Source organism: Sphingomonas sp. RIT328, assembly GCF_000632225.1.
In the GTDB taxonomy this organism is placed as follows: Bacteria; Pseudomonadota; Alphaproteobacteria; order Sphingomonadales; family Sphingomonadaceae; genus Sphingomonas; species Sphingomonas kyungheensis.
Genome location: NZ_JFYV01000007.1, coordinates 57,499 through 104,889, shown reverse-complemented (window position 1 = coordinate 104,889; position 47,391 = coordinate 57,499). Strand labels below are relative to the sequence as shown.

49 protein-coding genes and 1 pseudogene (1 of these 50 only partly in view) are annotated in these 47,391 nt (G+C 68.8%); 26 read left to right on the top strand and 24 right to left on the bottom strand.

All coding sequences use genetic code 11. The features are described 5' to 3' along the window. Together BW41_RS04585 and BW41_RS04580 are read left to right on the top strand one after the other, a co-directional pair. Positions 1 to 322: hypothetical protein (locus tag BW41_RS04585; protein WP_327195562.1), on the top strand; the 322-nt coding region annotated here is incomplete at its 5' end. Further along, on the top strand, positions 313 to 507 hold the full coding sequence (locus tag BW41_RS04580; protein ID WP_037531856.1) for a hypothetical protein: 195 nt from the start codon (positions 313 to 315) through the stop codon (positions 505 to 507). The genes BW41_RS04585 and BW41_RS04580, both read left to right, overlap by 10 nt. Before the next feature lie 45 nt (positions 508 to 552). Here the strand turns inward: BW41_RS04580 and BW41_RS04575 are convergent, their stop codons facing one another. The 9 genes from BW41_RS04575 to BW41_RS04535 form a co-directional block, all read right to left on the bottom strand. Next, positions 553 to 3,012: a TonB-dependent receptor gene (locus BW41_RS04575; protein ID WP_235199506.1), complete on the bottom strand. Its 2,460-nt coding sequence runs from the start codon at positions 3,010 to 3,012 to the stop codon at positions 553 to 555. A gap of 195 nt (positions 3,013 to 3,207) precedes the next feature. Further along, positions 3,208 to 6,015, bottom strand: a complete 2,808-nt coding sequence (locus BW41_RS04570) for a TonB-dependent receptor domain-containing protein (protein ID WP_235199505.1) — start codon at positions 6,013 to 6,015, stop codon at positions 3,208 to 3,210. Positions 6,016 to 6,472: 457 nt separating this feature from the next. Further along, complete coding sequence (locus BW41_RS04565) at positions 6,473 to 7,489, bottom strand: LLM class flavin-dependent oxidoreductase (RefSeq protein ID WP_037531852.1); 1,017 nt, start codon at positions 7,487 to 7,489, stop codon at positions 6,473 to 6,475. Further along, entirely contained in the window at positions 7,486 to 8,400 is a 915-nt protein-coding gene (locus BW41_RS04560; protein WP_037531851.1) for an ATP-grasp domain-containing protein, read from the bottom strand. Before BW41_RS04560 ends, BW41_RS04565 begins: the two co-directional genes overlap by 4 nt. Before the next feature lie 85 nt (positions 8,401 to 8,485). After that, the gene (locus tag BW41_RS04555) at positions 8,486 to 9,070 is read right to left on the bottom strand and encodes an ABC-type transport auxiliary lipoprotein family protein (protein WP_037531850.1); all 585 of its coding nucleotides are present in this window, start codon (positions 9,068 to 9,070) and stop codon (positions 8,486 to 8,488) included. Between the two features lie 4 nt (positions 9,071 to 9,074). Then, positions 9,075 to 10,037: an MlaD family protein gene (locus BW41_RS04550; protein ID WP_037531848.1), complete on the bottom strand. Its 963-nt coding sequence runs from the start codon at positions 10,035 to 10,037 to the stop codon at positions 9,075 to 9,077. Beyond that, complete coding sequence (locus tag BW41_RS04545; RefSeq protein WP_037531846.1) at positions 10,037 to 10,966, bottom strand: ABC transporter ATP-binding protein; 930 nt, start codon at positions 10,964 to 10,966, stop codon at positions 10,037 to 10,039. The genes BW41_RS04550 and BW41_RS04545 overlap by 1 nt, the downstream gene beginning before the upstream one ends. After that, entirely contained in the window at positions 10,966 to 12,066 is a 1,101-nt protein-coding gene (locus BW41_RS04540; protein ID WP_037531844.1) for an ABC transporter permease, read from the bottom strand. The genes BW41_RS04545 and BW41_RS04540 overlap by 1 nt, the downstream gene beginning before the upstream one ends. A gap of 82 nt (positions 12,067 to 12,148) precedes the next feature. Then, positions 12,149 to 13,357 (bottom strand): DUF445 domain-containing protein, encoded by a 1,209-nt coding sequence (locus BW41_RS04535; protein ID WP_037531887.1) that lies wholly within the window; start codon positions 13,355 to 13,357, stop codon positions 12,149 to 12,151. Here BW41_RS04535 and BW41_RS22030 point away from each other — a divergent pair. Continuing rightward, positions 13,295 to 14,373, top strand: a pseudogene (locus BW41_RS22030) (suppressor of fused domain protein). The gene BW41_RS04535 and the pseudogene BW41_RS22030 sit on opposite strands and share 63 nt — an antisense overlap. 146 nt (positions 14,374 to 14,519) lie before the next feature. Beyond that, entirely contained in the window at positions 14,520 to 14,675 is a 156-nt protein-coding gene (locus BW41_RS21465; RefSeq protein WP_200870342.1) for a hypothetical protein, read from the top strand. 30 nt (positions 14,676 to 14,705) lie between these two features. Here the strand turns inward: BW41_RS21465 and BW41_RS04525 are convergent, their stop codons facing one another. Together BW41_RS04525 and BW41_RS04520 are read right to left on the bottom strand one after the other, a co-directional pair. Continuing rightward, positions 14,706 to 17,936, bottom strand: a complete 3,231-nt coding sequence (locus BW41_RS04525; protein ID WP_037531843.1) for an efflux RND transporter permease subunit — start codon at positions 17,934 to 17,936, stop codon at positions 14,706 to 14,708. Position 17,937: 1 nt separating this feature from the next. Continuing rightward, positions 17,938 to 19,125, bottom strand: coding sequence for an efflux RND transporter periplasmic adaptor subunit (locus tag BW41_RS04520; RefSeq protein ID WP_037531842.1), 1,188 nt, complete (start codon positions 19,123 to 19,125; stop codon positions 17,938 to 17,940). Positions 19,126 to 19,333: 208 nt separating this feature from the next. On the opposite strand from BW41_RS04520, the gene BW41_RS04515 reads away from it, so the two are divergent. After that, positions 19,334 to 20,056 (top strand): SIMPL domain-containing protein, encoded by a 723-nt coding sequence (locus BW41_RS04515; protein ID WP_037531840.1) that lies wholly within the window; start codon positions 19,334 to 19,336, stop codon positions 20,054 to 20,056. A gap of 948 nt (positions 20,057 to 21,004) precedes the next feature. Here BW41_RS04515 and BW41_RS04510 read toward each other — a convergent pair. From BW41_RS04510 to BW41_RS21460, 3 genes are all read right to left on the bottom strand, one after another. Beyond that, entirely contained in the window at positions 21,005 to 21,262 is a 258-nt protein-coding gene (locus BW41_RS04510; RefSeq protein ID WP_037531839.1) for a GlsB/YeaQ/YmgE family stress response membrane protein, read from the bottom strand. 114 nt (positions 21,263 to 21,376) lie between these two features. After that, positions 21,377 to 21,676 carry a CtrA inhibitor SciP gene (gene sciP / locus BW41_RS04505; RefSeq protein WP_037531838.1) on the bottom strand — a complete coding sequence of 100 codons (300 nt, stop codon included), beginning with the start codon at positions 21,674 to 21,676 and terminating at the stop codon, positions 21,377 to 21,379. Between the two features lie 102 nt (positions 21,677 to 21,778). Then, entirely contained in the window at positions 21,779 to 22,024 is a 246-nt protein-coding gene (locus BW41_RS21460; RefSeq protein ID WP_081792896.1) for a hypothetical protein, read from the bottom strand. A gap of 154 nt (positions 22,025 to 22,178) precedes the next feature. Between BW41_RS21460 and mnmA the strand changes: the two genes are divergently transcribed. Further along, the gene (gene mnmA / locus BW41_RS04500; RefSeq protein ID WP_037531836.1) at positions 22,179 to 23,294 is read left to right on the top strand and encodes a tRNA 2-thiouridine(34) synthase MnmA; all 1,116 of its coding nucleotides are present in this window, start codon (positions 22,179 to 22,181) and stop codon (positions 23,292 to 23,294) included. Continuing rightward, complete coding sequence (locus tag BW41_RS04495; RefSeq protein WP_081792895.1) at positions 23,291 to 23,545, top strand: UvrB/UvrC motif-containing protein; 255 nt, start codon at positions 23,291 to 23,293, stop codon at positions 23,543 to 23,545. The genes mnmA and BW41_RS04495 overlap by 4 nt, the downstream gene beginning before the upstream one ends. A gap of 7 nt (positions 23,546 to 23,552) precedes the next feature. Here the strand turns inward: BW41_RS04495 and BW41_RS04490 are convergent, their stop codons facing one another. Beyond that, the gene (locus tag BW41_RS04490; protein WP_200870341.1) at positions 23,553 to 24,551 is read right to left on the bottom strand and encodes an NAD(P)H-quinone oxidoreductase; all 999 of its coding nucleotides are present in this window, start codon (positions 24,549 to 24,551) and stop codon (positions 23,553 to 23,555) included. 90 nt (positions 24,552 to 24,641) lie between these two features. On the opposite strand from BW41_RS04490, the gene BW41_RS04485 reads away from it, so the two are divergent. Further along, on the top strand, positions 24,642 to 24,836 hold the full coding sequence (locus BW41_RS04485; protein ID WP_037531833.1) for a DUF1192 domain-containing protein: 195 nt from the start codon (positions 24,642 to 24,644) through the stop codon (positions 24,834 to 24,836). 134 nt (positions 24,837 to 24,970) lie between these two features. Then, positions 24,971 to 27,286, top strand: coding sequence for an ATP-dependent Clp protease ATP-binding subunit ClpA (gene clpA / locus BW41_RS04480; RefSeq protein WP_037531831.1), 2,316 nt, complete (start codon positions 24,971 to 24,973; stop codon positions 27,284 to 27,286). 1,364 nt (positions 27,287 to 28,650) lie between these two features. Here clpA and BW41_RS04475 read toward each other — a convergent pair. Further along, positions 28,651 to 29,049 (bottom strand): NUDIX domain-containing protein, encoded by a 399-nt coding sequence (locus BW41_RS04475; protein ID WP_235199504.1) that lies wholly within the window; start codon positions 29,047 to 29,049, stop codon positions 28,651 to 28,653. 109 nt (positions 29,050 to 29,158) lie between these two features. Between BW41_RS04475 and BW41_RS04470 the strand changes: the two genes are divergently transcribed. From BW41_RS04470 to BW41_RS04435, 8 genes are all read left to right on the top strand, one after another. Continuing rightward, on the top strand, positions 29,159 to 30,826 hold the full coding sequence (locus BW41_RS04470) for a GGDEF domain-containing protein (protein WP_081792894.1): 1,668 nt from the start codon (positions 29,159 to 29,161) through the stop codon (positions 30,824 to 30,826). Positions 30,827 to 30,888: 62 nt separating this feature from the next. Then, positions 30,889 to 31,083: a hypothetical protein gene (locus BW41_RS04465; protein WP_037531829.1), complete on the top strand. Its 195-nt coding sequence runs from the start codon at positions 30,889 to 30,891 to the stop codon at positions 31,081 to 31,083. 50 nt (positions 31,084 to 31,133) lie between these two features. After that, complete coding sequence (locus BW41_RS04460) at positions 31,134 to 31,373, top strand: exodeoxyribonuclease VII small subunit (protein ID WP_037531882.1); 240 nt, start codon at positions 31,134 to 31,136, stop codon at positions 31,371 to 31,373. Positions 31,374 to 31,377: 4 nt separating this feature from the next. Further along, positions 31,378 to 32,268 (top strand): polyprenyl synthetase family protein, encoded by an 891-nt coding sequence (locus BW41_RS04455; protein WP_037531880.1) that lies wholly within the window; start codon positions 31,378 to 31,380, stop codon positions 32,266 to 32,268. Positions 32,269 to 32,291: 23 nt separating this feature from the next. Then, positions 32,292 to 32,798, top strand: coding sequence for a pantetheine-phosphate adenylyltransferase (gene coaD / locus BW41_RS04450; protein ID WP_037531827.1), 507 nt, complete (start codon positions 32,292 to 32,294; stop codon positions 32,796 to 32,798). 80 nt (positions 32,799 to 32,878) lie between these two features. Beyond that, positions 32,879 to 33,592, top strand: a complete 714-nt coding sequence (locus BW41_RS04445) for a peptidylprolyl isomerase (RefSeq protein ID WP_037531825.1) — start codon at positions 32,879 to 32,881, stop codon at positions 33,590 to 33,592. Next, a complete protein-coding gene (queA, locus tag BW41_RS04440; protein ID WP_037531824.1) occupies positions 33,589 to 34,653 on the top strand; it encodes a tRNA preQ1(34) S-adenosylmethionine ribosyltransferase-isomerase QueA in 1,065 nt (354 codons plus the stop codon). Before BW41_RS04445 ends, queA begins: the two co-directional genes overlap by 4 nt. Further along, positions 34,653 to 35,102: an EF-hand domain-containing protein gene (locus tag BW41_RS04435; protein ID WP_037531823.1), complete on the top strand. Its 450-nt coding sequence runs from the start codon at positions 34,653 to 34,655 to the stop codon at positions 35,100 to 35,102. The genes queA and BW41_RS04435 overlap by 1 nt, the downstream gene beginning before the upstream one ends. A gap of 7 nt (positions 35,103 to 35,109) precedes the next feature. Here BW41_RS04435 and BW41_RS21455 read toward each other — a convergent pair whose 3' ends face one another. After that, a complete protein-coding gene (locus BW41_RS21455) occupies positions 35,110 to 35,274 on the bottom strand; it encodes a hypothetical protein (RefSeq protein ID WP_200870340.1) in 165 nt (54 codons plus the stop codon). A 64-nt stretch (positions 35,275 to 35,338) separates the two neighbouring features. On the opposite strand from BW41_RS21455, the gene tgt reads away from it, so the two are divergent. The 4 genes from tgt to BW41_RS04415 all read left to right on the top strand — a co-directional run bounded on the left by tgt (position 35,339) and on the right by BW41_RS04415 (position 37,448). After that, positions 35,339 to 36,475 (top strand): tRNA guanosine(34) transglycosylase Tgt, encoded by a 1,137-nt coding sequence (gene tgt, locus BW41_RS04430; protein ID WP_037531822.1) that lies wholly within the window; start codon positions 35,339 to 35,341, stop codon positions 36,473 to 36,475. Positions 36,476 to 36,477: 2 nt separating this feature from the next. Beyond that, positions 36,478 to 36,666 carry a hypothetical protein gene (locus BW41_RS04425; protein ID WP_037531820.1) on the top strand — a complete coding sequence of 63 codons (189 nt, stop codon included), beginning with the start codon at positions 36,478 to 36,480 and terminating at the stop codon, positions 36,664 to 36,666. 315 nt (positions 36,667 to 36,981) lie between these two features. Beyond that, complete coding sequence (locus BW41_RS04420) at positions 36,982 to 37,188, top strand: DUF5818 domain-containing protein (RefSeq protein ID WP_037531818.1); 207 nt, start codon at positions 36,982 to 36,984, stop codon at positions 37,186 to 37,188. Then, the gene (locus tag BW41_RS04415; protein ID WP_037531816.1) at positions 37,185 to 37,448 is read left to right on the top strand and encodes a hypothetical protein; all 264 of its coding nucleotides are present in this window, start codon (positions 37,185 to 37,187) and stop codon (positions 37,446 to 37,448) included. Before BW41_RS04420 ends, BW41_RS04415 begins: the two co-directional genes overlap by 4 nt. A 78-nt stretch (positions 37,449 to 37,526) precedes the next feature. Here the strand turns inward: BW41_RS04415 and BW41_RS04410 are convergent, their stop codons facing one another. Both BW41_RS04410 and BW41_RS21450 read right to left on the bottom strand, forming a co-directional pair. Next, a complete protein-coding gene (locus BW41_RS04410) occupies positions 37,527 to 38,612 on the bottom strand; it encodes a metallophosphoesterase (protein ID WP_235199503.1) in 1,086 nt (361 codons plus the stop codon). A 114-nt stretch (positions 38,613 to 38,726) separates the two neighbouring features. Further along, on the bottom strand, positions 38,727 to 38,927 hold the full coding sequence (locus BW41_RS21450; protein ID WP_037531814.1) for a hypothetical protein: 201 nt from the start codon (positions 38,925 to 38,927) through the stop codon (positions 38,727 to 38,729). Positions 38,928 to 39,290: 363 nt separating this feature from the next. On the opposite strand from BW41_RS21450, the gene BW41_RS04400 reads away from it, so the two are divergent. Together BW41_RS04400 and BW41_RS04395 are read left to right on the top strand one after the other, a co-directional pair. Continuing rightward, positions 39,291 to 39,695 carry a DUF1636 domain-containing protein gene (locus BW41_RS04400; protein ID WP_037531812.1) on the top strand — a complete coding sequence of 135 codons (405 nt, stop codon included), beginning with the start codon at positions 39,291 to 39,293 and terminating at the stop codon, positions 39,693 to 39,695. Beyond that, the gene (locus BW41_RS04395) at positions 39,692 to 40,066 is read left to right on the top strand and encodes a hypothetical protein (protein WP_037531810.1); all 375 of its coding nucleotides are present in this window, start codon (positions 39,692 to 39,694) and stop codon (positions 40,064 to 40,066) included. Before BW41_RS04400 ends, BW41_RS04395 begins: the two co-directional genes overlap by 4 nt. Here the strand turns inward: BW41_RS04395 and BW41_RS04390 are convergent. The 5 genes from BW41_RS04390 to BW41_RS04370 form a co-directional block, all read right to left on the bottom strand. Further along, positions 40,061 to 40,549, bottom strand: coding sequence for a hypothetical protein (locus BW41_RS04390; RefSeq protein ID WP_037531809.1), 489 nt, complete (start codon positions 40,547 to 40,549; stop codon positions 40,061 to 40,063). The genes BW41_RS04395 and BW41_RS04390 overlap by 6 nt on opposite strands. A gap of 74 nt (positions 40,550 to 40,623) precedes the next feature. Further along, a complete protein-coding gene (locus BW41_RS04385; RefSeq protein ID WP_037531807.1) occupies positions 40,624 to 41,301 on the bottom strand; it encodes a hypothetical protein in 678 nt (225 codons plus the stop codon). A 28-nt stretch (positions 41,302 to 41,329) separates the two neighbouring features. Beyond that, positions 41,330 to 43,855 carry a TcfC E-set like domain-containing protein gene (locus tag BW41_RS04380; protein ID WP_037531805.1) on the bottom strand — a complete coding sequence of 842 codons (2,526 nt, stop codon included), beginning with the start codon at positions 43,853 to 43,855 and terminating at the stop codon, positions 41,330 to 41,332. Between the two features lie 9 nt (positions 43,856 to 43,864). Then, positions 43,865 to 44,353: a hypothetical protein gene (locus BW41_RS04375; RefSeq protein WP_037531803.1), complete on the bottom strand. Its 489-nt coding sequence runs from the start codon at positions 44,351 to 44,353 to the stop codon at positions 43,865 to 43,867. Between the two features lie 24 nt (positions 44,354 to 44,377). Continuing rightward, the gene (locus BW41_RS04370) at positions 44,378 to 44,926 is read right to left on the bottom strand and encodes a hypothetical protein (protein WP_152542111.1); all 549 of its coding nucleotides are present in this window, start codon (positions 44,924 to 44,926) and stop codon (positions 44,378 to 44,380) included. A 346-nt stretch (positions 44,927 to 45,272) separates the two neighbouring features. Here BW41_RS04370 and BW41_RS21190 point away from each other — a divergent pair, with 346 nt between their 5' ends. The 3 genes from BW41_RS21190 to BW41_RS04360 form a co-directional block, all read left to right on the top strand. Beyond that, the gene (locus BW41_RS21190) at positions 45,273 to 45,443 is read left to right on the top strand and encodes a hypothetical protein (RefSeq protein ID WP_153810790.1); all 171 of its coding nucleotides are present in this window, start codon (positions 45,273 to 45,275) and stop codon (positions 45,441 to 45,443) included. Positions 45,444 to 45,558: 115 nt separating this feature from the next. Further along, positions 45,559 to 45,900 (top strand): SWIB/MDM2 domain-containing protein, encoded by a 342-nt coding sequence (locus BW41_RS04365; protein ID WP_037531800.1) that lies wholly within the window; start codon positions 45,559 to 45,561, stop codon positions 45,898 to 45,900. Positions 45,901 to 45,913: 13 nt separating this feature from the next. Continuing rightward, positions 45,914 to 47,391: the 5' portion of an AI-2E family transporter gene (locus BW41_RS04360; RefSeq protein WP_051583245.1), read on the top strand. Its footprint extends 382 nt past the window's final position; the window shows 1,478 of its 1,860 coding nt (coding positions 1-1,478); its start codon is at positions 45,914 to 45,916; its stop codon lies beyond the right edge, outside the window.

Here is a 47,391-nt window from a genome sequence, read left to right as displayed (position 1 = left end):
GTCCAGGACCCTTGCGATGAACATGCATCCCCACCCGACGCCACCGCCCGACAGCGTGCCGCTGATCGACAATCCCTTCACCCCCGAGATTTTCGCGACCGGCATCTCCGGCCTGTCGGTGATCAACGGCATCGTCTGCATCACCGTCGAAAGCGCGCGCTGCGATCACACCAAGGCGCAGCCGGCGATGGAACGCGTCGTCGTCGGCCGGCTCGCGCTGTCGGTGCCCGCCGCGCAGGGGCTGCTCGCCGGCCTGTTCGACTTCATGGGCCAGCACGGCATCAACCCCCTCGTCACGAACGGAACCGTCACATGCCAGTAAGCTATCGCCCGAGCCTCGGCGCGGCGTGGATCGCCGCGGCGGGATCGCCCTCCTACCGGCTCGGCCATGGCGAGGCGCTGCCGCCGCTGCCGCGCGGCATCACCGGGCCGCATGCCGCGATGGCGCTGCTCGCCGGATCGCCGCTCGCCCCCGCGGTCGCGATCCGCTTCACGCCCCGGCCCTGACCGGACGCGGGCGGCCCGCCGCGAGAGCGCGCCGCCCGCCCGCCATCAGAAGCCCATGGTGAGCGTCGCCGACACCGCGCGCGGCGCGCCGATCTGCGCATAGGTCAGCGACGCGGTCGAGGTCGTGCCGCTGAACCCGCCGACGTACAAGGTGTCGAACAGGTTGCTGACGTTGAGCTGCAGATAGGTCTGGTCGTTGAGCCCGAGCGGCTCGAGCGAGAAGCGCGCATCGAGGTTGACCAGCGTATAGGCCGGCGCCTTTGCGCCATAGACCTGTACCCCGCCGATCACGACCGGCAGGTTCTGGTCGTTGACATAGCGTTCGCCGGTCCGCTTCGCCTCGATGCCGAGCCGCACCGGCCCGGCATGGCCCTCGACGCGGCCGCCGAACGTATAGGTCGGCGCCCCCGCCTCGCGCTTGCCCGCGGTCAGATAGGTGGTCGTCGCGCTCGCCTGCACGTCGTTGAGGATCTTCGACTTGAGATAGGAGCCGAACGCATAGAGCGTCAGCGCGCGCACCGGCCGGTAGCTGACGCTGCCGTCGACGCCATATTTGTGCACCGTGCCGAGGTTGCGGTAGATCGTCGTGTTGGTCTCGAGATCGTAGGACGACGCCAGCCGGTCGTGGAACACCGTGTACCAGCCGGACAGCTGCGCCTGGACGCGCCCCGCCTGATAGCGCAGCCCCGCGTCGAGATTGTCGGTCGTCTCGGGCTTCGCGCCCTCGGCGCCGCTGGTGCCCTGCGCATAATAGAAGCTGTTGTAGAGATTGTCGGTGCCCGGCACCTGCATCCCCTTCGAATAGTTCGCAAAGAAGGCGAGCGGCGCGGTCAGTTGATAGACCAGCCCGGCGCTCGGCAGCACCCGGCTGTAGTGGAAGACGCGATTCTGCGGCCCCTGATAAGTGGGATAGGCCGCGGCGATGATCGCGTCGGTCGCGGCATTCCGGCCCGAGCAGATCAGCGCTCCGCTCGCGCTGGTCGTGAAACAATAATTGGTCAGGTCGCGCGTGAAGAAGGGCGCGCGCACGCCGGCGGTGAGCGTCAGCCGGCTGTCGAGGAAGCGGCCGCGATATTCGCCGAACGCCTGGTTGAGGATCGCCTTCGACAGGCGGTCGCGCTTCTGCAAGGCGGTGCCGGTCGAATCGAGCAGCGGCGCTTCGCTCGGGAAGGGCGTGCTGGCGAAGCCGTAGCCGTTGATCGTGGTCAGCTCGCCGGTCTGGCGGTGCCGCCCGTAATCGAGGCTGTAGCCGATCCGCACCGTCTGGAACGGATTGAAATCGTAGCGCAGACCGAGATTGAGCAGATAGCGGTCGGTATGGGTGGTGCTCGGCGCGCTGACCAGCACAGTGTCGTTGGTGTCGCCGTCGCCGTTGAGGTCGACCCCGCCGAAATAGGGCGTGCTGCCGACATAGCCCGCGACGCGCTGGCCGCCGATCGTCGCAAAGCCCTCGTTCGCGGTCGCGGTGCCGCCGCCGTTGGCGAGCGTATAGGCATAGGCCGCATCAACCGTCAGCACGAGCCGGTCGGCGAGCGTGAAGCGCGAATTGACGCGGACGTTGGCGGTCTTCGACGGATTGTAGCGATAGTCATAGGCACCGAAGCCGCACGCCACGCCGGCGCTGCTGACGCAATCGGCGACGTCGTAGAACCGCTCGGCGCGGGTCAGCGGAAAGCGGTTGCCCGATCCGGTACCGACGCTGCCGCCCACGGTGCTGAGCGGCACCGAACCGAAGAAGTTGTTGATGTTGCGGTTGTAGTGCCCGGCGATCGAGATGAAGTCGCCGTTGCTGCCGATCGGCTGATACACTTTGGCGTTGAACTGCGTCTTGTCGATCTTGCCCTTGTCGGTGAAGACGACATCGTTGGTCGACTTGCTGCCCGACAGCAGCAAGCGGGTGCCGAACGGGGTGATGACGCCGGTGTCGACCACGCCGAAAATCCGCATGAAGTCATAGTCGCCGACCGATCCGGCGACGCGGACGTGGAAGTCCTCGCTCGGATTGCGCGTCTGATAGTTGATCGTCGATCCGGTCGCCGAGGCGCTCGGACTGTCGACATCGGTCGAGCCGAGGCTGACGGTCGCCTGGCCGATCAGCTCGGGGTCGAGCTGCTGGTTGGAGTATATGGCGTAATTGCCGGTATCGTTGAGCGGAAAGCCGTCCCACATCTGCGACACGCGGCTGCCGTCGAAGCCGCGGATGCTGATCGTCCCGCCCGCCGATCCATAGGGATCGTTGTTCTGGAAGCTGACGCCCGGCAGCATGTTGAGCGTGTCGTTGATCGTCTGGCCCGGCGTTTCATGCTGGATGAAGCTGCTGTCGAGGCCGACCTTCGCCTTGGCGGTCGCGGGCAGCGTCACGCCGCCGACATTGGCGTCGGCCGCCTTGCCGGTGACGACGATATCGTCGAAGTCCTGCGTGCCCGTGGTCTGCGCCAGAGCCGGCGCGGCAAGCAGGGAGAGAGAGCAGCCGAGAAGGCCGCGGGTCAGATGAACCTGTTTCACAGTTGTTTCCCGAGTTGGCGGTGTCCAGCACGCCGCCCGGGCGGAGCCTCTAACCCGGGGCATTGACCACGGAATGTCCGCTATGTTGCGGTCACTCCGTGGAATGTTACGCGACATTGGCGCTTTATGACGCTTTTGTGACGCATTTGGCTTGCGACCCCGCCACCCGTCGGCGCGGCGGGGTCGCGGGCTGGCCTATAGCTTGACGCTGGTGCTCATGAAGAAGGCACGACCATAAGGATCATAGGTCGACGGATAGGTGTTCGCCTGCTCCTGATTGTCGCCGAGGATCGGCGGCTTGCGGTTGAACATGTTGTTGACGCCGACCGAGAAGGTGAAGCCCGGCTTGACGTCGAACGCCGCCGTCAGGTCGAAATAGTCATAGGGCTTGATCCGCTCGACCGTATAGGTCGTCGTATCGTCGTCGTCGCGCACCGCGGACAGATGGCGATAGAGGACCGATACGGTGATCGGGCCGGTCGCATAGGTGGTGCGCCCCGACAGCCGCCATTTGGCATAGGGGTTGCCGCAACTGATGCCGAACTTGCCTGCGCAGTTTAGCGTCAGGTCAGGGATCGCGGCGAGCGGGTTATAGTCGAAGGCGATCAGCCGCGTGCCGCTGAATCGGAAGTCGAGCCGGCTGGTGCTGCTGCCGAACGCGCCGAACGCCAATGGCAGGCCGTAGCGCGCCTCGAAGTCGACGCCGCGCGTCTTGACGCCGCCGGTGTTCGACAGCGTGTTGACCGCATCGGTGATCGCATAGCTGTTGGCGTCACGCGGCAGCGAGGCGCAATAGCTCGCATTATAGGCGGTATAGCCGTTGGTGGCGTCGCCATAACAGGCGCGGATCAGATTGGCCGTACCCGCCGAGGCGATATAGTTGGCGATCTTGATCTTGTAATAATCGGCGGTGAACGAGAAGCCGCGCAGGAAGGTAGGCTGGAGGACGATGCCGGCGGTATAGGTGTCGGACGTCTCCTCGCGCAGCGCGGCATTGCCGCCGGTCACCGTCTGAATCTGCGTGCTGCCGCCGTCATAGGCGGTGCCGAGCAGCGCCGCCGGCACGCCGGTGGCGAGACAGCTCGCGCGCAGATTGGCGTTGGTCACCGCCACCGCGAGCGTGCACGGATCGGTCGCGGTCGGGAAGTCCTGCGCCGAGCCGCTGTACAGATTGGCGACGGTCGGCGCGCGCACCGCCCGCGCATATTGGCCGCGGAAGGAGATATCCGCGATCGGCGCCCACACCGCGCCCGCCGAATAGGTGTTCACCGACTTGGCTGCGGTCGAATAATAGGAATAGCGATAGGCGCCGTTGATCTCGAGCTTGTGGATCAACGGCTTGTCGGCGAGCAGCGGCACCGCGACCTCGGTATACAGCTCCTTGACGTCATAGCCGCCGCTCAGCCCCTCACCGGCGTTGAAGCCGACGACGTCGCCCGACGACAGCGAGAAATCCGGGCTGTAGACGCCGTATTCCTTGCGATATTCGGTGCCGAACACGATGCCGACCGGCCCCGCGCCGAGGTCGAACAGATTCTTGTTGGAGATCGACGCGCTCGCCACCTGTTCGGTGATCGTGCTGCTGTTCTGCACCGGGATGGTGATGAACGCCGCCGCCGCGGAACTGATGTTGCCCGCGCCGAAGATGTTGAGCGGCACGCAGCCGTTGCTGCTGTCCGAACAGACGAGAGTGCCGCTCGAATCATAGGTGGTGCGCAGCGCCTGGAGCACGCGGCTGCGCGAGACGTTGCCGGTCTGCGTCTCGTCGGAGCGGGTGCGGGCATAGCTGTAATAAGCGTCATAGGCCCAGCCGTGACCGATATCGCCGTTGGCGCCGAGCACCGCGCGATAGGCGGTATTGTCGACGCTCGAGATGCGGTTGCCGACCTCGGTCAGCCGGCGGTAGATCGTCGAGGTGACATAGCCGTCGCCATCGGTGTCGAGCCCGGTGAGCAGCGCGCGCGACGACGCCGACAGGAACGACGAATCGGCGTCGAGCGCGACCGATCCGGTGAACGGCGTCGGCGCGAGCTGGTTCTTGACGCGGTTGTTGATCAATTGCCCTTCGGCATAGACGTTGAGCGCCGGGCTGACCTCGTAATGCGTCTGCGCGCTCATCAGGAACCGCTTCTGCGGCACCTGCAGATAATTGTAGGGCGCGTAATTATAGGCGTCGCTCGCCGCGCTGTAGGCGCTGTAGCTGCCGTCGGCGTTGAACTTGCGGTTGACGCCGCCGATCGCGAAGCGCGTGCCCTCGATCGATCCCGATCCGCCGGCGATCAGATTGCCGTCGCCGTCGTCGACCAGCGCCTGCCGCGAATAGGCGCGCTGCCCCTGCAATATCCCGTCGCGCTTGGTATAATCGAAATAGAGCGTCGCATTGCCGCGCCCGTCGGCGAAATTGCCGCCGAGCAGCAGGTTGGAATTGAACGTGCCGCCGTCACCCGCCTCGTTGATGCGGTAATTGGCGTTGGCCTGCACGCCGGTGAAGTCTTTCTTCATGACGAAATTGACGACGCCCGCGATCGCATCCGACCCGTAGATCGCCGACCGGCCGCCGGTGACGATGTCGACGCGCTCGATCAGCCCGGCGGGGATGGTGTTCAGATCGACGATCTGGCTCGAATCATACGATACGTAGCGGCGGCCGTTGACCAGCACGAGCGTCCGCGACGCGCCGAGGCCGCGCAGATCGGTGGTGGCGACGCCGCCGCCCGGATTGTTCGAGGCCGAGGTGATGCTCGGCACCAGCTGCGGCAGGTCCTTCAGGATGTTCTCGACGTTGACCTGGCCAGACAGCGCGATCTCGCGCGCGCTGACCACCGCGATCGGCGAGGATTGGTCGAGCGCCGCTCCGCCGAGCCGAGAACCGGTGACGACGATCTCGTCCTGCGGCGCCGCCTCGGGCGCGGTCTGCGCGTCGGCGGTGGCGGCGACGGCGGTGGCGTCGCTCTGGCACCATGCCGGCGTCGCACAGCCCAGCAGCAGCGTCGTGGCCAGCAATCGTCGACGGTGAACCCTTTGCATATCTTTACTCCACACCAGTCCTGAGATGGCGGCCCACCCTTATCGGGGATAATGGTACCGAACGTCAGGCATGCGGGCGAAGCAGATCGGGATCAACCGACTGACATCGATCGGGTCTATTACGCTGCAACGGCGTGCTGATCCCGCAACTGTTCTTATCAGGACCTTGCCGGCGGGTCACGCCGCGTATCATTTATTACGATGATGGGAGAAATGTTGCCGGTCATGTCACACGGCCGCGCGGCGTTCGGCCGGCCGCCGCGATCCGGTCGTTGCGGTTCTGCACGTCCATCAATGCGCATCCACCCGGACACGCCGATGCCAGCTCTCCGCGCATCAGGAGATTCGGCATCCGGATGGGACGACCGCCCCACCGGCGGGGCGGCATCGGCCCGACGCGCGGCGCTTGCCCGCGCGAGCCGGTCGGTCGATCCTACACCGTCCCCATCACCTGCACCGCGAACCGCTCCATCTCCTCCGCCTGCGGGCTCATCTGGAGCAGCAGCAGGTCGAGCCCGGCCGCCTCATATTCGGCGATCCGCTCCTTCAGCTGTTCGGGGGTGCCGACCAGATTGGGGCGCAGGCCGCGGTTGGAGACGGCATATTCCTGCAACTTCAGCTCGCGCTCGAGCTGCGTGCCCGACAGCCACTGGTCGAAATTGGCGTAACCGGCCGGCAGATCGGTGACGGCGGTGATCCGTTCGAGCTCGCGCTGCGCCTCCGCCTCGCTGTCACGGACGATCGCATAGGCGGCCATGCCGAACTGCATCGGCGCCCCGCCCGCCGCGGCACGCCGCGCGCGCATGTCGGCGATCTTGGGCGCGATCGCCGCGACCGGGTCGCCATGCATGACATAGGCGTCGCATTGCGAGGCGATCATCGCCTTGGCCTTCTCGCTCTCGCCGCCGGCATAGACGGTCGGCCGCCGGGCCGGCTTGGGCGCGCAGATCGCCTCCTCGGTCCGGTAGAAGTCGCCCGCGAAGCTGAACCGCTCCTCGGTCCACAGCCCGTCGACCACCTGCAACCATTCGCGGGTGCGCGCATAGCGATCGTCATGCTGGTCGAACTGCAGGCCATATTGCCGCGCCTCGTCCGCCCACCAGCTCGACACGACGTTGAGCGCCAGCCGCCCGCCCGAGATCCGGTCGATATTCGCCGCCGCCTTGGCGAACAGCGCGGGATGGTGGAAATTGGGCCGCACCGCGACCATCAGCTCGATCCGCTCGGTCACCGCGGCGAGCGCGGCGGCGGTCGACCAGGCGTCGAGCGCGGGCTGGTCGACGCCCTTGATGTCGTTGAGGTTGAGCTCGGCGATCAGCGTGAGGTCATAGCCCCAGCGTTCGGACGCCTGGGTCAGCCGCTTGGCATAGTCCCAGTCCGCCGCCATTCCCTCGTCCGGCACGTTGCGCAGCCAGCCGCCGAACACCGGCATCCAATAGCCATATCTCATCGTCTCGTCTCCGCCAGCATCGCCGTCAGCCAGTCGACCAGCCGCGCATGCGGGTCCCAGCCGAGCACCTCCAACGGTCGGGCGACGAAATTGGACAAGGCGTTGATGTCGTAGAAGCGCGCGACGCCGTCGCGATCGTCGATCAGCACCTCGACCCCGCCGACGTCGATCCCCGCCGCCGCAACGATCGCCTCCGCCGCCGCGATCAGGCTCGGGTCGGGATCGACGCGCGTCATCGTGATCGTCGGCTTGCCGGGCAACGCGCAGGCATCCGCCGGACAGAGATCGAAGCTGCCGCCGCCGTCGACCTCGATCGCATAGAGGAAGCGGCCGCCGAGCGTCTCGATGCGGATGATCCGGTCGCCGCGCGCCGGGGCATATTCCTGCGCGAGCAGCACGCGGTCGATACTGTCGGGCACGCTGCCGTCCGCGACCGCGGCGGCGAGCGCGGCGGCATCGTCATAGCGGACGATCCCCGCCCCGGACCCGCCGATGTTCGCCTTGACGACGATCGGGAAGCGCAGCGCCGCCGCCGCCGCGGGCAGGTCGGCGGCGCGATGGACGACGCGCGTCGCCGGGATCGCGAGGCCGAGGCCGGCGATCAGCGACAATTGCCGCGCCTTGGACGAATCGATCGCCAACGCGTCGCTGCCGTTGAGCACGCGCGCCCCCCGCGCCTGCCATTGCGCCAGCGCCGCGGCGGCGTGGAAGATCGGATGCTCCGGCGCGCGCAGGAAGCTCGACATGGCGATGCGGTTGAACACCAGGGGCGCCGGCGGCGCGGCGGCGGCGGGATCGAAGGCGAAGCCGTCGGCATGGATCGCGGTGTAATTGACGCCACGCGCGTCGAGCGCGGCGAACAGCGGCGCGAACCACTGCGGATGTTCGTACAGGATGGCAAGATCAGGCATAGCGGCGACGCCTAGCGTAAGGCCGCGCCATCCGGACGGCCAATTTTGATTGCACCCCAGCTAGTTACGCTTGTCGAACCGCCGCTCAGCCGGCGACCCAGGCCGCCACCTCGACCGCGACCTGATTGGCCGCCTGGCTGATCGCCGTCCCCGCATTGGCGGCGTCGATCGTTTGCACCGGGACACGCGCCTCGAACCGGCGCTTCTCGACCGTCTCCTGCCCGGCGCGGGTCAGCGCCGCGTCATAGGTCACCACCGCCTCACGCGTCGTCGCATCGAGCCCGAAGCGGCGCAGCTCGCCGGCGAGCGTAGCACTCGGATCGCTGATCGACTGGACCGTCGACAGCACCACCATGTTGCTGCGCGCCGACACCGTGTCGGACAGCAGGCGGGCGAACAGCCGCGCCGGCGGCTCGGCCCATTGCGCGTCCTTGACATAGGCGATGCTGGTCGGCGTCGCCTGGACCGGCACGCGGGCGCCGGCGATCGCGGTCGGCGTCGTCGGCACCTGGATGGTGATCGAGCGCGCCTTGGCGGAATTCTGGTCCGCGCCCACCGCCGGCGCCGACGTCGCCTCGATCGTCAGCAGCGAGGGCGGCGGCTTGGCGCCGAAGCTGATGCAGCCGGCGAGCGGCAGCGTCGCGGCGAGGATGAGGAGCCTGGTCTTCATGATCTCACTTGCCCTTGTAATCGGGGAGCTTCTGCTGACCGATCAGCGAGCTGGCGCCGCCCTGATCGACCTTGTCGGCGATCGACGACAGCGCCGTCGCGGTGACGCGCAGATCGCGCACCAGCCGGTTCGCCTCCGGGATCGTCTGCTTGGAGAAGGTCTGCAGGCCCGGCCGTGCGTCCTGGATCGCCGCATTGAGCGTCTCGGCGCTCTGCTGCGCCGAGGCGATCGCCTTGTTGAGGTTCTGCATCGTCGGCTTGACGTCCTGCGCGATCAGGCCGTTGGTCGTCTCGGCGAGCTTGCCGATCTGCTGCGAGGCATCGCCCGCCTGCTGGATCGCGATGCGCGTCTGCGCCAGCGTCGCCGCGATCTCCGGCCCGCGGTCGGCGAGCGCGCCCGACAGCCGGTTGGTGTTGTCGAGGATGCCGGCGATCGACGCCTGGTTGCGATCGGTGAGCAGCCCGGTCAGCCGCTCGGTCAGCGTCGACAGCCGCTCGAGCAGCTGCGGTGCCGAATTGAGGATCGCGCCGATGCCGCCCTGCTTGGTCGGGATCACCGGCACGCCATAGGGGCATTGCGTCGCATCGGGATGATCGGGACAGGCGATCGGCACCGCGCCCTTGCGCGCGCCGTCGAGCGCGACGGTGCTGGTGCCGGTGAAGCTGCCCTGGATCGTCGCGGTGGTGCCTTGGAGGATCGGCGTCTCGTCCTTCACCGTCACCCGTACGCGGACGAACTGCGGATCGGGCTTCCACAGCGCGATCGCCTTGACCTGTCCGGTCGGCACGCCCGAATAGGTCACCGTCGACCCCTTGGCGAGGCCGTCGACTGACTGTTTGAAGAAGATGTCGTATTCGCGCTCGGAGGCGCTGCCCAGGCGGGCGATCCAGACGGTGAAGACCGCCAGCGCGGCGAGCAGGATCAGCACCACCGCGCCGACGATCACATGGTTGGAACGGGTTTCCATCAGTCGGTCCCTACAGGGGGTCGGGCCGGGTCGGCCGGTTCGGTGGTGGTGGCCGCGGCCGGACTTGCCGCGATCTGCTGCGTCTTGACCTCGGTCGGATGCTGGCTGGCGTCCTGCGCCTCCTGCGTCGCGATCGCGGCGCGACCGCGCGGACCCTTGAAATATTCCTCGATCCACGGGTGATCGAGCGCGAGCAGTTCGTCGATCGTGCCGACCGCGATCACCTTCTTGTCGGCGAGCACCGCGACCCGGTCACAGATCGCATAGAGCGTGTCGAGATCGTGGGTGATGAGGAAGACGGTGAGGCCGAGCGTCTTCTGCAACGACTTGGTGAGCTGGTCGAACGCCGCCGCGCCGATCGGATCGAGCCCGGCGGTCGGCTCGTCGAGGAACAGCAGTTCGGGATCGAGCGCCAGCGCGCGGGCAAGGCCGGCGCGCTTCTTCATGCCGCCCGACAGTTCGGACGGATATTTGGGGCCGGCATCGGGGGACAGGCCGGTCATCACCACCTTATAGGCGGCGATCTCCGCCATCAGTGCCGGATCGAGCCCGCCGTAGAATTCACGCAGGGGCACCTGGACGTTCTCGGAGACGGTCAGCGTCGAGAACAAGGCGCCGCCCTGGAACAGCACGCCCCAGCGCTTGCGGATCGCGGTCGCCTCGGTCTCCTCGCGGCCGATCGTCGGTTCGCCGAACACGGTGATCTCGCCCGCCACCGGGGTCTGCAGGCCGATGATCGATCGCATCAGCACCGATTTGCCGGTGCCCGACCCGCCGACCACGCCGAGGATCTCGCCGCGCCGCACGTCGAGGTCGAGCCCGTCGTGGATCACCGATTCGCCGAAGGCATTCTTCAGCCCGCGGACCTGAATGATCGATTCGTCGCGCCCCGAGTCGCGCGGGCGGGCCGATGCCGGGGTGTTTGCCATCAGTTCCACCCCACCCAGGTGAAGAACACCGCGAAGAAGGCGTCGAGCACGATGACGAGGAAAATCGCCTGCACCACCGCCGACGTGGTGCGCTGGCCGACCTGCTCGGCGTCCGATTCGACCAGCATGCCCTGGAAACAGCCGGCGATGGCGATGATCGCCCCGAACACCGGCGCCTTGATCAGGCCGATATAGAGGTCGGTGATCGGCACCACCTCGCGGATGCGCTGGATGAAGGTCACCGGCGGAATGTCGAGCGACACCCAGGCGAGCAGCCCGCCGCCGACGATCGCGATCAGCGACGAATAGAAGCCGAGCAGCGGCATCAGCAGCACCGCGGCGATCGTCCGCGGCAAGACCAGCGCCTCCATCGGCGAGACGCCGATCGTCCGCATCGCGTCGATCTCTTCGGTCAGCTTCATCGTGCCGAGCTGCGCGGCAAAGGCCGAACCCGAGCGGCCCGCGACCATGATCGCGGTCATCAGCACGCCGAGCTCGCGCAGCGTCAGCCGGCCGACGAGGTTGATCGTGAACACCTCGGCCCCGAACTGCCGGAGCTGCACCGCACCCTGTTGCGCGATGACGATGCCGATCAGGAAGCTCATCAGCCCGACGATCGCCAGCGCCTGCACGCCGACCACCTCGAACCGGTGGACGGTCGCGTTGAAGCGGAAGCGGCTGGGGTGGCGGACGACGTTGACGAAGGCGATCGTCGTCGCCCCGAGGAAACCGAGCAGGCCGTAGAGCGTGCGGAAGGTGATCACCACCGCATCGCCGATCTCGCCGAGCAGCTTGCTGAACGCATTGCTCGGCCGCACCGGCATCGCCACCGGGCGATCCGCCGCGACCACCGAATCGAGCAGATAGCGGCCGTCCGCGTCGAGCCCCTCGATCGACGCCTGATGCCGCGTCGCCAGCCGGTGGACCAGCCAGGCGCCGACGGTGTCGATCCGGTCGATGCCGCTGAGGTCGATGCTGCGCACCGGGCCGCTCACCGCGTCGAGCCGGTCGGGCAGATCGCCCAGCGTGCGCAGCAGCAGGTCACCGGAAAAGCGAAGGGTTCCGCCGCTGTCCTGCTCGAATTCGGCTGTGGCGCTCATCGCCTGCGCTTGTGAGCCAAGTTCCGACCTTCGGCAAGGCGTTTATCATACGCGACGGTTGGGTTGACCGGACAGGCTGGGTTCACAGCAGCACGTCGACCGCATGGATGATCAGGCCGACCAGACCACCCACCAGGGTGCCGTTGATGCGGATATATTGCAGGTCGCGGCCGACCGCATTCTCCAGCCGGCTGGTGATCGTGCGCGCGTCCCAGCCGCGTACCGTCTCCGACACCAGCCGGACGATGCCGTCGCCATAATCCGCGGCGATGCCGACCACCGCGCGACGGACGAAGCGGTTGATCGTCCGCGCCAGCCGAGGATCGTGGGTCAGCGTCTCGCCGAGCTGGCGCAGCATGTCGCCGAGCTGCCCCTGCATCGCGCTTTCCGGATCGCGCGCGATCCGCAGCAGCGCGGCGCGCGCCGATTCCCACAGGCCGTCAAGCCAGCGCTGCATCGCCGGATTGGCGATCAGCTCGACCTTCATCGCCTCGACCCGCGCGCGCATCGCCGGATCGAACTGCAGGTCCCAGGCGAGCCGGTCGAGCCCCTCCTCCGCCTTGAGCCGCAACGGATGCTGCGGATCCTCGGCCATGTCGGCGACGAGCTTGTCGAGCCCGGCGATCAACTTGTCCGCGACCGTCTCGTCGAGCCCGGTCCAGCGCAGGATCGATCCGGCGCGTTCGTGCACCATCGCGCGGATCAGATGTTCGTTGGCGGCGAGCGCCTTCGCGCCCCAGCGGATCGCGCTGTCGAGCAGCGGCGCGTGCCGCTGTTCGGCGATCGCCGCCTGCATCATCCGGCCGAGGATCGGCGATACGTCGGTGGCGCGCAGCCGCGCGGCGATCCCCGCCTTGACCATCCCGCCGAGCCGCTGCGGGTCGAGCCCGTCGAGCACCTGCGCGACCAGCTTCGATGCGCCCTGGCGGAAGCGTCCGCCGGCGCCCTCGGGCGGATCGGTCAGCCAGCGCGCGATCGCGGTGGCGACGTCGACACGCCGCATTCGCCGGCCGATCACCGCCGGCTGGAGGAAGTTGGCGCGCAGGAATTGCGCGAGCGTATCGCCGATCCGGTCCTTGTTGCGCGGGATGATCGCGGTGTGCGGGATCGGCAGCCCGAGCGGATGCCGGAACAGCGCGGTCACCGCGAACCAGTCGGCCAGCCCGCCGACCATCGCCGCCTCGCTGAACGCCTGGACGAACCCCCAGCCGGGATAGGCGGGGGCGAGATGACGGCTAACGAGGAACAGCGCCGCCATCGCCACCAGCAGCCCGACGGCGATCCGCCGCATCGCGACGAGAGCGGGCGGAGCCGCCTCGGTGGCGCTGCGGGGACGGGTGTTCATGGGCGAAACAATCCGCGAGCGGCGGGGAAGTTCAAGTGGGATCGCGTTCGGTTTGCGCATCACCCCCCCCTGCCGATGGCGGCGGCTACTCGCATACCGCCGGGTCGCGTCGCACCGGCACCGCGGATTCCGTCAGGTGCGGCACGAGGGCGCTGCCCGGTCAACGGCTTGACGATGCGGCGTCGACAGCCGTTCGGGCCGCTCCTAGCCTCGCGTCATGACCGAAGGCGACGATGCGGCCACCGCCGGCTGGGATGCGATCCGGGCCGCGTGCACGCACCTCTATCCGCAGCAGGAGCCCAGACATTATGGTCGAGCCTGCCATTCGGCTTCGACGGCAATCCGCTCGACGGGATCAGCGCGTGGAAGAGTGCCGAGCCGATTCCGCATTGGCATTGCGTCGGCTTCGGACTCTCCGAACTGTACTGGAAAGAAAGCGACGACGAGGCGATCAGCGGCCACGGCTTCGAACTGACTTTCCGTCTGCGCTGCGATCCAGCGGACGAGGACCCGCCCGGGTGGCGATCAGCCTGATGCAGAATCTGGCGCGCTACGTCGCCACCTCGGGCAATGCCCTGCGCGACGGCGAGTGGATGGCCCGCAACGGATCGATCGCGCTCGACACGGACACGCAGTTGCGGGGACTCGCCTTCGTCGCCGACCCGGAGCTGCCGCCGATCGCCCCGCCGAACGGCAGCGTCGCCTTCGTCCAGATCGTCGGCCTCACCGTCGATGAGATGGAGGCGGGCAAGAATTGGCAGACGCGCGGAGTGCTGGCGGCGCTGCTGCCGCACCTGCCGCTCTGGATCACCGATCTCGCGCGCGCCTCGCTGCTCGACCGGCCCGACGTACGAGACGCCGTGGAGACGGGGCGCGATCGCGACGGGTCGTCGATGGGGATGCTGTTCGTGCCGACGGTCGCCTGCTCGCAGCAGGGCGACCCGTCCGCTCCACGACACTGATCCGGATCGGCGCGGGTCAGGTCGAGACCCTGCTCGCGCTGCGGCTGCCGTTCGGGCGGGACCTGCTGCTGCTCGATACGGACGACGCGATCCGGTTCGCCGCGGGCGAGGCATCGAGGATCAACGCGCAGGCCCGGCCGCCGTGCGTGACGCTCGATCGGGGCGGGCTCGACCAGTTACGCGACACGCTGCGTCCGGTCAGCGGCGCCTATCGCCTCGACGCGCTGCCCGGCGTCGTCTGGCAGATCGAGCGCACCGACATCCGCGACGCGAGCGGCGCGGTGATCCGCTCGGTCGGCTGAACGTCCGCCGGCCGATCCGTCGCCGGCGGATCACTCCGCCGGCTGCGCGCCCCCGTCGTCATGGCCCAGCCGGCCCGGCACCGGCGCGATGCTCGGCTGGTTGGGGCCGGCGATGCCGACCACCGTGCTGCCGTCGTCGCCGGGACGATAGGTGAGCAGCCGCCGGCCGAGCCGCGGCCCGACATAGCGTTCGATCCCGACCGCGAGGCTGAACGCCGCCGGCACGATCACCAGCGTCAGGATCGTCGACAGGATCAGGCCGCCGATCACCACGATGCCCATCGGCGCGCGCCACGATCCGTCGCTGCCGATCGACAGCGCGGTCGGGATCATGCCCGCGACCATCGCCACCGTCGTCATCACGATCGGCTGCGCGCGCTTGTGCCCGGCGTCGATGATCGCGGTCAGCGTGTCGACGCCCTTGTTCATCTCCTCGAGCGCGAAGTCGATCAGCAGGATCGAATTCTTCGCGACGATGCCGAGCAGCATCAGCAGGCCGATGAACACCGGCAGCGACAGCGGATTGCCCGTCGCCCACAGCGCGATCAGCCCGCCCAGCGGCGCGAGCAGCAGCGACGCCATGTTGACGAACGGCGGCAGCGCCCGGCGATAGAGCAGCACCAGCACCGCGAAGACGAGGAAGGTGCCGGCGATCACCGCGACGACGAAGTTGTTGAGCATCTCCGCCTGCCATTTCGCCTGGCCGAGCGTCAGCTTGTTCACGCCGAGCGGCAGGTTCTTCATGATCGGCAGATTGTCGATCTGCTTCTGCGCGACGCCGGAGACGATGCCGGGGGCAAGATCGGCGCCGACCGCGATGCGCCGCTGTTGGTTAACGCGATCGATCTGCGTCGGTCCCGAGCCGAGGCTGATGTCGGCGATCAGCGCCAGCGGCACCGAGCCGCCGCTCGCGGTCGAGACGGGCAGGTTCTGGATCGTCGACAGCTCGGTCCGCGCGCCCTGATCGAGGGCGACGCGAATCGGCACCTGCCGGTCGGAGAGCGAGAAGCGCGCCGAATTCTGGTCGATGTCGCCCAGCGTCGCGATGCGGATCGCGCTCGACAGCGCCTGCGTCGTCACGCCGAGATTGGCGGCGAGGTCGAAGCGCGGCTTGATGACGATCTCGGGCCGCTGGAGATTGCCCGAGATGCGCGGCTGGGTCAGCGTCGGCAGCTTCGCCATCTGATCGACCAGCGTATTGGCGGTCTTCTGGAGCAGCGCCGGATCGTCGCCGCCGAGCACGATCGTCATGTCGCGCCCCGACGAGCCCCAGCCGAACTGCGAGCGGAAGCCGACGCGCGCATCGGCGAACTTGGCGAGCTCGGGCGCAAGATTGCGTTCGAATTCGGTGCTGGTGACCTTGCGGTCTTCCTTGAGCGTCGCGGTGACGCGGCCGGTGTTGACCGCGCCGTTCGATCCAGTGCGGGTGTAGACCGAGGCGACCTCGGGCTGGCGGCGCAGCAACTCGCCGACGCGGGTGACGACCTCGTCGGTCTGCGCCAGCGTCGCGCCCGGCACCATCTCGATCGTCGCGGTCGAGTTGTCGCTGTTCTCGGCGGGCGAGAATTGCATCGGCACCACCGCGAACATCGCCAGCGTTGCGATGAAGGCGAGCAGGCCGAAGCCCATCACCCACATGCGATGATCGCGCCAGCGGCTGGTGACGCGATGCAGGCCGCCGCGCGCCGCGCTCGCCTTCTGCCGCGTGCTGTCGAGCGTCCAGCGCAGCACCGCCATATAGCCGTCCATCAGCCTGCCCTCGCCATGGCTGGCGTGGCCGAAGCTCTTGAGGAAATAGGCGGCGATCATCGGCGTGATGAGGCGAGCGACGGCAAGGCTCATCAGCACCGAGACGACGACGGTGAGACCGAAGTTCTGGAAATACTGGCCCGAGATGCCCGGCATCAGGCTGACCGGCATGAACACCGCGACGATCGACATGGTGGTGGCGAGCACCGCGAGGCCGATCTCGTCGGCCGCGTCGATCGATGCCTGATAGGCGGATTTGCCCATCCGCATATGCCGCACGATATTCTCGATCTCGACGATCGCGTCGTCGACCAGCACGCCGGCGACGAGGCTGAGGCCGAGCAGCGTCATCTGGTTGAGGTTGAAGCCGAGCAGCTCCATGAACCAGAAGGTCGGGATCGCCGACAGCGGGATCGCCAGCGCCGAGATCAGCGTCGCGCGCCAGTCGCGCAGGAACAAGAGCACGACGAGCACCGCGAGCACCGCGCCTTCGATCATCGCATGGATCGCGGACTCATATTGCGCTTCGGTATATTTGACGCTGTTCGAGCGCAGGATGAAATGGACGTTGGGGTTGCGCTTCTCGAGGTCGGTGAGCTTCTTCACCGCCTCGTTGAACACGGTGACGTCGGAGGCGCCCTTGGCGCGCTGGAAGTCGAAGCTGATCGCCTGGCGCCCGTCGACCGCGGCGCGGCTGCGCTGCTCGGCATAGAGATCGCGCACCGTGGCGATGTCGCCGAGGCGGATGGTGCGGCCGTTGCCGACGTTGATCTGCGTCTGCGCGAGCTCGTTGGCGTTCTTGGCGTTGCCGAGCACGCGCACCGATTGTTCGGACCCGGCGATCTCGGCGCGGCCGCCCGCGGCGTTGAGGTTGATCTGGCGCAGCTGCGCATTGACCTGGCTGGCGGTGAGGCCCTGACTCTGCAGGCGCAGCGGATCGAGGATGACGCGGATCTCGCGGCTGACGCCGCCGTTGCGGTTGACCGCGGCCATGCCGGGCACCGACAGCAGTTCCTTGGTCACCGTATTGTCGATGTACCAGCTCAATTGCTCGACCGTCATGTCACTGGCGATCGCCGAATAGCTGGCGAGATCGTTGTCGGTGGTGTCGGCGCGGAAGATCTGCGGTTCGAGGATGCCCTCGGGCAGGTTGCTGCGGATCTGCGCGATCTTGTCGCGCGTGTCGTTGACCGCGCGGTCGATCGGCGTGCCGATCGCGAGCTGGACGACGGTGGTCGACTGGCCCTCGGTGACCGTGGAGGTGATCTCGTCGATCCCCTGGAGCGACCGCACCGCCGATTCGACGCGGTTGGTGACCTGATTCTCCAGCTCGGTCGGCGCCGCGCCGGGCTGGCTGATCACGACGATGACGACGGGGAAGTCGATGTCGGGATCGTTGTTGACGTCCATCCGCATGAAGCTGACGATTCCCGCCAGCGTCAGTGCCAGGAACAGCACGATCGGCGGAACCGGGTTGCGGATCGCCCAGGCGGAGATGTTGCGGAAGCTCATGTCAGCTTGCCTTTGCCTGCGCGGCCGCGACCACGGGTTTGACCTTCTGGCCGGGGGCGAGGAACCCGCCCGCCGACCGCACGACGCGCTCGGTGCCGTCGAGGCCGGCGATCACCGTCACGCCCGCGTCGGAGACCTGACCGATCTTGATGTTGCGGCGTTCGACCTTGTCGTCCTTGCCGACGATATACACGAAACTGCCCTTGTCGTCGCTCTGCAACGCCGCGTCGGGCAGCAGCGGCGCGACCGCGGCGCCGCCGACGATCGTCGCCGAGGCGAAGCCGCCGGGACGCAGCGCCGGATCGTAGCGCAGCGCGATGCGCGCGATCCCCTGCCGCGTCGTCGCGTCGATGATCGGCGACACCTGCCACACCTCGCCGGCGAAGCTGCGGTCGCTGCCGACCGGCGTCACCGTCGCGCGCGCGCCGGGGCGCAGGCTGGCGAGATCCGATTCGGCGAGCTGCGCGCGCATCTCGATCTGGCCGCCCTGCGCCATGCGGAACAGCACGCCCGATCCGGCGCTGACGATCTGGCCCGGCTCGGCCTGGCGGGTCAGCACCAGCCCCGCCTCGGGCGCGCGGATGTCGAGCCGGCCGTTGCGCGCCTTCGCCTCGCGCAGGCTGGCGGCGGCGACCTGGACGCGCGCCGCCGCGGCATCGCGCGTCGCCGCCTTGCGCTGCAGATCGGCCTTGGAGATGAAGCCGCGGTCGACGAGCTGCTGCGCGCGGTCGAGCTCGGCCTGCGCGATCGTCTGGTCGGAGCGCGCCACCGCGACCTGCGCGGCGAGCGAGGCGGCGGTCTGCGTCTGCACCGAGCGATCGACGGTGGCGAGCACCTGCCCCGCGCCGACCCACTGGCCCGGCTCGACGAGCACGCGGGTGATCATGCCGCCGTCACCGGCGACGCCGAGCGGCATCTCGCGCCGCGCGGCGAGCGTGCCGGTCGCGGTGATCGTGCGGTCGACCGTCTTGCGGCCGGGGACGATGACGGTGACGACCGGCATCTGCTCGGTCTTCTGGCCGGCGGCGGGATCGGCCTTCTTGCGGCCGAACAAGGCCCAGCCGGCGACCGCGAGCAGCGCGACGACGATCAGCGCGATGACGATCCGGCGGCGGCGGGACGACGGCGCCGGATCGCCCGGCAGTGCCAATCGCTCGTCGTGCCCGATCGAACCCTGATAGTCGTTCATGCCCGTCCCATCCCCTCGGCCACTCGTGAGGCCATCTGCGTCGCGACTGTGTTATATGAATAAGCCACCACGCTCAAGCCCCCGCTGGCGCGGCGCCGTCGCCATGCCCTATTCTTGAAGTTCCCGCAATAACATCGCCTGTTCAGCCGGGGTTGATCCCGGCTGCGGCAAATGCTCGTGCCACATCGATCAACTCGGAAGGACAGACATGAAATATCTCGTCGCGGCAGCGCTGATGATCCCGGCGGCGGCGCAGGCGCAGACCGCGCCGACCACGGTCGAGCCGCTGGTGCCGGCGCAGGGCACGATCCTCGACGTCAGCGCCGAAGGGCGGACGACGCGGGTGCCCGATCTCGCGACGGTCCGTGCCGGCGTCGTCTCGCAGGCGCAGACCGCCGCGGCGGCGCTCGGCGACAATGCGCGGCGGATGGACGCGGTGCTCGCCGCGCTCAAGCGCGCTGGCGTCGCGCCGCGCGACATCGCCACCGCCACCGTCGCGCTCAGCCCGCAATATCGCTACACCGACGGCCAGCCGCCGGCGATCACCGGCTATCAGGCGACCAATACGGTCAGCGTCCGCTTCCGCGACGTCGCCCGCTCGGGTGCGGTGCTCGATGCGCTGGTCGCGCAGGGTGCCAACCAGATCGACGGCCCCAGTCTCTCGATCGACCAGCCCGACGCGGCGCTCGACGAGGCGCGCACCGATGCGGTCAAGCGCGCCCGCGCCCGCGCCGACCTCTATGCCGCGGCGGCGGGGATGAAGGTCGCGCGGGTGATCTCGATCGCCGAGGCGGGCCAGGACGCCGGCACGCCCGGCCCGCAACCGATGTTCATGGCCCGCGCGCTCAAGGCCGACGCCGCACCCACCGCGATCGCGCCGGGCGAGAAAGAGGTGACGGTGACGCTGTCGGTGCGCTTCCTGCTGCAATAGCGGCGGCAGCGGTCGCAAATGCCGACATATTGACGCGGAGGCGCGGAGGACACAGAGGGCTCGCCGTCTGCAACACTCCCGCCCCCGCAATAGTCCCGACGTCATCTCACGAACAAGTCAACGGGAGTGGAAATGCCCAAACACCTTCGACGCTCCCGCAAGAGTGGGATCTCAGTATTATCTCCAATTGCGAACTGCGGCTCTGCCTGACGTTGAATTCCCGCCTTGCGCGGGAACACAGTGCCTCGTGGCTCGCGGCTTAACCGCCAAGACGGCCGTGTCCGCGCGGGCGCTTGTATACCTCGAGTGGCCAAGCAACCTCCGCAGATGCCCCGCCCTGCCAAGGGTCCGATGAGTGCGGCGAACCCGGCTCACCACCGACTTTGGGCGGCCTCCGGAGATCACACGCCCCGCCGCGTCCGCCACATCCCTCTGCGCCCTCTGCGCCTCTGCGCGAACCCAGCACCTGTCGCCGGTTGCCGTACCGCCGGACTCACCTGACGAGCCCCGCCAAAAATTGGACGAGGTAAAGCGTATGGCATTGTACCAAAACCCAGAATGTCGCCCGCTGTCCTACACGACCGGCCTTTGCTAGCGACACGGGCGCAAGAGTCGCTCCTTCTCATTGTCGAACAAACGGAAACGATCAGGCCGGATCGTTTCGATCAAGGTGTTCAACTTGTCCATGTTGCCCCATTCCGGCCACATTCAGGCACTCGCCGCCGGCCGGCCGCACCGCGGCGAATCCCGGTATCGAGAGAGCCGGGGCAAGGAAGGGCTAAACGGACGGAGCAGCTCGCGGTCATGCGACCACCCCGTCATACCGGACCGAAGACGGCCCGCGGCACCACGCAACGCCACCGCCGCACCGCATAACGAAAAGGGCCGCCCGGTCGCCCGGACGGCCCTGTCTTCGCGTGGCGTCAGCGACGCCGTGCCGCGCCGCTCTTAGCGAACGCTACCACGACGCACGAGGTTGACGATCCCGAGCAGGATCACAGCGCCGAGCAGCGACACCAGGAACGAGGTGATGTTGAGCGGCGCATTGTTGATCGAACCGCCCGAGATGATCAGGCCACCGAGGAAGGCACCGACGATGCCGACGACGATGTTGAGGAAAATCCCCTGCTGGGCATCCGTGCGCATGATGATGCTGGCGAGCCAGCCGATAACGCCACCGATGACGAGCCAAAGAATGATACCCATAAATCCCTCCGTTGCGCCCGCCATGGGCTCCGTCGGGAAAGACTCTCAACCCCGTAACAATGTTCCGCACGCGTTTCGGTTTTCGGACGAAGCGCGGCCGTCAAGCCACCCCGCTCAATATTTTTGCTGGCGCTCGTACAGGGACTTGTAATGCTGAATCCGGGTGACGCGCAGCCCGGGCATGCCCGACCGGTCGATCGCGCGCTGCCAGCTGGCGAATTCCTCGACCGTCAGGCCATAGCGTGCGCACACCTCGTCGACGGTGAGCAGGCCGCCGTTGACCGCCGCGACCACTTCCGCCTTGCGTCGCACCACCCAGCGCGTCGTCGACGGCGGCGGCAGCGAATCCAGCGTCAGCGATTCGCCGAGCGGGCCGATCACCTTGGCAGGACGGATTTTCTGGTTCTCGATCATCAGTTAACCTCGATCGGGGCTGGGGGCCCCCTCTCAAACGCGATACACAACCCTAGCGGCCGGTCTTGAAGATCGAATTGCACGCGAGGGTTAACGGGGCTTTCAGCCTTCTGGCCGGGGTCGTCCTTCTCTCCATTGCGCGAGCAGAGCCGCGGTTGGGCCGTTGAACGCGCCGTCCAGCGGTTGCAGCAAGCGCGACGGGTGACCGATGCGGCCGAACCGTGCCTGGGCGACGGCGGTCGGAGACGCCGTCTGCCGGGCGGCGATGCCGACCATCAGCACCGCCAGATCCCCCGGAAGTTTCGTCACCTCCGTGTTTCTGTCGAAGCCTGGGAAGCTGAGGTCCAACCTGTGCCACTCGTCGTTGCCTGTGCCAGTCTCCTTTTTAGCAACGAGCCATGAAGGCCCGGTAAAGCCGCGCAGACTTTTGCACGAACCTATGTGAACCCATGTTAACCAGGCGCGGTTTTGCGGTTCCGCGGCGGACGGAGTAGAAGCGGGCATGAACGAAGTGGATTTCCAGCTTGGCGAACCGCTCGCCGGCAAGCGGATCGTCGTCGCCATGTCGGGCGGCGTCGACAGCTCGGTCGTCGCCGCGCTCGCCGCGCGCACCGGGGCGGAGACGATCGGCGTGACGCTCCAGCTCTACGATCACGGGGAGGCGACGGGCCGCGCCGGCAGCTGCTGCGCCGGCCGCGACATCCGCGACGCGCGCGCGGTGTGCGACCGGCTGGGTATCGCGCATTACGTCTTCGACCACGAGACGCGCTTCCGCGAGACGGTGGTCGACACCTTCGCCGACGCCTATCTCGCCGGGCAGACGCCGATCCCCTGCGTCCAGTGCAACACCGGCCCGAAGTTCACCGATCTGCTCAGCCTCGCGCGCGAGCTCGGCGCCGATTGCCTCGCCACCGGCCATTACGTCCGCCGGCTGGTCACGCCCACGCAGGTCGAGCTGCACCGCGGTGCCGATCCGGCGCGCGACCAGAGCTATTTCCTGTTCGCGACGACGCAGCCGCAGCTCGACTATCTGCGCTTCCCGCTCGGCGGCCTGCCCAAGCCGCGGGTGCGCGCGATCGCCGCCGACCTCGGCCTCGGCGTCGCCGCCAAGCCCGACAGCCAGGATATCTGCTTCGTCCCCGACGGCGATTATGCCGGCCTCGTCCGCAAGCTGCGCCCCGAGGCGGACACTGCGGGCGATATCGTCGATCTCGCCGGTCGCAGGCTCGGCACGCATCGCGGCATCATCCATTTCACCGTCGGCCAGCGCCGCGGGCTGGAGATCGGCGGCTCGCCCGAACCGCTCTACGTCGTTCGCGTCGATGCGGCGACGCGACAGGTCGTGGTCGGCCCGCGCGCCGCGCTCGCGGTGTCGGCGGCGGCGATCAGCGGGCTCAACTGGCTTGGCGGCGACTATGACGGGCCGATCACCGCCAAGGTCCGCTCGATGGCCAAGCCGGTGCCGGCGCGGCTCGACGGCGACCGGTTGCGCTTCGCCGCGCCCGAATATGGCGTCGCCCCCGGTCAGGCGGCGGTGCTCTACGCCGGCGAACGCGTGCTCGGCGGCGGCTGGATCACCGCGACCGAGCCTGCGGCGCTGCCCGCGGTCGCGGCGTGAGCGTCTCGATCGAGGCACTCCGGCTGGAGATGGAGGCCGCCGCGGCGGCGCTCGACTTCGAGACCGCGGGTCGGTTGCGTGACCGGATCAGCCTGCTGCGCGCCGGCGGCGAGGATGCCGACCCGACCGGCCTCGATCGGCAACGCCCCGGCGCGATGGGCCTCGGCACCAGCCAGTCGCGCGTCGTGCCCCCCGACGGCTGGGTCAAGCCCGCCAAGCCCGACCCGATGACCCGCAACCGCGGGCGCTAGGCGCCGCTCATACCGTCAGCACGATCTTGCCGACATGGTCGCCCTCCTCCATCCGCGCATGCGCGGCGGCGGCGTCGGCGAGCGGGAAGGTGCGGTCGATGATCGGGCGCAGCCGCCCGGCCTCGACATGTGGCCAGACGGTACGGCCGATCTCGTCGGCGACCAGCGTCTTGAACGCGGTGTCGCGCGGGCGCAGCGTCGACCCGGTCAGCGTCAGGCGGCGGCGCATGATCTCGAACAGCGGCACGGTCGCCTGCGCGCCGCCCTGCACCGCGATCGAGACGTGGCGGCCGTCATCGGCGAGGCACTGGAGGTTGCGCGGCACGTAATCGCCGCCGACCATGTCGATCACCGCGGTGACGCCCTTGCCGCCGGTGATCGCCTTGACCCGCTCGACGAAATCCTCGGTCCGGTAGTTGATCGCATGCGTCGCGCCGAGCTCGAGCGCGCGGGCGCATTTGGCGTCCGACCCGGCGGTGACGATGATCGTCAGCCCGAACAGATTGGCGAGCGCGATCGCCATCGTGCCGATGCCGCTGGTCCCGCCGTGAAGCAGCACGCTGTCGCCCTCGGTGGCGAAGGCGCGTTCGAACAAATTGGTCCAGACGGTGAACAGCGTCTCGGGGATCGCCGCCGCCTCGACCATCTCCAGCCCGTCGGGCACCGGCAGGCACTGGCCGGCGGGCGCGACGGCATATTCGGCATAGCCGCCGCCGGCGAGCAGCGCGCAGACCCGCTGGCCGAGCAGCGCCGGGTCGACATCCGGCCCGACCGCCGCCACCGTGCCGGCGATCTCCAGCCCCAGGATCGACGGTGCGCCCGGCGGCGGCGGGTAATTGCCCTTGCGCTGCAACACGTCGGGCCGGTTGACCCCGGCCGCGGCGATGCGGATCAGCACCTCGCCCGCCGCCGGGCGCGGCACCGGTCGCTCGACCAGCCGCAACACCTCCGGCCCGCCATGCGCCTCCGGGTCGATCGCCTGCATCGTCTCGGGCACTTCGCTCATCCGCTGTTCCTGTCCGTCGATCCGCGGGCGGGGTACGCCGCCGTCCAGCCTTATTGACATCGTGCGGGCGGGGGTCAACGTTAGGCAGCGATGGAATCGGACGACGCCCCGTCGCGTCCCAACGACGCATTGACCGAGCTGCTGCGGCAGGACCTCGACCCGCTGTCGATCGCCGAGCTCGATGCCCGGATCGTCACGCTGGAGGCGGAGATCCGGCGCACCCGGCTCGCCCGCGACCGATCGGTCGATCATCGCGCCAGCGCGGACGCGCTGTTCAGGCGATGACCGGCCGTCGCGCCGCCCGGGCCGGTTCGCCGATGCCGACGACGCGACGTCAAGTGCTTGATGCGAGCGTCCGCGATACCGACATGATGGGAAAGGGCGCGGCGACCCACCGCGGCCCGACTGGAGTAATCTGAATGCCTTCCTTCGCCCCCGCGCTCGAGACCACGCTGCACAAGGCGCTCGAGGCCGCGTCCTCGCGTCGGCACGAATATGCCACGCTCGAACATCTGCTGCTCGCGCTGATCGGCGACGAACATGCCTCCAAGGTGATGGAGGCGTGCCATGTCGAGCTCGGCGACCTCAAGACCACCGTCGCCCATTATCTCGATACCGAGCTCGATGCGCTCAAGGTCGATGCCGCGACCGATCCCTCGCCGACCAGCGGCTTCCAGCGCGTCGTCCAGCGTGCGATCCTCCACGTCCAGTCGTCGGGCCGCGACGAGGTGACCGGCGCCAACGTGCTCGTCGCTTTGTTCAGCGAGCGCGAGAGCTATGCCGTCTATTTCCTGCAACAGCAGGACATGAGCCGACTCGATGCGGTCAGCTTCATCAGCCACGGCGTCGGCAAGGGCAGCGGCGCCGCCGAGGCGACGACGCCCAAGGGTGCCGACGAAGACAAGCCGGCCAAGGGACAGGAGAAGGGCAAGACGGAAAGCGCACTCAAGCAATTCACCGTCGACCTCAACGAGAAGGCGAAGATCGGCAAGGTCGATCCGCTGATCGGGCGCGGGCCGGAGGTGGATCGCACGATCCAGATCCTGTGCCGCCGGTCGAAGAACAACCCGCTCTATGTCGGCGATCCCGGCGTCGGCAAGACCGCGATCGCGGAAGGCCTCGCCCGCAAGATCGTCGAGGGCGAAGTGCCCGACGTGCTCAGCGAGGCGGTGATCTACAGCCTCGACATGGGCGCGCTGCTCGCCGGCACCCGCTATCGCGGTGATTTCGAGGAGCGGCTGAAGGCGGTCGTCAACGAGCTGGAAAAGCTGCCGCATGCGGTGCTGTTCATCGACGAGATCCACACCGTGATCGGTGCCGGCGCGACCAGCGGCGGCGCGATGGACGCGTCCAACCTGCTCAAGCCGGCGCTGTCGGGCGGCACGATCCGGTGCATCGGCTCGACCACCTACAAGGAATTCCGCAACCATTTCGAGAAGGACCGCGCGCTGCTCCGCCGGTTCCAGAAGATCGACGTCAACGAACCGACGATCGAGGACACGATCAAGATCCTCGCCGGACTGCGCTCGGCATTCGAGGAGCATCATTCGGTCAAATATACGCCGGATGCGATCAAGTCGGCGGTCGAGCTGTCGGCGCGCTACATCAACGACCGTAAATTGCCCGACAAGGCGATCGACGTGATCGACGAGGTCGGCGCGATGCAGATGCTGGTGCCGGTCGCCAAGCGCAAGAAGACGATCACCGCCAAGGAGATCGAGGCGGTGATCGCGACGATGGCACGGATTCCGCCCAAGTCGGTCAGCACCGACGACAAGGCCGCGCTCGAAAGCCTCGAGACGGATCTGAAGCGCGTCGTCTTCGGCCAGAATGCCGCGATCGAGAAGCTCGCCTCGGCGATCAAGCTCGCCCGTGCCGGCCTGCGCGAACCGGAAAAGCCGATCGGCAACTATCTGTTCACCGGCCCGACCGGCGTCGGCAAGACCGAGGTCGCCAAGCAACTGGCGTCGATCCTCGGCATCCCGCTCCAGCGGTTCGACATGAGCGAATATATGGAGCGCCATTCGGTCAGCCGGCTGATCGGTGCGCCTCCCGGCTATGTCGGCTTCGACCAGGGCGGGCTGCTCACCGATGCGGTCGACCAGAATCCGCATTGCGTGCTGCTGCTCGACGAGATCGAGAAGGCGCATCCCGACCTGTTCAACATCCTGTTGCAGGTCATGGACAATGGCCGCCTCACCGATCAGCACGGCAAATCGGTCGATTTCCGCAACGTCATCCTGATCATGACGACCAATGCCGGCGCGTCCGACATGGCGCGTGAGACGGTCGGCTTTGGCAATCTCACCCGTGAGGGCGAGGACGAGCAGGCGGTGCAGAAGATGTTCACGCCGGAGTTCCGCAACCGCCTCGATGCGATCGTGCCGTTCGGCTATCTGCCGACCGAGGTGGTCGCGCGGGTCGTCGACAAGTTCATCCTCCAGCTCGAACTCCAGCTCGCCGACCGCAACGTCCACATCAACCTGGACGATGCCGCCAAGAGCTGGCTGACCGAAAAGGGCTATGACAAGCTCTATGGTGCGCGTCCGATGGGTCGCCTGATCCAGGAGAAGATCAAGCAGCCGCTCGCCGAGGAACTGCTGTTCGGCAAGCTCGTCCATGGCGGCGAGGTCACGGTGCGGATGAAGGACGGCACATTGTCCTTCGCGATCGAACCCGCCGCGCCGAAGAAGCCGAAGAAGAAGGGCAAGGCGGAGCCCGTCGACGCGAAGTAAGGCGTCGGGTTTGAATGGCAGCGGGCCGGGCTGGCAACAGTCCGGCCCGTTTGCGTTTGCGCCTTCCGGGTAGTGCCCGGGGGACCCGGGAGCGATCGGCGTGGCGGTATGGCGTCGCTGATGCCACGTGGAGACAGGGCCGTCCGGGCGACCGGGCGGCCCATTTTCCATGTGGCACGGTGGTCGCGTTGCGTAGTGCCTTGTGCCGTTATCGCTCCGGCATGACGGGGTGGTTGATCACGCGACCGCATGCTGCGGCGTCCGGTCCAGCCATTGTTGGTCGAAACCCTTGCACGGTGAAGCATCGCCGCCCCCGGGAAGAGCGACGGCGGAGGCCTAAATGTGGCCGGAATGGGGCAACATGGACAAGATGGACACCTTGATCGAAACGATCCGGGCCGATCGTTTCCGTTTGTTCGACAATGAGAAGGAGCGACTCTTGCGCCCGTGCCGCTAGCAAAGGCCGGTCGCGTAGGACAGCGGGTGGCATTTTGTGTTTTGGCTCAAAGCTATACGGCCCGCCCGGTCCATTTGGGCTGGGTTCGTCAGTGGGATTTGTCCGGCCGGCGACTGGTGCCGGGTTCGCGCAGAGGCGCAGAGGACGCAGAGATCTATGGTCGGGAACGGCGGGGGGTGTGCTCTCGATCGCTGCGAGGCCTTGCGGTGAGCCGGACTCGCTGCGGTCGTCTGCGGTTTGACAGGGGCGGGAGCTGTGTCGAGGTCATTTGACCGTTCGACATATCCGAGCGTCTGCATGGGCAAGGTGGTTCTGGAGGCTGATCTGCTTGCCACGTGACGCAGTATTTCCGCGCAGGCGGGACCTCTGCGAAAGTAGCAACCTGATGTGCTCACGTACCACCCCGGCGTAGGCCGGGGTCCAGTTTGGTGAAGCTGTGCAATCAGTTACAAGGCCTCCCAACTGGGCCCCGGCCTTCGCCGGGGTGGTTTCGAAACTTTCGCAGAGGTCTCGCGCAGGCGGGAATCCAGTGCCAAGTAGAACGGCAGTCCGGGGAGCAAGGAGATACTGGGCTTCCGCTCGCGGGCGTACTGGAAACCTTCTGCCGTCAGGCCGGACGTGTTCCGGCATCCACGGCTCGGCAGGAGCGTCGGCCGTTGCTTTTGCGGTACGGTGGATCCCGGAACCTGTCCGGGGTGACGGGGTGTATCGGGCGAGGCTGCGAGTATCGCGGACGTTCCGCGCAGGCGGGCATCTCTTAGCCAAGCAAGACAACGGTCGTGGTGCGCCGAGACATCCCGCCATCACCGGCGCATTCATCAGCCGATCGCGGAGGCCTCAAACAAGCTCGAACGACACTGCCTGTCAGGCGGCGCCGCGCGCGGTCGCGGACGCTTCGCCGGCCCCCTCACTCGACCCGCCGCAGGGCCGCCAGCGCCGCTCGGGTCGGGGTGGTGAGCGCCTCCGGCAGCGCGTCGAGCGCGAACCATTGGGGCCCGTCGTGCTTGTCGGGCTCGCAGTTGCGCGGAATGCCGGTGAAATCGAGGACGCGATAGATCGGCGCGACCCAGTGCGTGCCGGCGGCGCGATCGATCTGGTCGACGAAGCACAGCCACTCGACCGCGCCGACGACGATGCCGAGTTCCTCGGCCACCTCGCGCCGCATCGCCGCCTCTGCCGGTTCGAACAGGTCGACCTTGCCGCCGGCGAGCCCCCAATGACCCGATTCGGGCGGTCGCCGGCGACGCAGCAGCAGGATCCGTCCATCCGCGACGATCGCTGCGCCGCAGCCCACCCGTGGTTCCATCCCGTCGGTCATGACACAGGCGTATAGCCGCTGCCGGCCTTAGCCCAAGGCCATCCGCACAAGCTTCCGTTAACCCTCGGTTCGCATTCGTCTGCTAGCGCTCTCACGCATGCCGCCGCCCGCAACCCGATGGATTCTCACCGTCCTGTTGCTGGTCGTTGCCGCGCTGCTGCCCGGACGGGCGCAGGCCGCGACGCGGATCGACCTCGACAGCTGCATCCGCCCCGCCGCCGCCGGTGACGAGGCTGCGACGCTGTTCGACCGGCCCGATCGTTTCGCCTGTACAGCGAAGCAGAGCAGGTTCGGCCCCGGCGACTTCTGGCTGATCTCGCAGCCGCTGCCGCCCGGCACCGTGCCGCTGCGCCTGCGCCAGGCGAGCCTCTGGCAGTCGCGCGTCACCCTCTATGTCCGCTACGCCGACGGGGCGATCCGCCATATCGGCGTGACCAGCGGCGATACCGGCCGGCACCTGCGGCTCGGCGCGACGATCGAGCTGCCGCTGCCGCCGCATGCCGCGCCGCCGACGCGGTTGCTCTGGCATGTCGAGGGCTCGCTCAACCGGCGCGGCGTGCTGATCGGCCCGGTGCTGGTCGATGCCGATACCGCCGCTGCGAGCGACATGACGATGGCGGCGCTCTATGCCGCCTTTGCCGGCATGTGCCTGGCGCTGCTGATCTACAATCTCGCGCTGTGGGCGGCGCTGCGGCAGGCGTTCCAGCCGGCCTATTGCCTGATGGTGCTGTTCCTGCTCGGCTATGCCTTCTCCTCGTCGGGCCTGCTCGGCCAGATCAGCGGTATCGACAACAACGACCGCCAGCGGCTCAACTATCTGCTGCTGGCCGGCACCGCCTCGGCAGCGCTGGTGTTCGCCCGCGCCTTTTTCGAACGCCGCGTCTTCGACGGCTGGCTGCGCCCCTACAGCACCGGGCTGATCGCGACGCTGCTGACCGCCGCGACCGCCTATGCCTGGTTCACGCCCCGCTATGTGGCGATCACCGACGGTATTTCGACCATCGCCTATGTCGGCGTCATCACGCTGATCGGCCCGATCCTCTACCGCGCTTATCGCCGGCGCAGCAATTACCTGTGGCTGTTCGGTCTCGCCTGGGGCGCGCCGGTGGTGCTCGCCGGGGTGCGCATCCTCGCCGCCTATCAGCTGATCGCCTGGCATTGGTGGATCGACAATTCGACGCTGCTGGCGATGGCGCTGGAGGCGGCGCTGTCGTCGCTCGGCGTCGCCTATCGCATCCGGCTGCTCAGCCTCGAGCGCGATGCGGCGCGGGCGCGGGAGATCGCCGCCCACCGGCTCGCCGCGACCGATCCGCTCACCGGCCTGCTCAACCGCCGCGCCTTTCTCGACGGCGCGATCGGCCGGGCCGGCGAGCATCAGCTGATCCTCGTCGACATCGACCATTTCAAGCGGATCAACGACACGCTCGGCCACGACGGCGGCGACGAGGTGCTGCGGCTGATCGCCGGCGCGCTGCGCGCCGCCGCGCCCGACGCGCTGGTCGCGCGGATCGGCGGCGAGGAATTCGCCATCCTCAGCCCGGCGGAACAGCCGCTCGATGCGCGCGGCGTGCTCGACCGGCTGCGCGTCCAGCGGATGCCGTTCGATCTGATCGTCACCGCGAGCATCGGCACCTGCACCGGCACGCTCGCGCGCGAGACCGAATGGAAGGCGATGTACCGCTGCGCCGACCGCGCATTGTTCGCCGCCAAGGCGGCGGGGCGCGATCGCGTCCGTCACGGCGTCGCGCTCGCGCAGGTCGCCTGACCCGCTGGCAGGGGCTTGTAATCTCTGGTATGTCTGTCCTCTCGCGAAGGAGACGGGCAGGCATGAGGCAGCAGCGCAAATGGGCGGTCGCGGGAATCGCGCTGCTCGCCGTCGTCGCGGTGCGGCACCCGACTCCGGACATCCGCCTGCTGACCCATGATATCGGCGATCCCCGCCCGCGCCGCTTCCAGGCGGCGATCGACCTCGGTCTCGTCGGCGTCTCGGTGCTCTATACATGGACCGCGCGGGCGCGCTGAGCGGGAGGCGGGCGCTTGCACCCGCTTCGGCGCTGCCGCATAGCGACACCATGGATAATCCGATCGAAAGCCTGACGTTCGAGGACGCGCTCAAGGAACTCGAACGCATCGTCGGCCGCCTCGAAAGCGGCGAGGCGACGCTCGATGAATCGATCCAGCTCTACGAGCGCGGCGACCGGTTGCGGCAGCGCTGCGCCGAGCGGCTCGACGCGGCGCAGGCCCGGATCGAGGCGATCCGCCTCGATGCCGAGGGCAAGCCGACGCAGACGCGCCCCTTTGCCGCGGCCTGATCGCGTGACGACGCCGCTGGATGACGCCCTGGCCACGGTCTGCGCCGATATCGACGCGCGCTTCGACCGTCTGCTCGCCATTCCCGACGATCCCCGCGCCGACCTGTATCGCGCGATGCGCCATGCCGCGATCGGCGGCGGCAAGCGGCTGCGGCCGCTGCTGGTGACCGCGACCGGCGATCTGTTCGGCGTCGACCGCGACTGTTCGCTCGACGTGGCGATGGCGGTCGAGGCGATCCACGTCTATTCGCTGATCCACGACGATCTGCCGGCGATGGACGATGACGACATCCGCCGCGGCAAGCCGACGGTGCACAAGGCGTTCGACGAGGCGACCGCGATCCTCGCCGGCGACTGCCTGCATGCGCTCGCCTTCGAGATCCTCGCCGATCCCCGGACGCATGCCGATCCCTTCGTCCGCTCCGAGCTGGTGATGGCGCTCGCCCGCGCCTCCGGCCCGAGCGGCATGGCGGGCGGGCAGATGATGGACCTCGTCGCCGAACGCTCGCGCTTCGACCTCGCCACCGTCACGCGCTTGCAGCAGATGAAGACCGGCGCGCTGATCTCCGTCTCGGTCGAGATGGGCGCGATCCTCGGCCATGTCCCGCCCGAGGGGCGGCGCAGCCTGCACGGCTATGCGCACGACCTCGGCCTCGCCTTCCAGATCGCCGACGACCTGCTCGATGCGGAGGGCGACGAGGCGCGGGTCGGCAAGGCGCTGCGCAAGGACGGCGAGGCGGGCAAGGAAACCTTCCTGTCGCTGCTCGGGGTGACGCGCGCGCGCGAACAATGCCGGATGCTGGTCGACCAGGCGGTACAGCATCTCCACGGCTTCGGCGCCGAAGCGGACGTGCTGCGCGCGGTGGCGCGCTACGTCGTCGACCGCGACCGCTGAGGCGACGGTCCAAGGGGGGTTTCATGGCAGAGCGGATCGGCGTCTATCCCGGCACCTTCGACCCCATCACCCTGGGGCATATGGACATCATCCGGCGCGGCGCGAAGCTGGTCGACCGGCTGGTGATCGGCGTCACCACCAATCCGTCCAAGTCGCCGATGTTCTCGATCGAGGAACGGATGGCGATCGTCCGCCGCGAGGTCGCCGAGCTCGGCGGCAATGTCGCGGTGGTGTCGTTCGATTCGCTGCTGATGGATTTCGCCGAGCGCGAGGGCGCGCGCGTCATCATCCGCGGGCTGCGCGCGGTCGCCGACTTCGAATATGAATATCAGATGGCGGGGATGAACCAGCAGATCAATCCGCGCGTCGAGACCGTCTTCCTGATGGCCGATGTCGCGCTGCAGCCGATCGCCAGCCGGCTGGTCAAAGAGATCGCGCTGTTCGGCGGTCCGATCGCCAAATTCGTCACGCCGGCGGTCTGCGAAGAGGTGGTCGCGCGCGTGAACGTGCTGGGCCGCAAGGGAAGCTAGCCCCCTGCCCCCGCACGTTCAGTTTGGTGCAACCCGGTTTTTGCTCTAAGCCGCCGCTACCCACCTAGGTTGGATATTCCATGCGCCCGTTCGCCCGTCTGCTTGTCGTTGCCCTCAGCCTGTCGATCCTGCCCGTCGCCGCCACGGCGCAGACCGCGCCCGTCGCGCCCGCCCAGCGGGCGACGCCGCCGGCGATGAACGACCCGCAGAACCTCTGGCTGCTCGATCTGTCGGACGGCGGCCGGGTGACGATCTGGCTGCGCCCCGATGTCGCGCCGAAGATGGTCGAGCGGGTCAAGACGCTCACCCGCCAGCATTTCTACGACGGGCTACTGTTCCATCGCGTGATCGACGGCTTCATGGCGCAGGGCGGCGACCCGAAGGGCGACGGCACCGGCGGTTCGACGCTGCCCAACGTCGCCGCCGAGTTCAATTACCTGCCGCACGTCCGCGGCGCGGTATCGGCGGCGCGCGCCGATGACGAGAACAGCGCCAACAGCCAGTTCTTCATCGTCTTTCAGCCCAAGCTCAACCTCGACAAGAAATATACGGTGTTCGGCCGGGTGCTCGACGGCATGCAATATGTCGATGCGATCGAGCGCGGCGAGCCGCCCGCCAATCCGACCCGCATCGTCCACGCCTATATCGCCGCCGACAATCCGCCGGCCTATACGCCGGCGCCCCCGCCCGCCCCGGTGACGCTCGGCGCGCCGGTGACGCTGCCCGGCATCGGGCCGGCCGGCAAGGCCGCGCCCAAGCGCGCGCCCGCCAAGGCCGCCGCCGCCGGCCAGTGAGGGTCGACCTCTTCGATTTCGATCTGCCGCCCGAGCGGATCGCGCTGCGGCCGGCGGTGCCGCGCGATGCGGCGCGGCTGCTCGTGCTCGACGGTGACGACACCTTCGACCGGGTCGTCGGCGATCTGCCGGGTGCGCTGCGGGCCGGCGATTGCCTGGTGTTCAACGACACGCGCGTCATCCCCGCGCAGCTCGAAGGACGCCGCGGCGGCAGCGCGGAGGGCGGACGCGGCGGTGCCGGCGCGACGATCGGCGCGACGCTGCACAAACGCGAAGGGCCGCGGCGCTGGCGCGCGTTCATCCGCAACGCCAAGCGGCTGCGCGACGGCGACCTGATCGAATTCGGCGCCGGCGTCGCCGCCCGCGCGAGCGATCGCGGCGACGACGGCAGCTTCGCGCTCAACTTCCTCGGCGACGAGCCGGTCGAGCTGCTGCTCGAACGCGCCGGACGAATGCCGCTGCCGCCCTATATCGCCGCCAAGCGCCCGACCGACGCGCAGGACGCCGACGATTACCAGACGATGTTCGCCGCCGAACCGGGCGCGGTCGCCGCCCCCACCGCGGCGCTGCACTTCACGCCGGCGCTGCTCGACGCGCTCGGCTCAGCGGGAATCGCGCATGAGACGCTGACGCTCCACGTCGGCGCGGGCACCTTCCTGCCGGTCAAGGCGGACGACACCGCCGATCACCGCATGCATGCCGAATGGGGCCGGATCGACGCCGCCACCGCCGCGCGGCTGAACGCGGTGCGCGCGCGCGGCGGGCGGGTGATCGCGGTCGGCACCACCTCGCTGCGGCTGATCGAGAGCGCGGCGGGCGAGGACGGGATCATCGCCCCGTTCGAGGGCGACACCGCGATCTTCATCACCCCCGGCTATGCCTTCCGCGGCATCGACGGGCTGATCACCAACTTCCACTTGCCGCGCTCGACGCTTTTCATGCTGGTCTCGGCGCTGATGGGGCGGGAGCGGATGCAGGCGGCCTATGCGCATGCGATCGCCACCGGCTATCGCTTCTACAGCTATGGCGATGCGTCGCTGCTGCTGCCGGGGCGGCGCTGATGCTGCTCGCGCTGCTGCTCCAGGCGGCGATCCCCGCCGCGACGCCGCCCGGCCAGCCGCCGGCGACCTTCGTCGTCGAGCCGGTCGGCATGGCGATCGCCGGCTTCGACAGCGACGGTGACGGCCGGACGAGCCGCGCCGAGCTCGACGCCGGCGTCCGCCGCAGCTTCCAGGCGAGCGATGGCGGCAAGAGCGGCGCCATCGGCTATATCGCCTTCGCCGACTGGGCGGAGCGCTGGCTCGGCGACCGCAACGCGCTGCCGAGCCCGTTCGAGGTCGACAGCGACGGCGACAACCGCATCACGCTCGCCGAATTGCAGGCCGCCTTCGCGCGGGTCTTCGCCCGCCTCGATGTGAACCGCGACGGCTTCGTCTCCCACAAGGAGCTGCTGACGATCCGCGCCAATGCCGGCCGGACGATGGGCCCGCCCGGCAAGAAGAAGCGCTAGCCGCCGCTCACCCGCCGCCGATCCCCTCGATCACCACGCCGCTGCCGTCGCAATTCGGGCAGGCGGCATCGTCGATCCGGCCGCTGCCGTTGCAGCGCGGGCAGACATTCTCGCCGGTGCCGGGGGTGCCGGCGGGGGCGTCGTCGCCGGGGGCCATCGAAGCGTCGGTCATCAGCATCTCTCCTTGCCCGCTCCCAACGCTCGACACCGCGCACCGGCTTCGCCAAAGCGAGGATATGTCTCCGCGTTTCGCCTTCACCATCACCGCGACCGACGGCCGCGCCCGCACCGGCGCGATCGCCATGCAGCGCGGCACGATCCGCACCCCCGCCTTCATGCCGGTCGGCACCGCCGCCACCGTCAAGGCGATGAAGCCCGCCGACGTCGCCGCCGCCGGCGCCGACATCATCCTCGGCAACACCTATCACCTGATGCTGCGCCCCGGCGCCGAGCGGGTCGCGCGGCTGGGCGGGCTGCACGACTTCATGGGCTGGTCGAAGCCGATCCTGACCGATTCGGGCGGCTATCAGGTGATGAGCCTCGCCGATCTGACCAAGCGATCCGAGGAGGGCGTGTCGTTCAAGTCGCACCTCGACGGCACGCGCCATCTGCTCAGCCCGGAACGTTCGATCGAGATCCAGCGGCTGCTCGGCAGCAACATCGTCATGGCGTTCGACGAGCTGGTGCCGACCACCGCGACGCGCGAGGTGCAGGCGGCGGCGATGGAACGCTCGATGCGCTGGGCGAAGCGCAGCCGCGCCGCCTTCGACGGCGGCGGCGACCACGGCGCCAGCAATGCGATCTTCGGCATCCAGCAGGGCGCGCTCGACGAGGGGCTGCGCAAGGCGAGCGCCGACGCGCTGATCGACATCGGCTTCGACGGCTATGCGGTCGGCGGCCTCGCCGTCGGCGAGGGACAGGCGGCGATGTTCGGCTGCCTCGACTTCGCCCCCGGCCAGCTGCCCGCCGACAAGCCCCGCTATCTGATGGGCGTCGGCAAGCCCGACGACATCGTCGGCGCGGTCGAGCGCGGCATCGACATGTTCGACTGCGTCATGCCGACGCGATCGGGACGCACCGGCCAAGCCTTCACCCGCGAGGGACCGATCAATCTGCGCAACGCCCGGTTCGCCGAGGATCAGACGCCGCTCGACCCGGCGTGCGGCTGCCCGGTCTGCACGACCTGGAGCCGCGCCTATATCCATCATCTCGTCCGCGCCGGCGAGATCCTCGGCGCGATGCTGATGACCGAGCACAATATCCGCTTCTACGAAGACTTGATGGCCGACCTGCGAAACGCCATTGCAGACGGCACGTTGACCGCATTCGCCGATGCGTTTCGAGGGCGATACCAGCGCGGCAAGGGAGAGTAAGCATGTCCGATCAACCCAATGAGATCCTCGCCGCCGCCGCCGCCGCCAAAGCGCAGCAGGATGCCGTCGCGGCGACGCGCGATCCGGCGAGCAAGAAGCGCTGGCCGATGCGGATCATCGGCGTCGGCATCGGCTCCGCGGCGGTGGCCGCGGCGGTGCTGTTCGCCAATTCGGGCAAGAGCCGGGACTGACGCGCACCGTGGGCTGCATCCCCGACGATTGCATATTTTGCATGCTAAGCGCTAACATTTGCACTTGCGAGGATCGGTGCTGCGCTGCACAAAGAGCGTGCCTTTCAGGCATCCTCTCCTAAAAACTTTACGGCCGGTCGTTTCGATCGGCCTTTCTTTTTGCCCGATGGTCCGGCAGGCTGACGCCGTTGCGTCGGGGGCTCAGCCACCGCGGGGAGAGGCGTCGCCGGCACGACCGGCACCGACCCCCGTGGCGGTTCGGCGGGGCATCGCACCCCCTGCCACCGTTCCGACGCTTGCATGAAGAGGGCCACCATGACGATCGCGATCGGCACCAGGGTCGATGAAACCGGCACGCTGATCCGCGACGGCGGCGCCTTCTACCTCCGCCGCGATGCGGGCGGACGCTGGGAGCTCGAATTGCATCGCACCCCGGTCGATCTCGTCGAGAAGCGTGTCCGGCTGGTCGGCACCTTGGTCGGGCCCCAGCTGGTCAATGCCGACGGCGTCGCGCCGGCGTGAGCGCGCCGGCCGACGATTATGCCCGCGGCCGCCGCGACGGCCTGCGCCTCGCGCTCGCCATCCTTGCCGCCGAGGAGGCGAAATGGGCGGCGCTGCTCGGCGAGAGCGCCTCGTGGCGGACCAATGCGACGCGGGAGGTGCGGCACAAGACGCTGCAGGTCGCGCAGACCCGCGTCCAGACCGCGCTCAACCGGCTGACCCCGAAGGATGCGGCGGTCGACGGCGAACTCGCCGCGGCGCTCGACAAGCTCGGCCTGTAGCGGTTCGCGCGGACGCGCAGAGGTGTCATGCTTGGGAGCGCCTGGCTGACGACGCGGTGCTTGCCTCTTCGCAAACCCTTACCGCGCGGCGCGCAGCGTGATCCGCGTGATCTCGGGCGGGCGGCCCAGGCGCAGCGCGAAGCCCGGCCACAGGCCGGTGCCGTTGCTGACGTACAGCGTCATGCCGTCGACGTCATAGCGGCCGGAGACGAAGCCGCCGTTCGCCGGTCCCAGCGCCGCGGCGAGCCCGGCGATCATCCCGCCGTGCGTATGCCCCGACAGTTGCAGCGCGACGCCGCGCGCCGCGGCGGCCCGCGCGAGACGCGGCTGATGATCGAGCAGGATCACCGGCGCCGCAGGGCTGCGGGCGAGCGCCGCGCCGAGGTCCGGCCCCGCCTCGCCATGCGCTCGCGCGGAGATATCGGTGACGCCGGCGAGCACGATCGCCGCATCGCCACGTGTCAGCACGCGATGCGCGTTGGGCAGCATGCGGAAGCCGAGTCCGCTCAGGTGGCGCATCCACCCGCCGTAATCGAAGAAATATTCGTGGTTGCCGGGGATGGCATAGACGCCGTCGGGCGCCCGCAGCCCGGCGAGCGGCGCGACGTCGTCGCGGCGCATCGCCACCGAACCGTCGATGAAATCGCCGGTGACGACGATCAGATCCGCGCCGGCAGCATTGGTGCGATCGACCACCGCCCGCGCCCAGCCTTGCGGGAACAGCCGGCTGATGTGCAGATCGGTCAGCTGGATCAGCCGATAGCCGTCGAACGCCGCCGGCAGATCGGGGATCGTCACCGCAATATCGCGCACCGGCGGCACCCGCACGGCCTGCGCGACGCCGATCGCGGCGAGCAGCGCCGCCACCCCGGCCGCGGCATAACGTACCGTATCGGGCAGCGCGACGCCGCCGCGCCGCACCGCCATCGTCGCGAGCGTGCCGAGATCGAGCGCGATCTGCACCAACGCGAGCAGCAGCAGGGCGCCGAACGCCCAGTTGAACGCGATCACCACGCCACGCGGAAATTCGGGTGCGAACACCGAGCCGGACGAGAGTCGGCTCCAGAAATGGAATTGCGACGCCGCCAGTATGGCGAGGCCGATGCCCCCCTTCGTCCACAGCGGCAGGCCGAGCGGCAGCAGCCATCGCAGGATGACGTACACAGTGGGTGTCGCGAAGAACAGGTGAAAGATCGTCAGTCTCCCCGCCGGACACCCGGCGTCACGAAAAGGCCGGCGCGCCGGCGGGGCAGAATGCCGACGCGCCGCGGGCGGCGATCAGCTCGGATGCGCGGCGCTCTCGGCCGCGGCGGCGCCCGGCTCGGTCGGGATATCCGACACCGCACCGACATCCGCCTCGGCCTGTTCGGCGAGCTTCATCTGTTCATAGGCGATTTCGAGATCGGCGACACCGGATCCGGTCGGCTGGATCGGCAGGTCGGTCTGGCCTTCGGCATCGGGACGGATCGGGTCGTTCATCGTCGGTCTCCTTGTGTGGAGACGGCAACGCACCGCGGCGCGATGGGTCGCATCGCCGCGTCATTCCGCCGCCGCGACGCCCGACAAGGTGGAGCCGCCGCCACCTCACGTAGCGACGGCTCCGACAGTCCTGGAGAACTGCACACGACATATTCGGGAGAAATCTGCCGCTGCGGCCGCCCTTAATGGTTAACGTCAGCAAGTCGACCCTATTCGTCGCCCGCTTCGGACAGTGTACGCCAGCGTACCGGGGCCGTCCGGTTGGCAAACCCTGCGTCGATCGTTAGGCCGGCGGCTCCGCCATCCCCCTGCCGCCATGCCGGCCGCAGGTGCCGGGCCGCGGCAGGACAGCGTGATGCGGATATGAAGCTCGTCCCCGTTCCCCCCGGCGTCGACGTCATCGCGTGCAGCACCTGCCACCGCCGCGGCGATCCCCGCGATGCCGCGCAAGGCCCCGCCGGCGCACGGCTGCTCGCCGCGTTGCGCGAGGCGCAGGCCGGTCAGGCCTCTACGGGAATGGCGGTGCGGGCGATGCCCTGCCTGTTCGCCTGCGCCGAAGCCTGTACCGTCCATCTCCGCGCGCCGGGCAAGATCGGCTATGTGCTCGGCCGGTTCCGCCCCGATGCCGCGACGGCGCAGGCGATCCTCACCTTCGCCGCGCATTATGCGGCGAGCGAGACGGGAGAGGTGGCGTTCGCCGTGTGGCCCGAAGCGGTGAAAGGCCATTTCCTCACCCGGACCCCGCCCGAAGGATTCCTCGTCGCATGAGCCATCGCCGCTCTGCCGCGACGGCGCTGGCCGTCGCGCTCGCCGCCTGTGCGCAGCATCCGCCGGTCGAAGGCCCGGTCGCGCTCGGCGAGACCGCGCTGGTCGGCGGTCCGCGTGTCCGCCCGGATCACGTCGTCGAGGACAGCCGCTGCCCGGTCGGCACGACCTGCGTCTGGGCCGGGCGGGTCGTGGTCCGCGCCACCGTCTCGGGCGGCGACTGGACGAAGCCGGTCGACCTGATCCTCGGCGTGCCCGTTCCGGTCGCCGACGGCCTGCTGACGCTGACCGCAGTCACCCCCGCCCGCCGCGCCGGCACGTCCGCGAAGACGACACCGTCGCGCTTCACCTTCGCCTTCCAGGGCGGCCTATAGACCGACGCGCAGCCCGAGCGCGTAATAATGCGGGCCGGCATTGCCCTTGACGCTGATCGTCGGCAGCAGCGGCAGCGCCACCGTGCCATAGGGGCGGAGGTCGTCGCCGATGCGCACGCCTGCCCCGACCGTGGCGAGGAGCGGGATCGCATAGGTCGCCTCGACACGGCCATAGGCCTTGACCGCGGTATCGTCGCACTTGCTGCTCGCCGCATATTGGCCGGTCTCGCCATCGCGGCAGCGGGCGTTGCCGCCGTTCGGATCCTCATGATAGCGATCGTTGTCGCCGCGATAGACCAAGGCGCCGATCATCGGCGTCAGGCGGAAGCCCGCCGCGCCGAAGCCGTAGCCGACCCCGAGTTCACCGCCCCAGCGGGCATCGGCCCGCGCACCGTTCGCCTCCAGCGTCAGCTGCGCCGCCGCCGGCGTCGCGGCCGCCATCGCCACGGCGAGCCCGCCGGCGATCCACCCCATAATCCGCATAATGCCCCCTAAGCTATTCGATTTACCGGCTTCTATCGAGGCGCCTACGGGCCGGGCGGCGGATCGGCAAGGCGTCAGCGGAAGGTCATCGTCTTCACCGCCAGCCCCGCCTTGACCGTATAGGTGACGCTCCGCGCCGGATCGACCGGCTGCACCCAGCGTGCGCCCGCATAGAGCCGTTTCGCCGGCAGCGGCCGGCAGTCGCCGCCGCCCGCGGCGCATTGCCTGCCGTCGTACAGCTCGACGCTGGTGCTGCCGTCGTTGGCGAGCGTCAGCATCGTGCCGTCGCGCCGCGCGCTGACCGCATCGGTCATCACCTGCGGCCGGACGATCACCAGCATGTCGTAGCCGACCAGCACCTTGAGCGCCGATTGCGCGCCGGTGACCTCGCCCGCCACCGGCTTGACCGTGACGCGATAGACCCGGTCGCGCGCGCCGTGCGGCGCCACCGCGGCGATGCGGATCAGCCGATGCTCGCCGGGTTCTAGGATCATCTTCTGCGGCGAGACGAGCAGGCCGCTGCGCGCCGGATCGGGATCGACGACGCGGCGCTCGTCGGGCGTGCCGGGCGCGATGATCTCGGCGGGTTCGGCGACGACGTACATCCGCTCTGTGCCGCCGTTCGCCGCCTCGACGTCGACGCGCGGCGGCGCGGTCGGCGGCAGGTCGACCACCACCTGGCTCAGCACCAGCTGCGCCGCGGCGGGCGAGGCGGTGAGCCCCGATGCCGCGATGATCCCGAACGTCCTCATCCCGATCGCCCTCATCCTCGTCTCTCCGTCATGGCCGCGCATCCGCGATCTGGTTGAATATCGATCCGCCGCCGCAGATCAGCGTGCCGAGCGCGGCATAGCCGCTCGCCCCGGCGGTCGCCCGCACCGGCATCGCGCAGCTGCGCCCGTCCGGCGCGGCGATCCGCAGCGTCGCGTCCCGCGCCGTCTCGATCTGAAAATAGCCGGCACCGTCGGTGCTGCCGATCGCACCGGGTGCGCGGATCGCAGCATCGGCGACCGGCGATCCGTCGCGCCACAGCAGCCGGCCGAACATCGCCATCACCGTCCGCGCGCGCCACGCCAGCCGCGCGACCGTGCCGGGATAGACGCTGACGGTGCGCGCGCCGCCGTCGATCTGCATCAGCGCCGCGCCGGTCGGCCGCAGCCGCACCGCATATTGGCGATAGGCGGGGACGGACACCGCCAGCGTGCCGCCCGGCCGCACGATGCCGCGCGCGCCATTGTCGACCAGCACCTCGAACGCCGCATCGTCGGCGCCGTCGTCCGGCGCAGCGCCGGCGAGCGCGACAAGGATGACGCTGTCGTTGCGCTCGCGCCCCTGCATCGCCAGCCCCTGCCGCATCACCGCGGCGGTGGTCTGGAAGCCGAGGCTGTATTGCGTCGTGCCGTTGCTGCCTGCGAGCGGCTGGGCGAGATCGGCGGAAAGGCTCGCCGCATCGCCGCGCCAATCGGCATGGCCGCGCGCGAGCGTGCCGTCGATCTCGCGCTCGACGCCGCCCGACAGCGCGAGCGTGCCGCCGAGCGCGCGATCCGTCTGCCACGCGGCGCCGATCCCGCCGACCGGCGCGGCGCGCCCGCGCACGCCCGCGCCGCCGTCGCCGCGCAGGCCTGCGGTTGCGCTCACCGCGCTGGTGCCGCGCAGCCGTTGCAGGCTGATGCCGAGATAGACCGCGTGCGCCTGATTGGTCACCGTCGCGTCGCCGCGCAGCGTCACCTGCACGCCGCCGCGCTGGATCAGCGGCATCGTCAGGCTCGGGCCGAGGCCATAGCTCGCCCGCGTGCGCCGGTCGTCGCGATAGAAGCCGGACAGCGCGATCTGCCCGCGCGGCAGGGCGTAATTGACCGTCGCGTTGATCTGCGTGAAGCCACCGCTCGCGAGCCGCGCCGCCGGTTCGGTGCCGAGCCCGAGCGCGGCATCGTCGCGCGCACCGAGCGGGACGAGCGGCCGGTCGCCGCGGCTCCATACCCGGCGCAGGTCGATCGCATAATGGAAGCGCGCCGCCTCCGCCGCGCTCGCCTGCACCAGCACGCCGAACTGGCCGGTGACCGAGGCGAGCGCCGCTCCTCGCAGCTGCGCCGTGCGGCCGAGCCAATAGCCGCCGAGCTCGACCATCGCATTGCGATCCGTGCCGATCAGCGTCGCGTCCAAGGCGAGGTGCGGATCGAGCCGCCGTGCGATCCCCGCTTCGTAGAAGGCGACGCGCGACGGCGACACGAACCGGCCGTTGCGATCGTCGGCGAGCACGCCCGCATAAGCGAAGACGATCGGCGCGCCGACCGTCGGGATCGCGGCGTTCTTGGTGAAGAAGCGGCGCTCGTCGCGCACCGCGCCGCCGGCGCCGGTGATCCGCAGCACCACCTCATAGGCGCCGTCGGGCAGGCCGCTGGTGTCGATCGCCTGATTGCCGGCATCGTAGCTGCGCGAGGTGAGCAGCCGCCCGTCGCGCAGCACGTCGACCCGCGACCGCATCGCCAGCGACACGATCAGCGGGCTGCCGACGATCACCGTGCGGTCGAGCCGCGTGTCGATCTGGCTCTGCACACCGACGCCGACCAGCCGCCGCCGGCCGGTCAGGTCGATCCCCGGCGCCCATTGCACGCCCGCAGACAGGCGATAGCCCGGCGTATCGAGCTCCGCCGCGAGCGTATCGGCGAGCAGACCATAGCGTGACGAATAGGAGGTCTCGCTGCGCAGCCGCGCCGGGCCGTAACCGAGCAGCGCCCGGTTGAGCAGCGCATAGTCGCGATAGCCGCCGCTGCCCGCGATCGTCCCGCCGATCTGGTCGACCAGGGTGAGCTGCGACGGCGGCCGCGGCAGGTAGCGGCGTTCGGCGGCGGGGCGGACGGCGAGCAGGCGCGGGTGGAGGAACAGGTCGACGCGGAACCGCGCCTCGTCGAACACCACGCCCGCCACGTCGGGCGTCGGCGTCCGGCAATCGGCCGGATCGATGTCGCCCGCGCAGACCAGCGCGCGGTGGGCGGGCAGTTCCGGTATCGCCAGCGCCGCACGCACCGCCGCGGGATCGCGCACATCGGGGATCAGCGCGACCAGCGCATCGACTGCGTCGAAGCTGATGCGGTCGCCGCGATAATGGACGCGCGCCTGCCCGATCGCGCGGCCGCCGAGATAGACGTCGACCAGCGCCGCCTGCGGTGCGAGCAGGCCGTCGAACCCCGCCGGTGCCGCCACCGCCAGTCGCGGCGGCGCGTCCGTCGCCGCGTCCCGCGCCGCCGCCGGGGCGGTGCCCAGCAGCGCCAGCGCCAGCGCGCACCAGCCGGTCGACCAGCCCACCGCCCGCGCCTATTCCGCCGCGATCAGCAGCGTCAGCGTGCCGCTATAGGCGCCCGCCGTCGCGCGGCCGAGCGCCGTGGCGCGCAGCACGATCGTCAGGCTGGCGCTGTCGTTGCCGAGTGCGCAGCTGAGGTTGAGGCCGAGCAGGGTCGTCGTCTGGCCGGTCAGCGCGACCCCCGGCACCAGCGCGGTGCCGCCGGTCTGCCCCGCCGAACCGCTCCATTGCGCCTCGAACGGGAGCGGCGCGCCCGCCCCGGCGAGCGTGAAAGCCTGCCCCGCGCCGCTGCCGCTCGCGGTGACGCTGTAGCGGCCGGTCAGGTTCGCGGCGGAGACGCACAGGCTGCGGCTGCTGCTGATGTCCTGATCGACGCCAACCAGCCCGAACGCATAGTCGCCGAGCCGGGTGATCTGCACCTGCTGCGCCGCCGCCGGGCTCGCGCCGAACGCCGCCAGCCCCGCACCGACCGGGGCCAGTAACGCCAGCGCGCGCCGCCGCATCGCCAGCCCCTCCCGTCGCCGTGATTATTGCGGATTGACGAGCAGCGTCAGCGTGCCGGTGTAGGCGGTCAGCGACGGCATCGCCTGCAGTTGCGACGGCGCGATCGTGACGGTCAGGCTCGACGTCGCGGACGGCGAGGTGGCGCAGGTCGGCGCGGTCGCGGTCGACACGAAGCCGCTCGACGCGGTCGCCGCCACCAGGGCGGTGCCCGAGGTCTGGCCCGCCGACTGGTTCCACAGCACCGCATAGCTGACCGGGGTGAGCGCGCCCGAGGCGAGCGTGAAGGCGCCGCCGGTGCCGCTGCCGGTCGCGGTGATCGTATAGCCCTTGGTCGCGGTGTTGCTCCACACGCAATTGCTCTGCGAGCTGCTCGCCTGCTGGCTCGGATCGGCATTGGCGAAGCTGATGTCGGTCAGGCCCGAGATCTGCACCCGGCTCGGCACCGAGAGGGTGATCTGCACCGTCCCGGTCGATGTCGCCCCGAGCGTGCCGTTGGTCGCCGCGGCCGCCGGCGTCGCCGCCAGCAGCGACACAGACAGGATCAAACAGTTGCGAAGCTCGAAGTGTCTCATGCTCATGGCCCAAGTCTAGTGCAAATGCATCCATGCCCGTATCCGCCGCCTTACTCGTCGAAACGACGATATGCGGGTTGCACCGGTCACAACCGTGTCACTCGCATTTTCCTGTTAACAAGCTCTTGAGCATTTTACCCGGTTCGGCGGCTATCGAAGGGTATTAGAACCATAAATGGTCTTTGTCCGCCGCCGTCAATTCTACTTTATACGGTTTTGGGGCCGGAGCTCGGCCGTCCCGATGCGGGACGGACGCGGTAAACGGCATGGAACCAAGCTGCCGGCACCGGATTGTGGGATCGCGCGAGGGACAGATCCCCGCAAATCCGAGGACATTATGAGCCGTATGAAGTTGGGCCTCTTCGGGGCCGCCCGCCCGTCCGTTGCCGTTACCGATCTGCCGACGCACGAAATCCGTACCGTCGAGGCGCAGGACCGTCTGTCCGGCCTTACCCCGATCGAGATCGCCGCGGTCGAGGCGATGAGCCAGCCGGCCGTCACGGTCGCCGCACGCTGAACCGCAAGGCCGGCGGCGCTGCGTGACTTTCGCTGCCCGCCGCCGCATGATCGGCTGACGGAGCCTTCTGCGCCTCCGGATCGTTACGGCGGTGAATTGGAAGAGGGAGTAGGACATGGCACGTTCGGCTGAACAACGCGGCAAGCAGGAAACCAAGGCTGCCGAGAAGAAGGTGGAGAAGACCGGCAAGCCTGCCGGCGGCGCGCGCGGCGGCATCACCGCCCCGGTAACGCCCTCCCCCGAACTCGCGGCGATCGTCGGCGACAAGGATCTGCCGCGCAGCGAAGTCGTCAGCAAGGTCTGGGAATATATCAAGAAGCACGACCTGCAGGACGCCAAGGACCGCCGCCAGATCAACGCCGACGCGACGCTCGAAAAGGTGTTCGGCAAGAAGTCGGCGAGCATGTTCGAGATGAACAAGCATCTGAGCGCGCACCTCACCGCCAAGAAGGGCTGAGCAGCCGCTCGCCATGGACGGGTCCGACGGCGTCGCCGGTTATGAGAATGTGGTGACCGGCAGCCGCGACACGGAGGTCGCGGCACCGGGCGCCGCACAGGTGCGGGCCGCCTCGTCGCCCGAGCTCAAGACGCTCGCCGGCGTCGCGGTCGGCACACTGGTCATCGCGGCGCTCTATTTCGGGCAAGACGTGCTGATCCCGATCACCCTCGCGGTGATGCTGTCGTTCGTCCTGTCGCCGGTGGTCAACGGCCTGCAACGCCTGCGCCTGTGGCGGGCGCCGGCGGTGATCCTCACCGTCCTGTCCGCGCTCGGGCTGCTCGGCCTCGTCGGCACGCTGATCGGCAGCCAGGCGGCGGCGCTGACCGCCGACGCGCCGCGCTATGCCCAGACGATCGAGGCGAAGATCCAGGGCGTGCGGGGCTATGCCGTCGAGCGCATCGCCGCATTGACCAAGGATCTCGGCGGCGGCGAGACGCACCGCGCCACCCGGCCGGCGACGCTGCGCGGCCCGTCTGCCACGCCCGGCCAGCGCCAGCCCGTCCCCGTCGAGGTGGTCGAGGGCAGCAGCTCGCCCTTCACCCTTGCCAAGACGGTGGTCGAACCGATCCTCGGCCCGCTCGAAACCACGATCATCGTGCTGATCGTCGCGATCTTCGTGCTGATGCAGAAAGAGGATCTGCGCGACCGCTTCATCCGCGTCTTCGGGTCGAGCGACCTTCACCGCACCACCCGCGCGCTCGATGACGCCGGTCAGCGGCTGAGCAAATATTTCCTGTCGCAGCTCGCGGTGAACACCTGTTTCGGGCTGGTCATCGGCATCGGCCTGTGGCTGATCGGCATCCCCTCGCCGGCGATGTGGGGGGTGATGGCGGGGCTGCTCCGCTTCGTCCCCTATATCGGTTCGTTCCTCGCCGCGGTCGCCCCCGCCGCGCTGGGTGCCGCGGTCGAGCCCGGCTGGGGCATGACGATCGAGGTCGTCGCGCTGTTCGTCATCGTCGAACCGCTGACCGGCTATGTTGTCGAGCCGCTGCTCTACGGTCACTCGACCGGCCTGTCGCCGGTGTCGGTGATCGTCTCGGCGATCTTCTGGACATGGCTGTGGGGGCCGATCGGGCTGATCATGTCGACGCCGCTGACCTTGTGCCTCGTGGTGATGGGGCGGCACGTCAAAAGCCTCGAATTCTTCGACGTGCTGCTCGGCGACCGTCCGGCGCTGACGCCGGTGGAAAGCTTCTACCAGCGGATCCTCGCCAACAATCCCGACGAGGCGCTGGCGCAGGCGGAGGCGTTGCTCGACGACCGCACGCTCACCGCTTATTACGACGGCGTCGCGCGCGAAGGCCTCAAGCTTGCCGCCGAAGATGTCGCGCGCGGTACGATCGACGCCGCCGGCGCGGCGCGGATGACGCGGTCGATGCTGTCGGTGATCGACGACCTCGCGCCGGGCGCGCCGCCGGTCGCGGGCCAGGACGGCGTCGTTTTGTGCAT

Excerpts from the sequence above, each read along its gene's own strand:
- BW41_RS04580 (WP_037531856.1), top strand. The coding sequence starts at position 313 with ATGCCAGTAAGCTATCGCCCGAGCCTCGGCGCGGCGTGGATCGCCGCG.
- BW41_RS04565 (WP_037531852.1), bottom strand. The coding sequence starts at position 7,489 with ATGAGATATGGCTATTGGATGCCGGTGTTCGGCGGCTGGCTGCGCAAC.
- BW41_RS04560 (WP_037531851.1), bottom strand. The coding sequence starts at position 8,400 with ATGCCTGATCTTGCCATCCTGTACGAACATCCGCAGTGGTTCGCGCCG.
- BW41_RS04555 (WP_037531850.1), bottom strand. The coding sequence starts at position 9,070 with ATGAAGACCAGGCTCCTCATCCTCGCCGCGACGCTGCCGCTCGCCGGC.
- BW41_RS04550 (WP_037531848.1), bottom strand. The coding sequence starts at position 10,037 with ATGGAAACCCGTTCCAACCATGTGATCGTCGGCGCGGTGGTGCTGATC.
- BW41_RS04545 (WP_037531846.1), bottom strand. The coding sequence starts at position 10,966 with ATGGCAAACACCCCGGCATCGGCCCGCCCGCGCGACTCGGGGCGCGAC.
- BW41_RS04540 (WP_037531844.1), bottom strand. The coding sequence starts at position 12,066 with ATGAGCGCCACAGCCGAATTCGAGCAGGACAGCGGCGGAACCCTTCGC.
- BW41_RS04535 (WP_037531887.1), bottom strand. The coding sequence starts at position 13,357 with ATGCGGCGGATCGCCGTCGGGCTGCTGGTGGCGATGGCGGCGCTGTTC.
- BW41_RS04525 (WP_037531843.1), bottom strand. The coding sequence starts at position 17,936 with ATGAGCTTCCGCAACATCTCCGCCTGGGCGATCCGCAACCCGGTTCCG.
- BW41_RS04520 (WP_037531842.1), bottom strand. The coding sequence starts at position 19,125 with ATGAACGACTATCAGGGTTCGATCGGGCACGACGAGCGATTGGCACTG.
- BW41_RS04515 (WP_037531840.1), top strand. The coding sequence starts at position 19,334 with ATGAAATATCTCGTCGCGGCAGCGCTGATGATCCCGGCGGCGGCGCAG.
- BW41_RS04510 (WP_037531839.1), bottom strand. The coding sequence starts at position 21,262 with ATGGGTATCATTCTTTGGCTCGTCATCGGTGGCGTTATCGGCTGGCTC.
- sciP (WP_037531838.1), bottom strand. The coding sequence starts at position 21,676 with ATGATCGAGAACCAGAAAATCCGTCCTGCCAAGGTGATCGGCCCGCTC.
- mnmA (WP_037531836.1), top strand. The coding sequence starts at position 22,179 with ATGAACGAAGTGGATTTCCAGCTTGGCGAACCGCTCGCCGGCAAGCGG.
- BW41_RS04490 (WP_200870341.1), bottom strand. The coding sequence starts at position 24,551 with ATGAGCGAAGTGCCCGAGACGATGCAGGCGATCGACCCGGAGGCGCAT.
- BW41_RS04485 (WP_037531833.1), top strand. The coding sequence starts at position 24,642 with ATGGAATCGGACGACGCCCCGTCGCGTCCCAACGACGCATTGACCGAG.
- clpA (WP_037531831.1), top strand. The coding sequence starts at position 24,971 with ATGCCTTCCTTCGCCCCCGCGCTCGAGACCACGCTGCACAAGGCGCTC.
- BW41_RS04475 (WP_235199504.1), bottom strand. The coding sequence starts at position 29,049 with ATGGAACCACGGGTGGGCTGCGGCGCAGCGATCGTCGCGGATGGACGG.
- BW41_RS04470 (WP_081792894.1), top strand. The coding sequence starts at position 29,159 with ATGCCGCCGCCCGCAACCCGATGGATTCTCACCGTCCTGTTGCTGGTC.
- BW41_RS04465 (WP_037531829.1), top strand. The coding sequence starts at position 30,889 with ATGAGGCAGCAGCGCAAATGGGCGGTCGCGGGAATCGCGCTGCTCGCC.
- BW41_RS04460 (WP_037531882.1), top strand. The coding sequence starts at position 31,134 with ATGGATAATCCGATCGAAAGCCTGACGTTCGAGGACGCGCTCAAGGAA.
- coaD (WP_037531827.1), top strand. The coding sequence starts at position 32,292 with ATGGCAGAGCGGATCGGCGTCTATCCCGGCACCTTCGACCCCATCACC.
- BW41_RS04445 (WP_037531825.1), top strand. The coding sequence starts at position 32,879 with ATGCGCCCGTTCGCCCGTCTGCTTGTCGTTGCCCTCAGCCTGTCGATC.
- BW41_RS04435 (WP_037531823.1), top strand. The coding sequence starts at position 34,653 with ATGCTGCTCGCGCTGCTGCTCCAGGCGGCGATCCCCGCCGCGACGCCG.
- BW41_RS21455 (WP_200870340.1), bottom strand. The coding sequence starts at position 35,274 with ATGACCGACGCTTCGATGGCCCCCGGCGACGACGCCCCCGCCGGCACC.
- tgt (WP_037531822.1), top strand. The coding sequence starts at position 35,339 with ATGTCTCCGCGTTTCGCCTTCACCATCACCGCGACCGACGGCCGCGCC.
- BW41_RS04425 (WP_037531820.1), top strand. The coding sequence starts at position 36,478 with ATGTCCGATCAACCCAATGAGATCCTCGCCGCCGCCGCCGCCGCCAAA.
- BW41_RS04420 (WP_037531818.1), top strand. The coding sequence starts at position 36,982 with ATGACGATCGCGATCGGCACCAGGGTCGATGAAACCGGCACGCTGATC.
- BW41_RS21450 (WP_037531814.1), bottom strand. The coding sequence starts at position 38,927 with ATGAACGACCCGATCCGTCCCGATGCCGAAGGCCAGACCGACCTGCCG.
- BW41_RS04400 (WP_037531812.1), top strand. The coding sequence starts at position 39,291 with ATGAAGCTCGTCCCCGTTCCCCCCGGCGTCGACGTCATCGCGTGCAGC.
- BW41_RS04395 (WP_037531810.1), top strand. The coding sequence starts at position 39,692 with ATGAGCCATCGCCGCTCTGCCGCGACGGCGCTGGCCGTCGCGCTCGCC.
- BW41_RS04390 (WP_037531809.1), bottom strand. The coding sequence starts at position 40,549 with ATGCGGATTATGGGGTGGATCGCCGGCGGGCTCGCCGTGGCGATGGCG.
- BW41_RS04385 (WP_037531807.1), bottom strand. The coding sequence starts at position 41,301 with ATGAGGACGTTCGGGATCATCGCGGCATCGGGGCTCACCGCCTCGCCC.
- BW41_RS04375 (WP_037531803.1), bottom strand. The coding sequence starts at position 44,353 with ATGCGGCGGCGCGCGCTGGCGTTACTGGCCCCGGTCGGTGCGGGGCTG.
- BW41_RS04370 (WP_152542111.1), bottom strand. The coding sequence starts at position 44,926 with ATGAGACACTTCGAGCTTCGCAACTGTTTGATCCTGTCTGTGTCGCTG.
- BW41_RS21190 (WP_153810790.1), top strand. The coding sequence starts at position 45,273 with ATGAAGTTGGGCCTCTTCGGGGCCGCCCGCCCGTCCGTTGCCGTTACC.
- BW41_RS04365 (WP_037531800.1), top strand. The coding sequence starts at position 45,559 with ATGGCACGTTCGGCTGAACAACGCGGCAAGCAGGAAACCAAGGCTGCC.